51 protein-coding genes, 4 tRNA genes and 8 pseudogenes (1 of these 63 running past the window's edge) are annotated in these 56768 nt (G+C 53.1%); 30 read left to right on the top strand and 33 right to left on the bottom strand.

The genetic code is table 11. The features are described 5' to 3' along the window. On the bottom strand, positions 1 to 415 hold the 5' portion of the coding sequence (locus DXA70_RS08490) for a sigma-70 family RNA polymerase sigma factor (protein ID WP_128118211.1). 134 nt of this gene lie to the left of the window's left edge; the window shows 415 of its 549 coding nt (coding positions 1–415); its start codon is at positions 413 to 415; its stop codon lies off the left edge, out of view. Between the two features lie 366 nt (positions 416 to 781). Between DXA70_RS08490 and DXA70_RS08485 the strand changes: the two genes are divergently transcribed. Next, the gene (locus tag DXA70_RS08485) at positions 782 to 1111 is read left to right on the top strand and encodes a helix-turn-helix transcriptional regulator (RefSeq protein ID WP_128118210.1); all 330 of its coding nucleotides are present in this window, start codon (positions 782 to 784) and stop codon (positions 1109 to 1111) included. A gap of 61 nt (positions 1112 to 1172) precedes the next feature. On the opposite strand, the pseudogene DXA70_RS08480 reads toward DXA70_RS08485, so the two are convergent. The 6 genes and pseudogenes from DXA70_RS08480 to DXA70_RS08455 form a co-directional block, all read right to left on the bottom strand. Continuing rightward, positions 1173 to 1545 (bottom strand): annotated as a pseudogene (locus DXA70_RS08480) (metal-dependent transcriptional regulator). A 24-nt stretch (positions 1546 to 1569) separates the two neighbouring features. Next, positions 1570 to 3305 (bottom strand): annotated as a pseudogene (locus DXA70_RS08475) (ABC transporter ATP-binding protein). Between the two features lie 2 nt (positions 3306 to 3307). Further along, positions 3308 to 5122 (bottom strand): ABC transporter ATP-binding protein, encoded by a 1815-nt coding sequence (locus tag DXA70_RS08470; RefSeq protein WP_128118208.1) that lies wholly within the window; start codon positions 5120 to 5122, stop codon positions 3308 to 3310. Between the two features lie 159 nt (positions 5123 to 5281). Beyond that, the gene (locus DXA70_RS08465; protein ID WP_128118207.1) at positions 5282 to 5899 is read right to left on the bottom strand and encodes an MptD family putative ECF transporter S component; all 618 of its coding nucleotides are present in this window, start codon (positions 5897 to 5899) and stop codon (positions 5282 to 5284) included. Positions 5900 to 5931: 32 nt separating this feature from the next. Beyond that, positions 5932 to 7350 carry an energy-coupling factor ABC transporter ATP-binding protein gene (locus DXA70_RS08460; protein WP_243001243.1) on the bottom strand — a complete coding sequence of 473 codons (1419 nt, stop codon included), beginning with the start codon at positions 7348 to 7350 and terminating at the stop codon, positions 5932 to 5934. 184 nt (positions 7351 to 7534) lie between these two features. Beyond that, positions 7535 to 8059 (bottom strand): energy-coupling factor transporter transmembrane component T, encoded by a 525-nt coding sequence (locus DXA70_RS08455; RefSeq protein ID WP_278321323.1) that lies wholly within the window; start codon positions 8057 to 8059, stop codon positions 7535 to 7537. Positions 8060 to 8307: 248 nt separating this feature from the next. Here DXA70_RS08455 and DXA70_RS08450 point away from each other — a divergent pair, with 248 nt between their 5' ends. Further along, positions 8308 to 9483 carry an IS110 family transposase gene (locus DXA70_RS08450; RefSeq protein WP_128118205.1) on the top strand — a complete coding sequence of 392 codons (1176 nt, stop codon included), beginning with the start codon at positions 8308 to 8310 and terminating at the stop codon, positions 9481 to 9483. 353 nt (positions 9484 to 9836) lie between these two features. On the opposite strand, the gene DXA70_RS14440 is transcribed toward DXA70_RS08450, so the two are convergent. The 3 genes from DXA70_RS14440 to DXA70_RS13635 all read right to left on the bottom strand — a co-directional run bounded on the left by DXA70_RS14440 (position 9837) and on the right by DXA70_RS13635 (position 11276). After that, positions 9837 to 10295 (bottom strand): AraC family transcriptional regulator, encoded by a 459-nt coding sequence (locus tag DXA70_RS14440; RefSeq protein ID WP_243001242.1) that lies wholly within the window; start codon positions 10293 to 10295, stop codon positions 9837 to 9839. Beyond that, positions 10292 to 10783: a hypothetical protein gene (locus DXA70_RS14435; protein ID WP_243001241.1), complete on the bottom strand. Its 492-nt coding sequence runs from the start codon at positions 10781 to 10783 to the stop codon at positions 10292 to 10294. Before DXA70_RS14435 ends, DXA70_RS14440 begins: the two co-directional genes overlap by 4 nt. A gap of 82 nt (positions 10784 to 10865) precedes the next feature. Then, positions 10866 to 11276, bottom strand: a complete 411-nt coding sequence (locus DXA70_RS13635; protein WP_158565149.1) for a hypothetical protein — start codon at positions 11274 to 11276, stop codon at positions 10866 to 10868. Here DXA70_RS13635 and DXA70_RS08440 point away from each other — a divergent pair. Further along, complete coding sequence (locus DXA70_RS08440) at positions 11248 to 13128, top strand: hypothetical protein (protein ID WP_128118216.1); 1881 nt, start codon at positions 11248 to 11250, stop codon at positions 13126 to 13128. The genes DXA70_RS13635 and DXA70_RS08440 overlap by 29 nt on opposite strands. Positions 13129 to 13194: 66 nt before the next feature. On the opposite strand, the pseudogene DXA70_RS08435 reads toward DXA70_RS08440, so the two are convergent. Beyond that, positions 13195 to 13935, bottom strand: a pseudogene (locus DXA70_RS08435) (relaxase); the annotation flags it as partial. Between DXA70_RS08435 and DXA70_RS15445 the strand changes: the two are divergent. Next, positions 13935 to 14234, top strand: coding sequence for a phage integrase SAM-like domain-containing protein (locus DXA70_RS15445; RefSeq protein ID WP_347553529.1), 300 nt, complete (start codon positions 13935 to 13937; stop codon positions 14232 to 14234). The pseudogene DXA70_RS08435 and the gene DXA70_RS15445 overlap by 1 nt on opposite strands. Continuing rightward, positions 14189 to 14758, top strand: coding sequence for a site-specific integrase (locus DXA70_RS08430; protein ID WP_347553528.1), 570 nt, complete (start codon positions 14189 to 14191; stop codon positions 14756 to 14758). Before DXA70_RS15445 ends, DXA70_RS08430 begins: the two co-directional genes overlap by 46 nt. 63 nt (positions 14759 to 14821) lie before the next feature. Here the strand turns inward: DXA70_RS08430 and DXA70_RS08425 are convergent. Continuing rightward, positions 14822 to 14900 (bottom strand) — tRNA-Leu (locus DXA70_RS08425). 602 nt (positions 14901 to 15502) lie between these two features. Between DXA70_RS08425 and DXA70_RS08420 the strand changes: the two genes are divergently transcribed. Beyond that, positions 15503 to 17350, top strand: coding sequence for a DEAD/DEAH box helicase family protein (locus tag DXA70_RS08420; protein ID WP_128118204.1), 1848 nt, complete (start codon positions 15503 to 15505; stop codon positions 17348 to 17350). A 379-nt stretch (positions 17351 to 17729) separates the two neighbouring features. Here the strand turns inward: DXA70_RS08420 and DXA70_RS08415 are convergent, their stop codons facing one another. From DXA70_RS08415 to DXA70_RS08395, 5 genes are all read right to left on the bottom strand, one after another. Then, positions 17730 to 17951, bottom strand: a complete 222-nt coding sequence (locus tag DXA70_RS08415; protein WP_128118203.1) for a hypothetical protein — start codon at positions 17949 to 17951, stop codon at positions 17730 to 17732. 127 nt (positions 17952 to 18078) lie between these two features. Further along, a complete protein-coding gene (locus DXA70_RS08410; RefSeq protein ID WP_128118202.1) occupies positions 18079 to 18645 on the bottom strand; it encodes a recombinase family protein in 567 nt (188 codons plus the stop codon). A 129-nt stretch (positions 18646 to 18774) separates the two neighbouring features. Beyond that, entirely contained in the window at positions 18775 to 19116 is a 342-nt protein-coding gene (locus DXA70_RS08405; protein WP_128118201.1) for a hypothetical protein, read from the bottom strand. A gap of 29 nt (positions 19117 to 19145) precedes the next feature. Continuing rightward, positions 19146 to 19430: a hypothetical protein gene (locus DXA70_RS08400; RefSeq protein ID WP_128118200.1), complete on the bottom strand. Its 285-nt coding sequence runs from the start codon at positions 19428 to 19430 to the stop codon at positions 19146 to 19148. Positions 19431 to 19495: 65 nt separating this feature from the next. Continuing rightward, a complete protein-coding gene (locus DXA70_RS08395) occupies positions 19496 to 20158 on the bottom strand; it encodes a SprT-like domain-containing protein (RefSeq protein ID WP_128118199.1) in 663 nt (220 codons plus the stop codon). Positions 20159 to 20504: 346 nt separating this feature from the next. Between DXA70_RS08395 and DXA70_RS08390 the strand changes: the two genes are divergently transcribed. Next, complete coding sequence (locus DXA70_RS08390; RefSeq protein ID WP_128118198.1) at positions 20505 to 20921, top strand: hypothetical protein; 417 nt, start codon at positions 20505 to 20507, stop codon at positions 20919 to 20921. 274 nt (positions 20922 to 21195) lie between these two features. Here the strand turns inward: DXA70_RS08390 and DXA70_RS08385 are convergent, their stop codons facing one another. The 3 genes from DXA70_RS08385 to DXA70_RS08375 all read right to left on the bottom strand — a co-directional run bounded on the left by DXA70_RS08385 (position 21196) and on the right by DXA70_RS08375 (position 23635). Beyond that, a complete protein-coding gene (locus DXA70_RS08385) occupies positions 21196 to 21846 on the bottom strand; it encodes a hypothetical protein (RefSeq protein WP_128118197.1) in 651 nt (216 codons plus the stop codon). Positions 21847 to 21917: 71 nt separating this feature from the next. After that, on the bottom strand, positions 21918 to 23018 hold the full coding sequence (locus tag DXA70_RS08380) for a hypothetical protein (RefSeq protein WP_128118196.1): 1101 nt from the start codon (positions 23016 to 23018) through the stop codon (positions 21918 to 21920). A 50-nt stretch (positions 23019 to 23068) separates the two neighbouring features. Continuing rightward, entirely contained in the window at positions 23069 to 23635 is a 567-nt protein-coding gene (locus DXA70_RS08375) for a zinc ribbon domain-containing protein (RefSeq protein ID WP_128118195.1), read from the bottom strand. A 149-nt stretch (positions 23636 to 23784) separates the two neighbouring features. Here DXA70_RS08375 and DXA70_RS08370 point away from each other — a divergent pair, with 149 nt between their 5' ends. Continuing rightward, positions 23785 to 24066, top strand: coding sequence for a helix-turn-helix transcriptional regulator (locus DXA70_RS08370; protein ID WP_158565148.1), 282 nt, complete (start codon positions 23785 to 23787; stop codon positions 24064 to 24066). A gap of 211 nt (positions 24067 to 24277) precedes the next feature. On the opposite strand, the gene DXA70_RS08365 is transcribed toward DXA70_RS08370, so the two are convergent. The 3 genes and pseudogenes from DXA70_RS08365 to aroF all read right to left on the bottom strand — a co-directional run bounded on the left by DXA70_RS08365 (position 24278) and on the right by aroF (position 26579). Continuing rightward, complete coding sequence (locus DXA70_RS08365; protein WP_128118193.1) at positions 24278 to 25183, bottom strand: tyrosine-type recombinase/integrase; 906 nt, start codon at positions 25181 to 25183, stop codon at positions 24278 to 24280. A gap of 184 nt (positions 25184 to 25367) precedes the next feature. Further along, positions 25368 to 25451, bottom strand: a tRNA-Leu gene (locus DXA70_RS08360). Between the two features lie 115 nt (positions 25452 to 25566). Further along, positions 25567 to 26579 (bottom strand): annotated as a pseudogene (gene aroF / locus DXA70_RS08355) (3-deoxy-7-phosphoheptulonate synthase). A gap of 197 nt (positions 26580 to 26776) precedes the next feature. Here aroF and ybaK point away from each other — a divergent pair. The 19 genes and pseudogenes from ybaK to DXA70_RS08265 all read left to right on the top strand — a co-directional run bounded on the left by ybaK (position 26777) and on the right by DXA70_RS08265 (position 48283). Then, the gene (ybaK, locus tag DXA70_RS08350; protein WP_128118192.1) at positions 26777 to 27259 is read left to right on the top strand and encodes a Cys-tRNA(Pro) deacylase; all 483 of its coding nucleotides are present in this window, start codon (positions 26777 to 26779) and stop codon (positions 27257 to 27259) included. A gap of 247 nt (positions 27260 to 27506) precedes the next feature. Further along, positions 27507 to 27629: a hypothetical protein gene (locus DXA70_RS15080; RefSeq protein ID WP_278320324.1), complete on the top strand. Its 123-nt coding sequence runs from the start codon at positions 27507 to 27509 to the stop codon at positions 27627 to 27629. Positions 27630 to 27705: 76 nt separating this feature from the next. After that, positions 27706 to 28206 carry a 5-(carboxyamino)imidazole ribonucleotide mutase gene (gene purE / locus DXA70_RS08345; RefSeq protein ID WP_022256627.1) on the top strand — a complete coding sequence of 167 codons (501 nt, stop codon included), beginning with the start codon at positions 27706 to 27708 and terminating at the stop codon, positions 28204 to 28206. Beyond that, positions 28206 to 29684 carry an amidophosphoribosyltransferase gene (gene purF / locus DXA70_RS08340; RefSeq protein ID WP_128118191.1) on the top strand — a complete coding sequence of 493 codons (1479 nt, stop codon included), beginning with the start codon at positions 28206 to 28208 and terminating at the stop codon, positions 29682 to 29684. Before purE ends, purF begins: the two co-directional genes overlap by 1 nt. Before the next feature lie 4 nt (positions 29685 to 29688). Then, positions 29689 to 30735, top strand: coding sequence for a phosphoribosylformylglycinamidine cyclo-ligase (gene purM, locus DXA70_RS08335; protein WP_128118190.1), 1047 nt, complete (start codon positions 29689 to 29691; stop codon positions 30733 to 30735). Next, complete coding sequence (gene purN / locus DXA70_RS08330; RefSeq protein ID WP_128118189.1) at positions 30729 to 31325, top strand: phosphoribosylglycinamide formyltransferase; 597 nt, start codon at positions 30729 to 30731, stop codon at positions 31323 to 31325. The genes purM and purN overlap by 7 nt, the downstream gene beginning before the upstream one ends. A 2-nt stretch (positions 31326 to 31327) precedes the next feature. Then, a pseudogene (locus DXA70_RS08325) lies at positions 31328 to 32127 on the top strand (IMP cyclohydrolase). Between the two features lie 31 nt (positions 32128 to 32158). Then, positions 32159 to 33338 (top strand): annotated as a pseudogene (locus DXA70_RS08320) (phosphoribosylaminoimidazolecarboxamide formyltransferase). Between the two features lie 270 nt (positions 33339 to 33608). Further along, on the top strand, positions 33609 to 34913 hold the full coding sequence (gene purD, locus DXA70_RS08315) for a phosphoribosylamine--glycine ligase (protein WP_128118188.1): 1305 nt from the start codon (positions 33609 to 33611) through the stop codon (positions 34911 to 34913). A gap of 189 nt (positions 34914 to 35102) precedes the next feature. After that, positions 35103 to 38794, top strand: a pseudogene (locus DXA70_RS08310) (phosphoribosylformylglycinamidine synthase). Positions 38795 to 39002: 208 nt separating this feature from the next. After that, positions 39003 to 40448, top strand: coding sequence for an adenylosuccinate lyase (gene purB / locus DXA70_RS08305; RefSeq protein ID WP_022257046.1), 1446 nt, complete (start codon positions 39003 to 39005; stop codon positions 40446 to 40448). A 106-nt stretch (positions 40449 to 40554) separates the two neighbouring features. After that, positions 40555 to 41258: pseudogene (locus tag DXA70_RS08300) on the top strand (pseudouridine synthase). Positions 41259 to 41519: 261 nt separating this feature from the next. After that, positions 41520 to 42605: a helix-turn-helix domain-containing protein gene (locus DXA70_RS08295; protein ID WP_022257044.1), complete on the top strand. Its 1086-nt coding sequence runs from the start codon at positions 41520 to 41522 to the stop codon at positions 42603 to 42605. A 125-nt stretch (positions 42606 to 42730) separates the two neighbouring features. Then, complete coding sequence (gene ftsE / locus DXA70_RS08290) at positions 42731 to 43420, top strand: cell division ATP-binding protein FtsE (RefSeq protein WP_128118187.1); 690 nt, start codon at positions 42731 to 42733, stop codon at positions 43418 to 43420. After that, on the top strand, positions 43417 to 44322 hold the full coding sequence (locus DXA70_RS08285; protein WP_128118186.1) for a permease-like cell division protein FtsX: 906 nt from the start codon (positions 43417 to 43419) through the stop codon (positions 44320 to 44322). The genes ftsE and DXA70_RS08285 overlap by 4 nt, the downstream gene beginning before the upstream one ends. 18 nt (positions 44323 to 44340) lie before the next feature. Then, positions 44341 to 45642, top strand: a complete 1302-nt coding sequence (locus DXA70_RS08280; RefSeq protein ID WP_243001240.1) for a M23 family metallopeptidase — start codon at positions 44341 to 44343, stop codon at positions 45640 to 45642. 143 nt (positions 45643 to 45785) lie between these two features. After that, positions 45786 to 47177, top strand: a complete 1392-nt coding sequence (locus DXA70_RS08275; RefSeq protein ID WP_128118185.1) for a S41 family peptidase — start codon at positions 45786 to 45788, stop codon at positions 47175 to 47177. A gap of 86 nt (positions 47178 to 47263) precedes the next feature. After that, positions 47264 to 48127 carry a 16S rRNA (adenine(1518)-N(6)/adenine(1519)-N(6))-dimethyltransferase RsmA gene (gene rsmA / locus DXA70_RS08270; RefSeq protein ID WP_022257038.1) on the top strand — a complete coding sequence of 288 codons (864 nt, stop codon included), beginning with the start codon at positions 47264 to 47266 and terminating at the stop codon, positions 48125 to 48127. Positions 48128 to 48208: 81 nt separating this feature from the next. Beyond that, positions 48209 to 48283 (top strand) — tRNA-Thr (locus DXA70_RS08265). A gap of 746 nt (positions 48284 to 49029) precedes the next feature. Here the strand turns inward: DXA70_RS08265 and DXA70_RS08260 are convergent. From DXA70_RS08260 to DXA70_RS08210, 10 genes are all read right to left on the bottom strand, one after another. After that, complete coding sequence (locus DXA70_RS08260) at positions 49030 to 49266, bottom strand: hypothetical protein (RefSeq protein ID WP_128118184.1); 237 nt, start codon at positions 49264 to 49266, stop codon at positions 49030 to 49032. Positions 49267 to 49293: 27 nt separating this feature from the next. Beyond that, the gene (locus DXA70_RS08255; RefSeq protein ID WP_128118183.1) at positions 49294 to 49620 is read right to left on the bottom strand and encodes a hypothetical protein; all 327 of its coding nucleotides are present in this window, start codon (positions 49618 to 49620) and stop codon (positions 49294 to 49296) included. A gap of 845 nt (positions 49621 to 50465) precedes the next feature. Continuing rightward, entirely contained in the window at positions 50466 to 50717 is a 252-nt protein-coding gene (locus tag DXA70_RS08245; RefSeq protein WP_128118181.1) for a hypothetical protein, read from the bottom strand. 39 nt (positions 50718 to 50756) lie between these two features. Then, positions 50757 to 51092 (bottom strand): hypothetical protein, encoded by a 336-nt coding sequence (locus DXA70_RS08240; RefSeq protein WP_128118180.1) that lies wholly within the window; start codon positions 51090 to 51092, stop codon positions 50757 to 50759. A gap of 126 nt (positions 51093 to 51218) precedes the next feature. Beyond that, positions 51219 to 52040, bottom strand: coding sequence for a hypothetical protein (locus DXA70_RS08235; protein WP_128118179.1), 822 nt, complete (start codon positions 52038 to 52040; stop codon positions 51219 to 51221). Then, complete coding sequence (locus tag DXA70_RS08230) at positions 52037 to 52438, bottom strand: hypothetical protein (protein WP_128118178.1); 402 nt, start codon at positions 52436 to 52438, stop codon at positions 52037 to 52039. The genes DXA70_RS08235 and DXA70_RS08230 overlap by 4 nt, the downstream gene beginning before the upstream one ends. Further along, positions 52435 to 52725, bottom strand: a complete 291-nt coding sequence (locus DXA70_RS08225) for a DUF6291 domain-containing protein (protein WP_207660162.1) — start codon at positions 52723 to 52725, stop codon at positions 52435 to 52437. Before DXA70_RS08225 ends, DXA70_RS08230 begins: the two co-directional genes overlap by 4 nt. Before the next feature lie 10 nt (positions 52726 to 52735). Beyond that, a complete protein-coding gene (locus DXA70_RS08220; protein WP_128118176.1) occupies positions 52736 to 53038 on the bottom strand; it encodes a hypothetical protein in 303 nt (100 codons plus the stop codon). A 16-nt stretch (positions 53039 to 53054) separates the two neighbouring features. Further along, positions 53055 to 53288, bottom strand: coding sequence for a helix-turn-helix domain-containing protein (locus tag DXA70_RS08215; RefSeq protein ID WP_128118175.1), 234 nt, complete (start codon positions 53286 to 53288; stop codon positions 53055 to 53057). After that, on the bottom strand, positions 53285 to 53485 hold the full coding sequence (locus DXA70_RS08210; protein ID WP_128118174.1) for a hypothetical protein: 201 nt from the start codon (positions 53483 to 53485) through the stop codon (positions 53285 to 53287). The genes DXA70_RS08215 and DXA70_RS08210 overlap by 4 nt, the downstream gene beginning before the upstream one ends. A 197-nt stretch (positions 53486 to 53682) precedes the next feature. Here DXA70_RS08210 and DXA70_RS08205 point away from each other — a divergent pair, with 197 nt between their 5' ends. The 3 genes from DXA70_RS08205 to DXA70_RS08195 all read left to right on the top strand — a co-directional run bounded on the left by DXA70_RS08205 (position 53683) and on the right by DXA70_RS08195 (position 56556). After that, positions 53683 to 54459: a hypothetical protein gene (locus DXA70_RS08205; RefSeq protein ID WP_128118173.1), complete on the top strand. Its 777-nt coding sequence runs from the start codon at positions 53683 to 53685 to the stop codon at positions 54457 to 54459. Beyond that, positions 54422 to 55846: a site-specific integrase gene (locus DXA70_RS08200; protein ID WP_128118172.1), complete on the top strand. Its 1425-nt coding sequence runs from the start codon at positions 54422 to 54424 to the stop codon at positions 55844 to 55846. The genes DXA70_RS08205 and DXA70_RS08200 overlap by 38 nt, the downstream gene beginning before the upstream one ends. Before the next feature lie 624 nt (positions 55847 to 56470). After that, a tRNA-Tyr gene (locus tag DXA70_RS08195) sits at positions 56471 to 56556 on the top strand. Positions 56557 to 56768 lie beyond the last annotated feature (212 nt).

Below are 56768 nucleotides of genomic sequence, written 5' to 3'. Positions count from 1 at the left end.
TCATAAAAATTTCCCGGTCTTTTGGTGACAGCCGTAGAAGTGCTGTGGCCAATCGGTCGTTCTCGATTAGCACAACAGCATTTCCCACGGGAAAAGCCGTATACTCCCATGAGTAGCGATCGTAAACTGCAAGCTGGGCCACGTCTGCCTCGGACAGTTCTTCCAAAGATGCAAAACGTTTTTGATGACGGCTGATCTGCCGATAGCCATTACATGCCTCGCATTTCAACACCTTTTTGCAGTAGCTGTCAAAGGCGTGCTGCTTGTGTTCGTAGTAGCGATTTGGTTTCAAGTTCTCACCTCCCTTCGTGCCGGGAGGCAGTTCTTTTCTTCCCCTTTCGCTCACTACTCGTTCACTAACGGTCCGGTTTGGCCGGTTTTCTGGATCTATCTGAAAAATTTTTTTGCCGCTCATACTTGGCTCCTTTCGTTTCGTTCGGGTTGACAGGCCGGAACGAAACGGGGCGGGGAGCGGCAGCCCACGCCCAGGCACTCAAAGAGACGGGTTTTGTAAGATGTGAACCGTAGTAGATAAAAAGCGAGCCATAACTCACTTTCATGAGCATGGCTCGCTGCTGCGTTATTGGAATCTTTTTCGTAGTGGCATGGGCGTCCGCCGTACAAACGGTAAACCCCGCCTTATTTTGACCTCCTTTGTGTTGGCGCTCTCATCCATATCTCCCTTTACTCCGAAATATGAGTTATAACTCACTTTACATGAGTTGTATGGTTATTTATATGAGCGATAGCACACCATACAATGAGATAGAGGTGACGTATAGTGAACAATCCTCTTGACTTGTTTGCATGGAAAGTTCGGTCAGAACGTAAGCGGCAGCATTTGACACAGAGAAAATTGGCTGAACGGCTCAATATGAACGCCCGTACAATCATAGATTTGGAAACCTGCCAGAGTAACCCCAAATTTGAAACGGTGGCTCTTGTCGCCCAAGAGTTAAATATCAGCGTGGATGCTGCCATTTTTCCAGACATGGTAAATCAGACGGTTTCAAAAACAGTTGTAGACTTCTTTGCCGGGAAAAGCGAGGCGGAAATTGAAAAATATATTGCGCTTTGCAAACAGGCGGAAGCATTTCAAAAAGACGAATAACGCGGTCGGGTTCGATGTGCCCGGCCGCGTTACTGTTTTACCCGTTTGCTATGCGGGCGGATCATTCCTTTTTGGTTTTATAGGCATCGCGCAGACGCTCGAAGGACTCCTGGCTGATGACATGCTCCATCCGGCAGGGCGTCCTTTTCCGCCGTTACCGGGTCTACGCCGACCTCGATCAGCCGGTCGGTAAAGAAGCGGTGCTTTTCGTAGATCTGCTCCGCCACTTCCCGGCCCACATCGGTCAGATGCAGGAAATAGTCGCTGTCCATCGTCAGAAAACCCCCGTCCCGCAGGGTTGCCACCGCATGGCACACGCTGGGCTTTGTGACCTCCAGGTGCCGGGCGACATCCACGGAGCGCACCATGCCCATCTTCTTATGGAGAACGAGTATGGCCTCCAGATAGTCCTCCCCGGACGCATGAAGTTTCATAAAAACCTCCCTTGCTTAAAGAGGTTAGACAGCCCAACCAAGGCTTTCCTGCTGAATATGGAACAGCTTATGATACAGACCGTTCTTCTTCATCAGCTCATCGTGGGTTCCATGCTCTACCAACCGTCCATTGTCAAGGACGAGGATTTGGTCTGCATCTACAACTGTACGGAGGCGGTGGGCGATCATAATAACCGTCTTACCTTCCACCAGTTTGGCAATCGCCTTTTGAACCAAGACTTCATTTTCCGGGTCAAGGGATGCTGTTGCTTCGTCAAGCAGGATAATAGGCGCATTTTTCAGCAAAGCGCGGGCGATGGAAATACGCTGGCGCTCACCGCCGGAAAGGGTGCTGCCATTTTCACCGAGGACCGTCTGATACCCGTCCGGCATTTCTCGGACAAATTCATCGCAATAGGCGGCTTTGGCCGCGGCAATCACTTGATCGTCCGTTGCGTTTGGATTGCCAAGACGGATATTGTTCATAACCGTATCATTGAACAGGGTCACATCCTGGAACACAAAGGACATATAAGACATGAGACTTTCCGGCTCCATACTCTTAATGTCTTTGCCACCCACGGTGATCTTGCCCTGCTGAACATCCCAAAACCGGGCAATCAGTTTGGAAATCGTGCTTTTACCGGACCCGGACGGGCCAACAAGGGCAGTCACGCTCCCTTGGGGGATTTTGCAGGAAACATCTTTGATGACATCTTCCTGATTGTAGGCAAAAGTCACATGGGAAAGTTCAATATCGCAGTTCGGGACCGTTTTCCCGTCACCGTCCATTGCAGGAGTGGTGAGCAGGGTACGCATACGACTTGTAACTACATTCAAATTCAGCAGCGAGGACAAATTCGCCAGGATTGCCAAAATAGGGCCATAAATCCGCGTGACCATCAGCAGGAACATGAGCAAAGGCAGCAGTTCAATTTGTCCACTGGTCAGGAGGATAGCACCGACAAAGATTGTAATGCCAATACCTGCCTGCAAAATCATACTTGCACTGGACATGAACACGCCGACAGCCATCTCCACTTTGATGGCGAGTTTTTCATTGCTAACAGAGCTTTATCCAGCGCGCTGAAATGAGAACCGGACAGCCCGCAGGACTTGATGATCTTCATGCCTTCCAAGTATTCCTGTACCTGGTCAGAAGCAGCCAGCTTTGCGTCAACCTGTTTTTCAAACAGTTTCTTTTGATGGTTCCGGCTGAGCCAGATAATGAGGAAGGCAATCGGGACCGTGATAAATACGCACAGAGCGAGCCGCCAGTCAAAGAAGGCCAGCAAGATGCAGGTCAGGGTCACCGTGATGCCATTTGCAATCAGTGGAGGGATCGTGCTGCTGAGCAGGGATTCCATGCTGCTGCAATCTGCCATCATATTTGTGGTCAGTTCGGAAAGGTCCTTGGTGTTAAAGAAATTCATAGGGAGTTTCCGCAGATGCTCCGCAATCCGCAGCCGGGTCGTGTTCGACTCCTTATACGAGGCAATATAGGTTTTGCGGTAATCATTTTTGGCGGCCAGAAATACCAGGATGGCCGAAACAATGCCTGCGCCCCACAGCATCCAGATATGGTTCCACTGGATGGAGCCACCGCTGACAAAGGGCGTCAGAATTTCACTGAAAATCATAACAGTTACACAGAACGGCAGAAGCATAGCCAAGTTCGTCAATGTGCAGGCGAAGATCGCTTTTTTCAAATCTGCGTAACCCTTGTCTGACAAAAAGAGAGCTTTTTGTAATCTGCTCATAGTTACACCGCCTTTCCGCTGATTTTCCAGCCAATCGCTTCTGTATAGTGGTTCCACATTTGCGCATAGCGTCCGCCTGCGTCCACCAGCTCGTCATGTTTTCCTTCTTCAATCAGGTGCCCTTTCTCCATGACAATAATCTTATCTGCATTGCGGATCGTGGAGAGGCGGTGTGCGATGATGATAACTGTCTTACCCTGCATCAGCTTTTCAAAAGCTTTCTGGATCAGGTATTCATTCTCCGGGTCGCTGAACGCCGTTGCCTCATCCAGCACGATGATGGGCGAGTCCTTGATAATGGCCCGCGCAATGGCAATTCGCTGGCGCTCGCCGCCAGAGAGATGGATGCCTTTGGAGCCGACCACCGTATGATACCCGTTGGGCAGTTTGGAGATGAACTCGTGGCACTGCGCCGCTTTCGCCGCCGCAATCACTTGTTCCTCACTGGCCGAAGGATCACCCATACGGATATTATCCAAGATGCTCTGCTTGAACAGGAAAATATCCTGGAACACAAAGCTGACATGGCGCATCAGGTCATCCTCCGCCATATCGCGCACATCTACGCCGCCGATGGTAATGCTGCCGGAAGATACGTCCCAAAACCGAGAAATCAGATTGGCAATCGTACTCTTGCCGCCGCCGGACGGGCCGACAATAGCTGTGATCTGTCCCTGTTTTGCTGAGAAAGATACATTTTCCAGGGCTTTCTCGGAAACATCCCCCGTGTAGGAAAAGCTGACATCGTGGAAAGCAACATCATCCCCAACAGTTTTCTTAGGATGAGATGTTTCCGGCATTTCAGGGATGTTCAGAATTTCATCCATCCGAGCTACATTCCCATCAATCTGCATGAACGACTCGGAGATATACATGATCTTATTCAGTACGCCGGAAATTGCAGGTACAAAGAGCAGATAGAAAATGAAGGTCATAGCAAACCCGGCAAAATCATCTGACCTGGAACCAATCAAAATTCCGACAGGTACAAGGATCAGATAAACATTATTGATGATTGTGGTGAAGGCGGGCATGCAGTTCTGCCAGCCCAGGGAAAATTTCAGGACCCACTCTGTATATCCGGCAATCGCTTCTTTGAGCTTTTTGAAAGAGGAGGCGGTCTGGTTGAATGCCTTTACAACCGACATTCCACGAACATACTCTACAGAAGCGTTGTTCATTTCTTCCAGGGCTTTTTGATATTTCCCCATATTCTCTTTCATCTCGCCGCTGCCAAAGCCAATGAACTCCGCAACAAACGCCAGAATGATACCGACCAGAGAGGCAAGACCGAACCGCCAGTCAACGGCCAGCAGGATGATGACCATGACAATGGGAGCTGTAATAGAAGCGACAAAATCCGGGAACTGATGAGCAATAAAGCCCTCTACGCTTTCAATGTTTTCATCCATGATTTTCCGCAGACGTCCGCTGCCAATCGTCAGGTGATACCCAAGTGGAATTTTCGTAATATGGTCTGCAAAGAGAACCTTCAGCTCGTACAGCGTTCCGAACGCTGCCATGTGTGAACTGAAAATAGCCAGAAAGTACAGCAGGATATTCGCCACGATCCCGGCGAGCGCCAGCCAGCCATAATTCATGACCATCCCCATATCCAACTGATCCAAGTTCGGGAAAACACCGATAATCGAGCGGATCATAAAATAGACCGCTATGTACGGGATGAACGAAGCAATGGCCGCCAGTGACGAAAGAACCGCAGCTAAGAATACAAGGCCCTTTCTGTCAGAAGCCAATTCCATGCATCGTGCCAAACCCGTCTTTGGTTTTGCCTGTTTCGACTTTGCGTTTGACATAGCATTAACCCTCCTTAAAATTGAAAGTGGTGAGGTTGGCAATCCCTAACCTCACCACTCATTTTATCAACCTTTGAAATTGCCTGCCACTCCATAACTCTGTTCCACTGCCCAAAATAGCCCAAAGATACCATGGAGTTAGTTGCAACTATATTGTCCTTAGACAATGCCTGCCTTCTGGAAATGCTTTTTGAACACGCCTTTTGCAATCAAAGCGCCGACGATGCCTGCAACGAAGGTCACAACAGCGATGATGACTACCATTGTTCCATTCATAAAGCTATGCAGCTCCGTCAGATACTCGGCGCTGACGCCATTCGACGTAGACATATCATCCACATAGCCGGTCATAATGACCATAGGGAGATAGGTTCCCAGCGCAAAGAACATCATATACACGGAATAGCCAATGGTATTCAGCCAGAAGCTCTTGTAGTGGCCGATACGGGCCAGAAGCTCCGCAATTACGGCACCGGCAATAAAACCGACGGCAACCGCCCAGCCTGCGCCAATCAGAAACTCAATCAGGCCGATCACCACACCGCTCAACAGAATGCTCCCGGCCTTTGGCACTTTAGCGCGCATCAGCATATAGATAATGCCTCCAGGAATTGCAGCAATGGCGCTCCCAAATGCGAAGGTCACCACGGTAGCTGCGGAGGCAAAGATGCACACCATTACCACAGCAAAGAATAACACCGTAAAAATGCCCAGCGTGATAAAATCCTTTGCTTTCATTTTGTCGGATGCCCCGACAGGTTTTGCTTGTTCACTCATACAGATAGCCCCTTTCTATATTTTGTATATAACTAAGATGAAGTCCTTTCATCCACGCGAATGACGCGGGAACAAATCTTCATCAGTAGTTCATTATCATGGGAAATCACCAGGATGGCTTTCCCTCTTTTGGACAGCGCACTTAAAATTTCTGCAACACTCTCCATGTTTTTGTAGTCCAAGCCGCTTGTAGGCTCATCAAAAATAAGTACCTCTGCATCTCGGAGTGCCGCAACGCCAATCGCAGTGCGCTGCTTCTGACCGCCAGATAGGGACATTGGATGCCGCTCTTTATAAATCGTCAAATTCAGCTCATCAAGAATATCGTCTATTCTCTTTTCGTCTTTATCCTTCTGGTCAGATAATGCCAGCAGCAGTTCCTGGTAAACGCTATCGGTAAACAGTTGATAATCCGGGTCCTGCATGACAAGATACGCTTTCCTGATCCGCCGTTTGCTTGGGACCATACTGTTTTTGTATAGAACTTCTCCACGGAGTTCCTTCTGCAAGCCACATAAGGTCCGGGCTAAAGTTGATTTCCCACAGCCATTTTTTCCTACCACGCCAACAATTTCTCCTGGGTAGACACGAAAATTCAGGTGCTGCGCCACGGGTTCCCCTTTCTCATAGCCTATCGCAAGATCTTTAACTTCGACAGCCGGGGTATCGTTTCGAGATGGCATTGTTTCGGGAAGTTCTAACCTTGCAGGCATATAGCTTCTAAGTCCCAGCGCCTTGATTTGCTCGGTACTGAGTAAAGCAAAATCACGGGCGGACCAAGATTGTTTCAGCTTACCATGTTCCATAAGGACAATGCGGTCTGCAATCCCATTCAAGAAGTAAAGGCGATGTTCGGATACAACAATCGTTTTTCCCTGCGCCTTAATCAGCAAAAGCAGCCGCCGTAGTTCTTGGATGGCCTCCGAATCCAAGTTTGAGGAAGGCTCGTCCAAGACAAAAATATCAGGATTTAATGCGTAAACGCTGGCAAAGGCTATGGTCTGCTTTTGCCCGCCGGACAAGTCAAACAGGTTGCGGTCCTTTAACTTTTCAATATGTAATTCCCGGATAGTCTGTTGGTAACGGTTCAACATCACTTGATAAGGCATCCCCTTATTTTCCATACCAAACACAATCTCGCTGTCCGTATCCAGGCTGAAGAATTGACTGCGCGGATTTTGGAAAACAGAGCCTATCTTGTCTGACAAATCGTGCGGTTGGATCGTGCGGGTATCAACTCCGTCAATGAGAACCGCCCCGGACATTTCCCCTTCGTAAAAGTGGGGAATAAGCGTATTTATCAACCTGGTTACACAAGTCTTTCCACATCTAGATTCGCCAGTGAGAACAACACACTCCCCCTTTTTAATCTGCAAATTGAAATCTTGCAGATTTTCCTGTTCAGCGCCGGAATATTGAAAAGATACATGGTCAATATCAATCATCATCATATCCTCCCATATATCTGGTATTTGCAGAAAAACAGCACAACGAAGGCAACAAGAAAGAAGCACAGTACCATCCAATCTTTAGCATGAACTTTTAGCTGAATGAACGAAGTCCGTTGTGCCGGATTATCAATACCTCTCGTCACCGCAGAAGCAGATAATTCTTCTGCAATCGAGGCAGAGCGCATCACGATGGGATAGTGATTGCCTCCAGAATGAGCATGGGGCGCGTGAATACATTTTTCCACGAAAGGGCGATGCCTCTTAACTTCATCGCGTCATAAATGTTGTGAATCTCCTCACTGAAAGTAGGGAAAAAGCGTAGCACCATAGCGAATGTAATGGTAATGCTCCGAGGTATTTTTAGCGAGTACATAGCCGCAATCAATTCGCTGACTTTCGTTGTAGCGATAAAGGTTGAGGCAAAGAGTACCACGGGTATCATCACCCGGATAAACAATGTGAAGATCGACAAAATAGTTTCGATGGCCTGGGGGAGGTAGATACAAAGCTGCTGTATAGCCGCGATCACCACATAAAAGACGATATATTTCAACACGATCTTTTTCTGTCCCATCAGGCACGAGAGGATGCAGATAAAGGAAAAACATACACTGCCAAGGACAAAATCTTTCAAGCCGAACACCATGAAGTTGATGAGCAAAAACAGAAGCAACTTGATTCGAGTATCTATGGCAAGCAGGGAGACCACCTCGTATAATAAAATAGTAGTATTTATAGACCGCTCTCCAGCGGAATGCTACAATAAGTTCAGGATGCTGTGGATTGGTATGTATCACCTACCGCAAAGACGGTTTTCGGGAGGCTCCAACCACAGCTTCTTTGTCGAAATGTTAATCAGTTAGATACCGCCAGACGGTTTATTTAGAACGAGATTACAAGAGCAAAGAAGTCTGTGGTCCTGAACAGCATCGAAATAAATATACTGGAGGCATCAAAATGGTTTGTGTTGGAATTGATGTTGCCAAGGATAAGCATGACTGCTGCATTCTTGATTCAGACGGGACGGTTCGTGCCGACTGTTTTACTATTCCCAACAACATGGATGGATTCAAGCAACTACTTCAGACGATTCGAGACTGTACCAAAAAGTCAGACAAAATAAAAGTAGGACTTGAGGCTACCGGGCATTACAGCTACAACATTCTTGGGTTCCTTCTTGACAACGGTCTGCCAACTTATGTCATTAACCCTTTGCACACCAACCTATACCGAAAGAGTCTCAGCCTTCGCAAAACCAAAACTGATCGTGTGGATGCAAGAACGATTGCAACTATGCTATTGTCCGATGTAGACCTCAAGTCCTACACGGATACAGCATACCACAACGAAGAGTTAAAGTCACTAACAAGATACCGATTTGATAAAGTTCAGGAACGCGCTAAACTAAAGCAATCGGTGTCCAGATTGGCTACGATTCTATTTCCCGAATTGGAACAGCTTGTTTCGTCTATCCATGGCACTTCAATCTACGCACTTCTCGGCGAATATCCCGGTGCAAAGCAAATTTCAGAAGTCCATCTTACCAAGCTGACAAACCTTCTTACAACAGCGTCCAAAGGACGCTACGGAAAAGAGAAAGCCATCCAGATTCGAGAGGCAGCCAGAACTTCTATTGGCTCTGTCATGCCTGCCAAATCTCTGGAATTGAAGCATACCATTAAACTCATTCAAGAACTTGCCTCCGAGATCAACGAAATCGAAGATTCTATTCAGAAAATCATAGATGAGCTCAATCCACCAATTCTCTCGATTCCCGGCATGGGAGTAAACTCCGCTGCTGTGATCCTTGCAGAAATCGGGGATTTCTCCAATTTCAGTTCTCCTGACAAAATTCTTGCTTACGCTGGCTGCTCTCCATCTACATACCAGTCCGGAAAACTCACGAACTGCTATGCTCACATGGAAAAACGTGGCTCCCGCTACCTGCGATATGCCCTTTACAACGCAACCAAGTACGTCTGCTACTGGAATCCTGTCTTTGCTGAATACCTTGCCAAAAAATGTGCCGAAGGAAAACACTACAATGTTGCCCTGTCCCACGCCATGAAGAAACTCGTTCGGTTGATTTATGCCTTACAGAAATCCGGGAAAGCATATCTTGCAGCTGCATGATTTTCTCCTGAGCCTGAGCTAATTCCAACAGAAACTTAGCTGGCGCAGCGAACCCTTGACGAACCGAAGCATTCAAATGCTATCCTGTTTGTGCGAGGGCTGGCTGGGCTTGCTTTGCTGTTCTCTCCGTCGCCCTCGCTGCTCTGATTCCAGCATTTGAATGCTGTTTGTCAGGGGCAGCGGTCGGTTGGCGGATTTTTTCATTTTGGGGCTTGACTTTTAATAGTTAGTCTCCTAAATAAAAAGCTGATAGGTTAGCATAAACCAACCGCACCAGCTCATTATATCTGCCTGCGCAATTTTTTCTGCTCCATTCCTTTGAGATGACGCAGAAAACAGCCCATTCTTCCTATTTATTTTTTTCGATAGTCCTTTGGCAACATCCCATAGACAGATTGAAAAGCCTTTGCGAACTTACTTGCGTTACTATATCCAAGTTCCAAAGCTATATCCACGATTTTCATTTTATTTTCCGAAAGCCACTGAGCTGCTAAATTCATTTTGTATTTTTTGAGATAGGCATACGGCGTGTCTCCATAGATATGGGAAAAAACCAAATGAAAAACAGATAGGTTCAAATGCGCTTCTTTTGCCATCTGCTCCAAAGACACTTTTTCGTCCAAGTGAGAAACAAGATATTCCCGGATTGCTTTTGTAGACTGTATTTGTTTCTTATCAAAATACTTCAAGTCGCACCCGTTAATCTGCGTTAGCTGATCCATGTGGTACAGGAGTTCAATAGCCTTAATTTTGAAATAGCCGATTGGCTCCGTCTCAGCGGCAGAATATAATTCTGAAAACAGATGCTTCAACTGCGCTGGGGTATCACTGACATACCACCGTGTTTCAGTCTCAGCGTTGTTCCTATTTTATCAAGATCAATAGGGATTGTCTGCATCATCCGGCGTGTTCCATCTGAAAGCGCCTGACGGTCAATGACGAGGCTGACGCCGTAATATTTTCCCAAAGGGAAAGAAAAGGAAACCGGCAAATGCTCTGTTGCCGCAACGCTAAAATAGCCCTCTGGCAAATACGATACAGTGTGGTTAGCAAATTCACATTCATACCGGCCGGTCTGGCAGTGCGTGATCTGAATAATATCTGGATTAAACTTTTGTGTTTCCATAGACTCATCTGATTCAAAATCGAGGAAACAAAGCTGTATTCCCTCAAACAGATTATAGTTTTTTACAATTCCCCGGCCTTTGCAGCCATAATCTACGACTACACGATCATCACTTTGCGCCAGAACTTTGGCCTGCATACCGTACCAGTCTTGATTGAAACTGGCATTTCCCATTATCCTCACTCCAATCAGTTAGTTATGGCTTACTGATTTTATAATAACACACGCCTGGACAAAATTCAAGAAAATAGCCCATTTATAAAAAGTGTTTTCTTGAATGTTCGGCCAAAATCTCCGTTTCAAATTGTAGTATTAGTAGAGGGAGAAATTGAAGGTAGGTTTCGATAGCAAGCAGTGCAACTTGGTACCAACTTGCGATTTTTGAATCGGATTTTTCAAAATCCAAATTCAAAATGCTTGTTGGGCTGTGCCCAACCCCCTTGTGTTCTGCATCCGGTGGATGCGGGCTGCACATTTTTGCAAAATGCTTTTTTGATCTGAGTGCCGATGCCTGTGGTATCGGCACTTTTTGCACAGATGGATTCCCGGAAGCAGAAAATAGTGCTATGCAGCACATCCGGGATTGTGCTATACTTAATTTGCATAAACCTGTTTGTCTTAAAGAGTTGGAGGTGTTCATGGCAACACGAACCATTTGTTTTCCCATATCCGGCTACCCCTATTGCAAAGAACAGCCGGTGACATTCACATGGATAAAAGGCAGCAAGCGGCAGAATATCCGTGCCGTCCATGATGCCGCCCATACGACAGACCCGGATGTTTTGATTCTGGAAGTCAGCTCTGCATCCGTTCAGCCGGAGGGGGAGGCTGTTTCTTCTCTGCGGCTTTTGCTGCGTCTGGATTCTGTTGCGCAGGATGTGCCCATCAGCACGGTTTTTGAAGCCACCAAGGTATTTGAACATGGTGGGCCATTCGCTGACCTTCTGACCTGTGAGCCACCCAAAGTCCATAAGGACACTCGGCTGCGAACCAGTGGAGAGCTACTACGCTACTCTCTGGAAGGAAGCGAGTATCCGACAGAGCCGTACCCAGATTCGTTCTTTGAGTGGCTCTACTGCCGTGCGTTGAAGCAGTTCCCGGAAAAGGCGGAGCCGCTGAGCCGATATAATGCATTTTCTGATATTGCCGCCGTGGCAGATTCTAAAAAATATTATGGCGATTCCTCGCGGGCGGCTGCGATTTATGTGGGACTTGCAGCGGCAGGAAAACTCCCGTGCATCGATTCCTATGAATCATTCATTGCAGAAGTTTACACGGAGCCAAAGCCTTTGCCCAAGTCCGGAAAGTCTGAGGTTGCTTCAGAAACGACACCCGAAGCTCCTGCACCAGCAAAGGAGATTCCGGCAGACGAATCGTCGCAGTCCGATAGTGCAAATATTCCGGACGCTGCGCAGATGGAACATATCCTTGAGCTGCCCAAAGCGACCTGTCTGCTCCTCTCTTTGGCAAAAAATGCTGGTCTTTCTGCAAATAATTCCAGTGAGCTGGCGTATAAGGGAAAGGAATTTTTTCTTGACGCTTATCAGAAAGCACTAAAAAACAAAACGCTCCAAATCAATATTCATAAGAACAAGATCACTTTTCCGATGGAAGATCATGACAGCGGATTTCATGCGGTCGGAGTACTGACCCGTTCGCCTGCTTGGGAATACGGATGGAAGTTCAACTATCTGGCCGAGAATACACCCGGGGCAGAAAAGCCCGAAGTCAAAGCAAAGATCCAGAAGCCTTTGAACGCATTAGAGCATCTGGAACGCTGTGGGTATAAAATCGTTCAGCAGGTCATGCCGGAAAAACTTCCACCGATTGCCGTTCAGCGGATGGCATGGAAAACAGGCGAGGCTCTTTGCGACCCGGTGGCGGTGGATTTCTTGCAGTTTATCCGAACACATATGCAGAGCGACGGCTCTTTTTCGTTCCGTATCCCAAAGGGTACGTCCAAAAAATCGTTTGCCACACTTTCAGAGATCGCGCAGACGTGGGACAAAATGGGACTTTTTGCAGCCATTGTGATTTACCCGCAGAATATCGTCTATGAACTTGCGCGAAATGAAGCCGTCCGGCATTTTTTGAGCGGAAAGTGGCTGGAGCTTTTTGTAGAGCATCAGGTTCAGCAGATCCTGAACCGCTATCAGGAGGAGCAGGGCGCAGAAGTTTCGGTTTGCTCCAATGTGATTCTTTCAGAAACGGCATCCGTAGGGAGCATGCATGAGCTGGATGTCGTGTTCTCCATCAATGGAAAATTTTTCTGGGTAGAAGCCAAATCATCCAGCCGAAGCATTGATTATGGAAAATATGCTTCTCTGTGCGAAAAGCTGAACGTGACACCAGAAAGCTTGCTTTTGGTCAACAGCGATTTGTCCGTGGAAGAGTGCGAAGGTGTTTCTTATTTCTGGAATTACTGTGTTGCAAACTGTGCAACGATCACACAGGAACTGGAAAGCATGATCGCTAAACAACTTGAAAGCACCAGAAATGCCGTTCTGAGTACAGACTGAGGAATAATCAAAAAAGGCCCTGAGAACCCTGCCGGATAAGCGGCAAAGTTCTCAGGGTCGTATTGTTTATCTGGAATATTCGGTCTGCTCTGGATTCCTTTCCTCCTCGAAGAAAAGCTCAATATTTTTCTGCGCTCGAAGAAGCTCCTGCATTTCTTCTTTCGCTTTGCGATAGTCCGGGTAGCGTGCTTTCTTTTCTGTCAGCAGTTTGGAATATTCCGCGTCCAACTCCTTGACCTTGGGGAGCGTTTTCAAATTGGCTTCATCAAACGCCGCTTTCGCCGCCTTGTGCAGTGTGATCTCTGCACGATGACCTTCCAGAAAGTGCTTGCTGTATCCGGTCTTTCGGTAGGCATCATAGACTGGTCGCGTTTTGGCGTAGTTGATGATGTGCGCTTTCAGCACCGCGATTTCTGCCAGCCGCTTCTCAGAGGCTTTGATGGAATCGCCCAGTTCATGATAGCGGGCGGTGGCAGCATCCACACGCTCCTGCATTTCCTCGATGCTGCCGATTTTATTTTCCTGTAAGAAAACCAGCGTCCGGGATATTTCTTTTAAGTTGTGGTGCTCTGCCCAGCGGGCAAAACCCGTGCCTTTTCCCTCGGCCAACTTTGCCTGAATGTCCACCAGCATCTGAAATTTCTGTTCCGGCACCAGACTCTTTTGCCGCGGTCGATGTTCCGCTTCCCCTGCAGGGACAGCTTTCAGTTCTTCCTCGCTGTACCCTGCTCCCAGAGTGCGGAACCGGATGAATCGTTTCTGCCGTGCGCCCTTGACGGAGGTGTACTTTCCGCGTTTGACTTCATATGGAACAGCATCCCAAATACATCCAAGACTTCTACCAGCATGAGTTGGATCGTGGCCTTACGGCAAACACCGTCATTCACTATCACGCCAACATCCGCAAATGCTTGCAGTACGCTTTTCAAATCGGCATGATCCGTTCCAACCCGGCAGATCGCGTTGAACGTCCTCGTAAGGAAAAGTTCAAGTCGGAGATTTACAACGGTGAAGAACTGGAGCAGCTATTCAAGGTGATCCTTCGGAGTTTGGCGTTATCATGGCTGCATTCTACGGCCTGCGGCGCAGTGAAATCGTTGGTTTGAAATGGGATGCCGTTGACTTTGAAAACAAGAAAATCAGCATTCAGCATACGGTTGTGACCGCAAAGGTCAACGGAACGCTAACAGAGATCGCACGAGATAAGACAAAAACAAAGTCGAGCTGCCGGACGCTTCCCCTGATCCCTGCCTGTGAGCAGATGCTCAAAAAGATGAAGAAAGAGCAGGAGCAGAATCGGAAGGTCTGCGGCAGAAGCTATTGCAACGATTATCTTGACTATATCTATGTAGACCCGATGGGAAAACGGATTCGGCCCGATTTCCTGAGCCAGCATTTCCCGGATTTTCTGGTCGCACACAAAATGAAGCGTATCCGCTTTCACGATCTGCGCCATAGCTGCGCCAGTCTGCTCTATGCCAATGGCGTGAGCCTGAAGGAGATCCAAGAGTGGCTCGGTCACAGTGACATCAGCACAACAAGCAACATTTATACACATCTGGATTTCTCCAGTAAGGTGTCTTCGGCGAATGCCATCGTCAATATCTTCCCAGAAAACACCAAAGTATAAGAAACTGGGCAAAAAAGAAAAACAGCCTAAAATTTTTCGATCCTAAGCTGTTTTATGATGAAGTGCCGATGGTGGGACTCGAACCCACATGGTTTCCCGAACGATTTTGAGTCGTTTGCGTCTGCCATTCCGCCACATCGGCTTATATTCAATTTTGGGACATTAGTACCGGTTTCTGGAGATTGGAGGGATGTTCAGGAGGGATGTAAGAAATCTCGCTCCGACAAACCCTCAAAACCAAACGTACACTCGTGAATTTCTCGCACAGACACGGAAAATCACGAAGGGGATTTTGAGTCCCCCTCGTCTGCCAGCCTCCGGCGGTGGTAGTTTATTGCCGTTGAATCGTCCTATTTTTGAGGCCGAGGGGGATTTTTCCGCCACGACCGAGGGGGATTCCTCTTATTTTTGAGTGTATTATATCATGGATTTTTGATTCCGTCAACTGGATTTTTGTTAAAGCGAACATTTCGATTTTGAGGGCAGTATCGTCAAACCTGGGCGGTGCTGTCCTTTTTTGATGCCTAGGATACTGTCGGCACCGAAAACAAGTATTGATTGGTAGCAAAACTTGATTTTAACAACTATTTGTAGTATAATAAAGCCATCCAATAAGTGAAAGGGGCTGTGCACGGAAACGGGTTCATCCTCCCTTGTGAAGTAGTGAGATCTAGTCAGGCCGCTGTAAATTACCCTGACAGCAAAAAGTTTACAGCAAATTTTATTCCAAGGGAGGGCTTGAATATGAGCCGCACAAAAGAAACCGACAAGAAGAAGCACTGGCCGTTCAATGGTTTTTTCCTGAAGTTCGCAGAGGCGCAGAAAGAGTACGAACAGGAGCTGCACATTGACCCTGCTTTGCTAACGGAAGCCGAAAAGCAACGCGAAATTCGGAAACTCTTGAATGATATGTACGCTTCTCGCAAAAAGAGAAAAGACGATGGAGCACCGCTTGACCCCATTGTGCCAGAAAATGATCTGGAAGCAGTTCGAGCGGAAACGGAACAATCGCTGCCCCGCAAACAGTATATAGCCGATCTGGTTGGAGAAGATTTCAAGCGCTGGAAAGGCATGGTTCTGTTCGACGCAGGCACCAACTCTGGCAAGACCTATTTTATTCTAAAGGTCCTGCTGCCGTGGGCGTATGAACATCACAAGCGCATTTTGTTCTTGTGTAACCGTGATGCCCTACGGAATCAGGTGGAGCGTGATGTATGCCGCTTGGGGCGTGTGGAGGGTTCTTACTGGGATTATGATGATGAGCTCGGCGAAGAGGCTGAGCGACCCACCATCGAAAACAAGTACGAATGCACCATTCGGGTGGAAACCTATCAGTGGCTGGAAACTTTTCTGTTGAAGAACGAGCGGGGAGCCAAGATTTATCTGCGGACGTTTGACTACATTGTGGCGGACGAATACCACTATATGGTGACGGATACTGGCTTCAACGACCATGTGGATATGAGCTACGAGGCCATTAAAGAACTGACTGCGACAAAGACCTGTATCTTCATGAGCGCAACTGCCCGGATACTGTTTGATACCTGGGAGAGGCTTGGACGGATTCCAGCAGGACAGCACTACCGCCTACCCGTTGACTATCGCTTTGTGTCGAGCGTAAAGTTTTTCTACTATGGAGATGAAGAGGTTGATATCATCCGCCGGGTAAAGCCGGGAGAGAAAATCCTTGTCTTTGTAGAGAAGGTAGACAAGCTGCGCAGGTTGCGTGACCGACTAAAAGCAGAGGGCATGGTTGATGTGGCTTGCCTGTGCTCCAAGTACCGTAAAGAGGCCAAAGAATTTGACAAGCAGGAAGATGTGCTGAAGGACGGTGTCTTGCTCCACCAAATCACTTTGACGACTACAACCCTCTATAATGGTGTGGACATCAAAGACCGTGCCCTGAAGCATATCGTCAGTGAGTTGTGGAACCCACTCGTCAATGCCCAGATACTTGGTCGAAAGCGACCTTTGGATGCAGACGATACCTGCGCGGTGTACTTTATGGGATATGGCAGGGAGCGGCTAAAAGGTCTGTTCCAAGAGGTAAAAAGGTATCAGCTTGGGCCAGCAGGAGAGTTTCGGAGAAAATTCAAAGACCCTGACGCCTGGCGAGAGTATCTCTACAATGACGAAACACAGTACATTCTAAATACGAGTCATAAATGCCGTACGGTTGTACTTGACCCGAGAGAGGGCCGTTATTGTCTGAGAAAGCGTGCATATCTACAAGCCTTGCTGGAAAGCGCTATGCTGCAAAAAATGCTGCGTTATGGCTATCAAGAGGCGCTGCTGAATGAGATTGATGAAAGCCTGCTTGCAAAGGTAGAGCGTCTTGACTCACCGCCGTTGCTTGACTATCTGGATGCTCACCTGAACGAAGAACGATATTGTGAGGAATGGCAGAAAATCTTCTTTGAGATGGGACATATCTACAACAAAGAGGACAGACATACCAAGAAATCGTGGCCTGGCTTTACGCGCGCTCGTGGATGGCTGCAACATTATGGATACGACCTTCATAAGAGGCAGAAACGGTTTGAAGCGGGACAAAAGAAAACGGTCTGGTGGGTTACAAAATCAGAACACTAAGGGGGGCTACGAAATTCACTGTACTATATAGTAGTGTGAAAAATATAGGCATTTCTGGAATAACTTGTCAATTTCTCTGCTGATAGTATTCTTATAAACTGCGGATATCAAGCGTTTTTATCGGGGCTGGAAAGGACACTTGGAAGCCACGGTAAAGATGGTTGATGTTCGCAATCGAGCAGCTGTAACAGACAGCGCAGAGCGATGGATGTTGGAGCTGCGAGAGGCAACGGAGCGTCAGCGGAGGCGCAGAGTTCCCCTTTAATCACTGTTTACTGAATGTCTGCTTTGATACTGGCTATATATGAAAAAGGCCCTGTTGCTCGATGGTGAGCAGCAGGGTTTTGTTGTACGCTGGGATGATATTTCTATAGACAAATCACCTGACCAAAAACTCAAATAGGCTCATAATGCCGGAACCAATAACGCTACCAATGGCAGCTACAGTCATTATAAAGACGTACAAGAGGGGCATGATGAGAATGGGCGAAAGAAGCATCAGCAGGCAGCCCCAGTCGTCACCACCGCCTCGATTTGTCCGGCCTGCGTTCATTCTGGTGTATGCTTTATAATCGTCGTACCAATCGTGATGGCAGCTCATAGTAAATCCTCCTGTTTGAAATTGTATATTCTTGTTGTGATTGAAGTTTATCAAAGCTCGCATCCTACTAATCGGACTTTCAACGGCTCTTTCGACAAAATGTGTATTTACAGGTGCACTTTTAAGTTTAGGCGACGACCTCCAAGTGCTCCCGTATCATCCGCTCCAATGTCGGGCGTGTGACGTGAAGCGCCTCGGCCAGCTGCCCTTTGTTCATCTCCCGGCGGACGTACCGGGCATAAAGCTCTGTGAAGTTATCCGGCGCGGCGACTTTCTTCCTGCCCTTATAGATGCCGTTTCGCTTGGCGATGGCGATACCCTCCCGTTGACGGTCCAGCAAGTTTTGACGCTCAAACTCATTGATGGCGGCAATCATGGTGAGCATGAGCTTCCCGGTAGGCGTCCCGGTGTCCAGGTTCTCTTTGTTGCTGACCAGATGCACCCCCTTGGACTGTAACCGCTCCACGATCTCAAGCAGGTCCCTAGTGCTGCGGGCAAGGCGGCTGAAGTCGTGGATATAGACGGTATCGCCCTCCCGCACATAGTCGAGCATGGCTTGGAGCTGGGGCCTGTCCATACTCTTGCCGCTGATTTTTTCGGTGAACCACTTTTCGATGCCGTGCTTCTTGAGCGCTTCGATCTGGCGAGCCTCATTCTGTTCTTCGGTGCTGACGCGGACGTATGCAACTTTCATGATGTACCTCACAGGCTGATAGAAAAATAGGGTCAGACTTGCCCAAAATCGTTAAAAATAATGCGCAAATCGACCCTAAATTTCAAGGTATAGATGGTGTTTCTGTTACAAAGTAGGGTGTACCCCAAATTAGAAGTACTGCGAAACGGAGATGCTGATATTGGGGGCGTCACTCCCTGTGAGTGGTTTGGCGATGAGGCTTAGAATATCGTTGCCGTCAAAGTCCACTTGGCATTGATATTCGTCACAGGCGATAGAGGCAGATGGCTCTTTCTCAAGATCGGTTTCCGTATGGATGATTGAAGCGCCGTTTACAAGGTCGAGAGATACATCTTCCGATGAAACGGGAAACTCATAGCATACAGCTGGGCTTGCATTGCTGAGTGCAAACCACACGCGGGGAAAGCTCTTAATGACACGAAAGAGCTGTTCGGCGGTAAGAATGACGGTTGCGGTAATAGTTGTGTTCATAATAATACTCCTTTTTACAAGTGCACTTTTCAAAAAGCGTCCACCGTGATGGTGTTGCCCTCTTTGGTGCTGATTTCGTACTCAATGGTGTGGATATCCGGGAACGTCTGGCGCTCAATGCTCAAGATGCTGGCAAGCGGAACGGAAAGCAGTGTGCTCCCCGCGATGAGGTGGAGCTCTGTCTTGTCCCGGCGGATTTGGAGCTTGACGTCTTGGAACGACAGGGCCGCACCCGTCAAAATGGCGCAAACGCTGGCTTTGCACTCGAACGTTTCTCGCACAAAGGTGTCGATGGGAATTTTATAATCTGTCATAATGGACCTCCTATCAAAGGTTGACACTACTCTCACTCGTGTCCTCGTTCTCTGTCTGGCCTGCTTTAGTCGGCCTTGGTGAACAGCTCCATGCAGTCGGCGCAGATGACCCGTACTTCCTTGGTGCTGCGAATGATGGTCCCGCACTTGGGGCATATCCACCGCCGGGTGCTGCTCTTGGCTCTGGGCGGTCTGGGGGCTCCTGTCTCACTGCTGCCCGGTGCTTTGCTGCCGTTGCCTGTCCCGGTCATGTCGGTCCACGCCAGCCGTTCGCCCATCTGGATGGCCTCCCAGCCTTGGTCTATGATAAATTCCAGCAGTGCTTCCGACGGGCTTGTGATGGTCCAGCCGTACTTTTCGTGATGTTCTACAATCAGCCCATGAGCCTCTGCCTGCTCTTTGAAGCGGCGGTTGTGGTAGACGCCATTATTAGAGGTGTCTTTGATGCCGCTCTCCAAGCAGTGCTCGTGCACCATCTCATGCAGCAGGGTGGCAGTGGTGTCCTCAATGGGGCGGTTCAGCGTGGCCGATGAAATATTGATCTCGTACTTGCTTTCCTCTCCCGCCTGCCAGACCTTGGCGCAGGTGATGTGGCCGTAAGCAGACGGTGTTTTCTTCAGGCTGATGATGGGTTCCGGGAGCTTTCCCTCGAAATAGTGCTGGTTGAGCACGCGGAACATCTTCTCAAGCTGTCCAGCGGCGCGGCTGGTTTTCACGGTCTGCTTCATGGTGGTTTCTCTCCTTTGTACGTCAAGATTGAAAAATGGAGGGACAGATGGTATAATGATTCTATCCCGGCGGGGTGCTCGTGCCAAGCGGCCAGATGGCTACAGGTAGGGGAGTTTGAAGATGGGATGGCTCATGGGGATGGACCTCCTGTTTTACGGGTGAATGTTTAACGGCTCCTGGAAAAGAGTGGGGCCGTTTGGATGCACTTAGACTATCACGATACCGTGCTGACGTCAAGCACTATATCGTGTTTTCTCTGTTTTGCTGCCTTTTTAATGGTAAAAGCAGCCCGAATTGAGCAAGTTCACGATATACTGGCAGACGGCACGATATATGGAGGGCCTAATGGCGTACAATGAAGCAAAAAAAATCAGCAATCAAAAGAGCGATGCAAAATATTCCCAAATTCTGCTAAAGCCCTACAAAGAAGAAGCTGCACGAATAAAGAAATGTGCTGCGGACGAGGGAATGAGCACGCAAGGTTATATTTTGCAGGCCGTCCGTAAACAAATGGATGGCGAGCCTATCCCCGGGGTGGTTAAAAATCCCGAAAGTGAACCTTTAACGACCGAAGAGCTCAGTTGCTCGGTTTCCCCACAGTTGGCAGAAGCCATCAAGAAATGCGCCCATGATGCAATTTACAACCTTTCCGACGAGGAGATCGATAAGCTGAGAAGCAACTTGGAAAAACTGATTTTTGATAGTTTTACGGTAGAACGATTCCGAAAAGATGGCGGGGTATATTTCAAGTCCCTGCTCTGAACATAAAAATAAGCCTCTGCCTTTTGAACGGGCAGGGGCTCTTATTGTATCTGGGCAAAATAAAATCCCAGCGGGGGTGAGCCGCCGGGATTGGAGATTGGATTTTTAGATGGCTACCAGCTAGGCACTACAAGGGCAGCCAAGAACGTAGTAATAGGTGTATATAGCCCCGAGTGTTTCGTGAGGAATACGAGGGGCATTTTCTTCGTTATGATTCGGCTCAAAAAGACATAAAAAGCCCGACCTCATTTTCCTGAGATCGAGCCTTTATATTTTACGAATTTACCGTTGCTACTGTTACTGTCGTTTTATCCAATTTTGTAATTAAATCAATATTTTTTTCATTAGTCCCACCTCCAGCAACATAGAGGTTATAAAGGTTAATCATCCCGTTTTTAATGTCATCCGTTAGAGTGAAGTCGATATTTTTGTTAGACCCACTAAATCTCACCTTTATTTCTTCATCCCGATGTTCGATCAAGTCCTGAATCATAGGAATGGTTTCGCTGTTGGCAAAAAGGCAGATATATTCTTGAACAGAACTACCACTTCTAACTTTTCGCGAGACATCAAAATCTGAAATTGTATATCTGTGATCGCCAATTTTTACGATGATGTTATTTATAAATGCCCAATTTTGCCCAACATAATATAACCCAAGAAGATACCCATCTACTTCATCAGAAAGCGAAATGGTCGGCATAACTGTTATTGTTGTGTACCAATCAACATAGATAGCAGCTTTTCCATTTGAAAGAGATGTTGAGTATATATTTGTAATGCCTGACATATCATCTGCTTTAACTGTTAAGTCATCGGCATTATCAAAAACAGCTTTGTTAAAGCTGCCTGTTGCAAACGCAGAGATTGGAACCATAATCGCTAAAAGTACCGCAAGCGCTAATGCCAATATTTTCTTTTTCATAATGATACCTCCGTTTTTTGCATTTTTATAACAAACTAAAGCTTAACAGGAGTGAGCCGTCGGGAAGAGGATTAAAGGCCAGAGGTGTTTTTGACCTCTTCGTGGTTAGGGTCGGTGTAGGAAATCAGGATGGAGATACCACTACCATCGTTGAGCATTCCAAGGGAAACCTCTGTCGTTTCAGTGTTCCAGATAGTTTGGTAGACAGAATAACCCAACTGCAATGCTGTGTCAGCATCGGCATACTTGGCGAGACTGGAAATTTTTCTAACCTCATCAGAAGAAGGCTTTCCGTATTTCTCCGAGAGGCTGTCTTTTAATGTTTCATAGGACGTAATATAGAGGGAAGCGGTGCTGTAGGTAGTAGTAATGCCATAAAGGCCACGGTACAGTTTCCCGGCGGGGTCGAAGTAATACACGATGTAAGCATCGTTTCCGGCAACACTTCCAGAATACAGCAAAGCCGAACCATCATCAGCAGGGCCCTCAAATTTCGCTGTTTCATATTTGTTGATAGTATCTTCATCGTCGCCCCAGAAGCCGGTGCGGAAGTCGCCATTGCGATTGGAGGCATCAATCACCGGGAGTTTGTTTTCAGGGAGAGAGTAGGAGAGGACAATCTGATACTTTTTCGTGTCTGGATTGATGTAGTAGAGGTAAGAAACACTGATGTCATCGGTTGTCCACTCAAGCCAGACACCTGCACCATCTTCGTCTGTATCACTCTTGTCTTCTGTTGCCTCGCCATAAACTTTCGTTAAGTTCTCAACAAAAGCGTTGGAAGCATCTGTCAGAACCTGCGAAGATTCAGTTGTAAAGGTGCTTATGCAAAGCGTGTCGTCCTTGAAAGTATAGGAGCACTTGCCCTTGGCGGTACCGTACTCGACGTCCTCGAACACATAATTTTTCTTTGCTTCTCCTGCAAACGAAACAGAATCAGGAGCCTTTCCCATAATGGCTTCGATTTCAGTCGGTGTAGTTTCCCAAGTGGCGTCAGAGTAGGCAAAGGGGTGGGTTTCGGATAGAGGGGGCTCTGCTACCGAAGAAGCAACAGAAGCGGCGGCACTATTTGCAGGATTTGCAGGGGCAGAGGAACAGGCGCTTAAGGATAATAAAATAGAGGCCGATAGCAGGCATGGGAAGAGTTGCTGTTTGATAAAGTGAAGTTTCATGGTGAAATCCTTTCCATGGAGTCATTCCTTTTATATTGGTGGATGTTCGGTTACTTGATTTTCTTGTAGGTGACTTCAAGCCCTTTGTCTGGATGGTATTTCCAAGTGATGGTAACACCAAGGTCTTCATACGTTTCCGTTTGCTTGCCATCGCTGCCAGTGGTATGGCCCATCTCTACAAAAAGCGATTCCGGGCAGCCTAGTTCCTGATTGATCGTTTCAACGGCCTTATAGGCGTCAACATAAGCGAGGCCATTGTCGTCTTCATCAAACGGGTTGGTATCAATGGTCAAATAACTCCCGTCAGAGCCAACATCTGCCCAAATAGAACGGCAGTGCTCGTCATAGAGTTTCTTGAAATTAGGCCCTTTGTTCTTTTGCAGAAAAATGCCTGCGCCAAGGAGGATAAGCAGTAGAATGACGACAATCGGAATGATTTTCCTCTTGTCTAATTTGACCGTTGGAGTAGGCGTAACGGGAACGACCTCAACCGACGAGACGGAAATGCCATCGGAAACCGTGGATTCAGACGATTGATTTTCAGAAAGAGATGAGCCGCAAGCCGAACAGAATTTGGCATCACCGTCAACAGACGTACCGCATTTTGGACAATTCATATTATTCCTCCCTGCAAAATTTGATGAAAATTGTGACAGATGTTGCCTTCACCCTATCACACTTTTATCACAATGTCAAGCAATAGAGCCAAAAATGATAATGATAAATCATCACTGTTACCTATACTGGACAATAGGAGGCGATGAGAATGACCGCAGAACGAATCAAGGCGCTGCGAGAGGCGCGGGGCTGGACGCAGGCAGAGCTTGCCCGGCGGATGAGCATTACGCGCAACGGCGTCAACTCGTGGGAACAGGGGCTTTCCATGCCGTCTCCGACTTGTCTGGTGGATTTGGCAAAGGTGTTCTCCGTCTCGACGGATTATCTGCTTGGGGTAGAACGGCTGGAAACGGTCAATGTCACAGGGCTGGATGAAAAGGACGTGGCAATGCTGGCCCAGTTGGCTGACCGATTGCGAGAAAAACGCTGACACTCTATAAGGGAACTGAAAGGCAACAAAAAATTCCCTGCCCGTGATTACAGAGCAGAGAATTGTTGTAGATTATAGGTGTCCCCGGAAACAAAAGTGAACTTTCAACATCTTTCCACAATGTTTTCAATCGGGGAAATTACTGGTCTGATAAGTCGAAAAAGTCGCATGAATCCTAAAGAATCTCGGTCAATTGGCCGGGATTTTTTGTTTATTTGGTAAGTTTGATTTTGCTGTCCCGGCGGGTATTGTGCGTCATCTGCTCCAACGGATTCAGAGCGTCGTAGTTGGCTTTCAGATCGTCCGAATAGAGCGCAACGTACTTCCGCGTCATCGAGAGGTCAGAGTGGCCCAGAAGCTTTTGGAGCCGGAACGGGTCGCCGCCAGCTTGGATGTACAGCTTGGCGTAGGTGTGCCGGAACAGATGGACGGACGTTTTCTCGACGCCTCGCTTGTGATTGTAGGCCCACACTGCATTCCCCAGTGCGCTGACGGTCAATTGTACGCCATACTCCGATACGAATAGCAGGTCAGAGGGAGCACCATCCCGATATACTAGGTACTCTTCCAGAATTTTGGTCAGCGCCCGGGTAAGAGGGACGACTTGTTGATTTCGGGTCTTCATGTGGCGGAAGAGCACCGTCCCATCGGAGAAGTTGATATCCTCGATTTTCAGGTTGACCAGCGTGGACGCACGGCACCCGGTTCCCAACAGAAAGTTGACTATGACCCAATTGCGGTACTCGGCAAAGGAGCAGGTTTTCTGGTCCGGCGTTTCAAGCAGGCGCTCCAATTCGTCGCTGGTGTAAGTTTCTTTGATGGGATTGTCTGCCCGTATCAGTCGGATGGGAAAGCGCTCCAAATACCCTTTGTCCATGCACCAATACAGAAACGCCCGGACCATGCGGAGATAAGTGTTGATGGTCGTATCGTGGAGTTGCTTCTCCTTTAGATGGAAAATATAATCTACCACCGTCTCTTCTGTGATGGAATCAATGGGTTGGTCAGTGTTCTCAAGAAAGTTGAAGAAGTGTCGTGCTTTTGATGAATAAAAATCAATGGTTCCCTGAGAAAGATTCTTGAGCTGGTTCTGCTTCTGAAACTGTTCAAATGCCATTTTTATGGACGGAAGCACCTTGGAAGTGGGTTGTAAAGTACGTTTGCGCACGAGTGAGATTCCTCCTTTTTAGCCGAAAAATCCCCCTCGGTCCGCTAAGAATAATTCTCACATCAGCGGCCATCCCGACCAAACAAAAAAGCCCACGATTGCACGAATCAACGCACAATCATAGGCTTCGTTATGCCGGTGGTGGGGGTCGAACCCACACGTGTTATTCGCACAAGGGATTTTGAGTCCCCCTCGTCTGCCATTCCGACACACCGGCACGGTATGATAACAGATGTATTATACCGGATTCCGGAGGCAAAATCAAGTATTGCGCCTCAACTTTTTCATGCGGGGCAGCATTGCGGACTGGCCGGAGGGGCAGAGCGGGGCGATCAGTTCAGTTTCTTGCCGAAGAACTCGACCTCTTTGCCGATGAACTGCATCAGCTCGTCGAACTGGTCGGGGGTCAGGCTCTGGGCACCATCGCACTTGGCCTTGGCGGGGTTGTTGTGAACCTCGATCATCAGCCGTCGGCACCGGCCGCTACAGCAGCCTTTGCCAGCTCCGGCACCATCCAGGCGTGGCCGCAGGCGTGGCTGGGGTCCACCACCACGGGCAGGTGGGTCATCTTGTGCAGCATCACCACACCGGCCAGGTCCAGGGTGTTCCGCATACTGGTCTCAAACGTGCGGATGCCGCGCTCGCAGAGGATGACGTTCTCGTTGCCCTCGGCCATGATGTACTCGGCGCTCATGACGAACTCTTCCAGCGTGTTGGCCAGGCCCCGCTTGAGCAGCACGGGCTTTTTTTGGCGGCCCACGGCCTTGAGCAGCTCAAAATTCTGCATGTTGCGGGCACCCACCTGGATGAGGTCCACATTCTCGAACAGGGGCAGGTGCTCGGTGTTCATGATCTCGGTGACGATGGGAGCGCCCGTGGCCCGGCGGGCCAGCTTGAGCAGGTCCAGGCCCTCGCTCCGCATTCCCTGGAACGAGTAGGGAGAGGTGCGGGGCTTGAACGCGCCGCCCCGCAGCAGGGAAGCACCGGCGGCCTTGACCCGCTGGGCGCAGTAGGTGATCTGCTCCTCGCTCTCAATGCTGCAGGGGCCTGCGATGACGGCAAAGTTTCCGCCGCCGATCTTGACGCCGTTCACATCAATGATACTGTCGTCCGGGTGAAACTTGCGGTTGGCTTTTTTGTAGGGCTCGGACACGCGGCGGCAGGCCTCCACCACGGGGTTGGCCAGTACCCAGCTCTCTGCAATGGCCTTGGTATCGCCGATGAGGCCGAGGATATGGGTGTCGCTGCCCTTGGAGTCGTTGATCTGCAGGCCCATGCCCTCCAGCTCGCGGCAGAACTCATGCACCTGTACGTCGGGGGCATTCTGTTTTAATACAATGATCATAGCGCTTTCTCCTTACCATTTTCCCAAAGCGGCAGGGAGAACGGCTCCCTTGCTGCAAATCAGTATCGTGAACTTCAGTTTCGTGAAGTATCTTGAGCATGGGCATAGCATACCACTTCAGTTTTGTGAAGTCAAGGCTTTTTTGAAATTTTTCCGCAAATGTGGTAGAATGGGGGCACGATAGGAGTGATAGAGCTATGGGAAAAGAAACAAAGACCAATGCCATGCGCATTCTGGAGCGGGCCAAGGTGCCCTATACTGCCCATGAATACGCCCACGAGGAGGGCGTGGCGGTGGACGGCGTGACCGTAGCCGCCAGCATGGGGGAAGACCCCGCCTGCGTGTATAAAACACTGGTGACCCAGGGGACCAGCAGAAATTATTTCGTCTTCGTCATCCCGGTGGCAGCGGAGCTGGACCTGAAAGCCGCCGCCCGCAGCGTGGGGGAGAAGAGCGTGGCCATGATCCATGTGGCCGATATCAACAAGGTGACCGGCTATGTCCGGGGCGGCTGCAGCCCGGTGGGCATGAAAAAGCAGTACACCACCGTGTTTGATGAGAGTGTGCTGGCCCAGCCGAAAGTCTATGTTTCCGGCGGGCGGATCGGTACCCAGGTGTGCTGCGCCCCGGCCGACCTCATCAAGGCAGCCCGGGCCACAACGGCACACATCATTTTCTAAAGATTTAACAATATTTATCGTTCCAATAAGTCGTACTTAAAAAGAAAAAGAATGGCGAAACTGCACAAAACTTTTGAAAGTTTTTTGGCAGCAGGAGAACACAAGGGAGAAATTGCCGAAACGCTCTTTGCAAAGCTGTTTTTTTGCCGTAAACTGTATGTGTAAGGCGAACGCCAGCTCCCAAAAACCGGAGCTGGAGCACGCCGCGACAGGGCGCGGGACAATGAAGTTGCGGAGGACGAGCGGAATGCGAAACATGCTGCTGAAAACCATCGGCCGCCAGTGCGGTGAGGGTCATCAGGGCCTCGGTGTAACTTCATGCCAGAACACCCGCTTGGGGTGCGCCGCTCTGGAACAAATGCAGAAATAAAAGGCCGTGGTGCAGGTGTACCACAGCCTTTTTTGTTTGCCGTGGATCGGAAAAGAGAAAGAGAGGTTGGATTTCGATGGTTCGGAAAGTTGCAGTCATTATGGGTTCGGACAGCGATTGGCCGGTGGTCAAGGGGGCCTGTGCCCAGCTCAAGGCGCTGGACATCCCGTTTGAGGCACACATCCTGTCGGCACACCGCACCCCGGCAGAGGCGGCTGCCTTTGCCAAGGGCGCAAAAGAGAATGGTTTTGGCGTCATCCTCTGCGCTGCCGGCATGGCCGCCCATCTGGCCGGTGCCTTTGCCGCCAACACCACCCTGCCCGTCATCGGCATCCCGATGAAAGGCGGTGCCATGGACGGCCTGGACGCCCTGCTGGCCACCGTGCAGATGCCCAGCGGCATCCCTGTGGCGACCGTGGCCCTGAACGGTGCCAAGAACGCCGCCTGGCTGGCCGCTGAGATCCTGGCCCTGAGCGATGATGCTCTGGCCGCCAAGCTGGCTGCCGAGCGCGCGGCCATGGCGGAACAGATCGCCGCCAAAGAGGAAAAACTGCAGAAAGAGATCGAGGAACTGTAATGTCTGATTTTGCATATCCGCTTCACGAAGAGTGCGGCGTTTTTGGCATCTATGACCGCGCCGGGACGGAGGACGTGGCCGCTGCCGCTTACTCCGCCCTGTACGCGCTGCAGCACCGCGGCCAGGAGAGCTGCGGCATCGCCGTCAACGACGACGGTGTGATCCAGGGCCACCGGGATCTCGGCCTTGTCAACGAGGTGTTCACCCCGGCGGTGCTGGCCTCTCTGGCAAAGCCCACCGCCCGCATGGCCACCGGACACGTCCGGTACGCCACCTCCGGCAGCCGGGTGCGGGCCAACGCCCAGCCCATGATCGTCCGCCACGGCCGGGGCACCATGGCCCTGTGCCACAACGGCAACCTGACCAATGCGCTGGAGCTCCGCCGCCAGCTGGAGAATGAGGGCGCCATCTTCCACGGCTCTTCGGATACCGAAGTGATCTGTTACCTCGTTACCCGCAACCGCCTGCGGATGGGCAGCATCGAGACGGCCATCAGCAAGACGATGGACGTGCTGGAGGGTGCTTACAGCCTCGTCATCATGTCCGCCACCAAGCTCATCGCGGTGCGTGACCCCCGCGGCTACCGGCCCCTGTGCATCGGTACCCTGCCCGGCGGCGGCTACGTCTTTGCCAGCGAGAGCTGTGCACTGGACGCCGCAGGCGCGACCCTTTTGCGGGATGTGGAACCCGGCGAGATCGTGGTGGCGGACGCCAAGACCGGAGAGCTGCGGAGCATCACCGACCATGTGGGCCGCCCGGACAGCCAGATGTGCGTGTTTGAGTACATCTACTTCTCCCGCCCGGACAGCATCATCGAGGGGCAGTCGGTCCATGAGGCCCGCAAGCAGGCAGGCCGTTTCCTGGCGCAGGAGCACCCGGTGGAGGCCGATGTGGTCATCGGCGTGCCGGACTCCGGCCTGGACGCCGCCCTCGGCTACTCCGAGGAGAGCGGCATCCCCTACGGCATCGGCTTCATCAAAAATAAATACATTGGCCGCACCTTTATCCAGGGCAGCCAGAAGCAGCGGGAGAACAGCGTCCGGATCAAGCTGAACGTCGTGTCCAGCACGGTCAAGGACAAGCGAGTGGTCCTGGTGGATGACTCCATCGTCCGTGGCACCACCTCCGCCCGCATCATCAAGCTGCTGCGGGACGCCGGGGCCAGGGAGGTCCATTTCCGGGTCTCGGCTCCGCCGTTCAAGTATCCCTGCTATTTCGGCACGGATATCCCGGACCAGAAGCTTCTGGTGGCCACGGGTCGCACCGTGGACCAGATCAATGAGATCATCGGGGCGGACACGCTGGGCTACCTTTCCACGGAGCATGTGGTCAAGCTGGCTCCCAATGCCCACTGTGGTTTCTGCACGGCCTGCTTCACGGGTGAATACGCCGTCAAGCCGAAGGAAGTGCTTTCGACCGATATTCACGAGCGTCATCTCAACGACCGTCCCAAGGACGAGAAAAAGTTAGGAGAGTAACAAGATGGAAAAGAGCTATTCGGAAAGCTATGCAGCAGCAGGTGTGGATATCACCGCTGGTTACCGCTCGGTGGAGCTGATGAAACAGTACGTTGCCCGCACCATGAACGAGCACTGCATCGGTGGTCTGGGCGGTTTTGGCGGCCTGTTTGAGCTGGACTGCACGGGCTACCAGCACCCGGTGCTGATCTCCGGCACCGACGGCGTGGGCACCAAGCTGAAGATCGCCATGATCCTGGACAAACACGACACCATCGGCATCGACTGCGTGGCCATGTGCGTCAACGATGTCATCTGCGCTGGTGCAAAGCCGCTGGTCTTCCTGGATTACATCGCCTGCGGCCGCAACATCCCGGAAAAGATCGCAGAGATCGTCAAGGGCGTGGCTGAGGGCTGTGTGCAGGCCGATTGCTCTCTGGTGGGCGGCGAGACCGCCGAGCACCCGGGCATGATGCCGGAGGAGGAGTACGATCTGGCCGGTTTCACCGTGGGCGTTGTGGACAAAGAAAAGATCCTGAACAACGACACCATGAAGCCCGGCGACGTCATCCTGGCCCTGCCCTCCACGGGCGTCCACTCCAACGGCTTCTCGCTGGTGCGCAAGATCTTTGACATCGACGGCAACCCCGATATTCTGAAGACCGCTCCCGCGGAGCTGGGCGGCAAGACCCTGGGCGAGGCCCTGCTGGCCCCCACCAAAATTTACGTCAAGCCCGTGCTGAAAGTGCTGGAAGAGGTGGATGTCAAGGGCATCTCCCACATCACCGGCGGCGGCTTCTATGAAAACATCCCCCGCAGCCTGAAGAAAGGCTGCTGCGCCCGCATCAAGAAAGAGGATGTCCGCACCCCGGCCCTCTTCCACCTGATGCAGAAAGAGGGCGGCATCTCGGAGCACGATATGTTCAACACCTTTAATATGGGCGTGGGCATGGTGCTCACCGTCCCGGCAGAGCAGGCCGACAAGGCCCTGGAGATCCTCCACGCAAACGGTGAGCCGGAGGCTTACCGCCTGGGCGTCATTGCAGAAGGTGAGGGCGTGGAACTGTGCTGAAGATCGCGGTGTTAGTATCCGGCGGCGGCACCAACCTGCAGGCCCTGCTGGACAGCGAGGCCCGGGGCGAGAACCCCAACGGAAAGATCAAATTGGTGGTGGCCTCCAAGCCCGGCGTCTATGCGCTGGAGCGGGCCGCCAAGGCTGGCGTGGAGGGCGTTGTGGTCCGCCGCAAGGACTATGCCGACAGCGAGGCTTTTGACGCCGCCCTGCTGGCCGTGCTCAAGGAGCACGACATCGACCTGGTGGTGCTGGCGGGCTTTCTGTCCGTGCTGGGCCCCAGCGTCATCGCGGCCTATCCGCGCCGCATCCTGAACGTCCACCCCGCCCTCATCCCGTCGTTCTGCGGGCCCGGCATGTACGGCCTGCGCCCCCACGAGGCCGCGCTGGCCCGGGGCTGCAAGGTGACGGGTGCCACCGTCCACTTTGTCAACGAGGAGTGCGACGGCGGGCCCATCCTGCTGCAGAAAGCCGTGGACATCCTGCCCGGCGACACCCCGGAAGTGCTGCAGAAGCGGGTGATGGAGCAGGCCGAGTGGAAGCTGCTGCCCAGGGCGGTGGCCATGATCTGCAATGGAGAGGTAGAATAACTATGGAAAAGATCAACCTGAACGAGTATCTGGCATCCAACGAGTACCCCGGCCGCGGCATCGCGGTGGCAAAGGCCCCGGACGGACGGCAGATGTTCATCGGCTATTTCATCATGGGCCGCAGCGAGAACAGCCGCAACCGGGTGTTTGACCCGGTGCCCGAGCGGGGCGGCATCTGCACCATTGCAGCCGACCCGGCCAAGCTGGAAGACCCCAGCCTCATCATTTACAACCCCGTGCTCACCCTGGGCAAGACCCATATCGTGACCAACGGCGACCAGACCGATACCATCTACGACGGGATGAGCCGCGGCAAGAGCTTTGCCGACAGCCTGCGCACCCGCACCTTTGAGCCGGACGGCCCCAACTACACCCCCCGCATCTCGGCAGTGGTGTACGAGGACGGCAGCTACCAGATGAGCATCCTGAAATCGGCCGACGGCAACGGCGAGAGCGTCCAGCGCTATTTCTTTGATTACCCCCAGCCTGTGGCAGGCGAGGGCCATTTCATCAGCACCTACAAGCACAACGGCAGCCCCATCCCCAGCTTTGAGGGCGAGCCCTCCGCTTTGCCTGCCCCCGCACCATCGGCGATTTTGCCCAGGGCCTGTGGAGCAGCCTGAACGCCGACAACAAAGTGAGCCTGTTTGCCCGGGTGATCGACCTGGAGACCGGCGAGAGCGGCGACATGATCTTCAACAAATACGACGCCGTCTGCAGCGACCTGGACGACCCCGAGGAGCCGGAGCTGCTGCCCGAGGAGCTGGAACTACTCAAGAAGCTCGACGCTGAGGAAGAATAAACGCACCGGAGATTTTAAGGAGGATGCACCAATGAATGAACTTGCACTGAAGTACGGCTGCAACCCCAACCAGAAGCCCAGCCGCATTTATATGGAAGATGGCTCCGACCTGCCCGTGACCGTGTTGAACGGCAAGCCCGGCTACATCAATTTTCTGGATGCCCTCAACTCCATCCAGCTGGTCAAGGAGCTGAAAGCCGCCTGCGGCCTGCCCGCGGCGGCCTCGTTCAAGCATGTTTCCCCGGCGGGCGCGGCCTGGGCCTGCCCCTGACCGAGGTGGAGCGGAAGATGTACCACATTGCCCCGGATTTTGAGCTCTCCCCGCTGGCCTGCGCCTATGCCCGCGCCCGCGGTGCCGATCGCATGTCCTCGTTCGGCGACTGGATCGCCCTCTCCGAGGTCTGTGATGTCCCCACCGCAAAGCTCATCCAGCACGAAGTCTCCGACGGCATCATTGCCCCGGGCTACGAGCCGGAAGCCTGAAGATCCTTGCCAGCAAGAAAAAGGGCAACTACAACGTGGTCGCCATCGACCCGGACTACAAGCCCAACCCCGTGGAGCACAAGCAGGTGTACGGCATCACCTTTGAACAGGGCCGCAACGAGCTGGCCATCAACGCCGACACCATGCTGACCAACTGGGTCACCGAGAACAAGACCGTGACCGAGGCGCAGAAGCGGGACCTCATCATTGCCCTCATCACCCTGAAATACACCCAGTCCAACAGCGTCTGCTACACCTACGGCGGCCAGACCATCGGCGTGGGTGCCGGCCAGCAGAGCCGCATCCACTGCACCCGTCTGGCCGGCCAGAAAGCCGACAACTGGCAGCTGCGCCACATGGACAAGGTGCTCAACCTGCCGTTCCGCGATGATGTGGCAAAGCCCAACCGGGACAACGCCATCGATGTCTACATCGGCGATACGCCGGAAGATGTCATCGGCGATGATGTCTGGGCCGAGACCTTTACCGAGCAGCCCGCGCCTTTGACCGCCGAAGAGAAGAAAGAGTACCTGAGCCATGTAACGGGCGTCTGCCTGGGCTCTGACGCGTTCTTCCCCTTTGGCGACAACATCGAGCGTGCCCGCCGCTCCGGCGTGACGGCCATCGTCCAGCCCGGCGGCTCCATCCGCGACCAGCAGGTCATTGACACCTGCAACAAGTACGGCATCGCCATGGCGTTCTGCGGCATCCGGCTGTTCCATCACTAAGCAAAGAGCAACGGAAGCTTTCTCCTCGGACACGAATACGAGTTGCGGCTCCCAGCATCCGCTGCGCTTGCGCTTGCGTTTTGCTGGCCGCGGCCCCAACAACAATTCCCTGATTCCGCCACTGGCGGCGGTCATTGTTGTTGCAGGCCATTCCATCGCCCGCCCTGCTGCCTACGGCAGCAGGGTCCTACCCCAGCGGACGGTCTTCGGAGAAACTTCCGCCGCCCAAAAGCGATGTACAGACAATGCTTTCATAAAGAAGGTACAGATATGAAAAAGAAAATCTTAGTAGTCGGCGGCGGCGGGCGTGAGCACGCCATCATCAAGGCGCTGAAAAAGAGCCCGGACTGCGGCGAGGTATGGTGCGCGCCGGGCAACGGCGGCATCAGCTATGACGCCAAGTGCAAGAACATCAAGGCCACGGATGTGGAGGCCATGGTGGCCTTTGCGGCCGAAGAAAAATTTGATTATGTCGTGGTGGCCCAGGATGACCCCCTGGCGCTGGGCATGGTGGACGCGCTGGCAAAGGTCGGCATCCCGGCCTTTGGCCCGGACAAGGCTGCTGCCCGTATTGAGGCTTCCAAGGTCTTCTCCAAGGACCTGATGAAGAAATACGGCATCCCCACCGCAAAGTATGAGACATTCGACGACCCGGCCAAGGTCATGGAGTACATCAAGGCTGAGGGCAAATACCCGGTGGTCATCAAGGCCGACGGCCTGGCGCTAGGCAAGGGCGTGCTGATCTGCGAGAACGAGCAGCAGGCCGCCGACGGCGTGAAAGAGATCATGCTGGACAAAAAGTTCGGCGCTTCCGGCAACCATGTGGTGGTGGAAGAATTCCTCACCGGCCCGGAGGTCAGCGTGCTGAGCTTCACGGACGGCAAGGTGGTCAAGCCCATGGTGTCCAGCATGGACCACAAGCGTGCCAATGACCACGACACCGGCCTGAACACCGGCGGCATGGGCACGGTGGCTCCCAACCCCTATTACACCCCGGCGATCGCCGCCGAGTGCATGGAGAAAATTTTCCTGCCCACCATCCACGCCATGAACGCCGAGGGCTGCCCCTTTAAGGGCTGCCTCTACTTCGGCCTCATGCTCACCCCGGACGGCCCCAAGGTCATTGAGTACAACTGCCGCTTCGGCGACCCTGAGACCCAGGTGGTGCTGCCCCTGCTCCAGAGCGACCTGCTCAAGATCATGACGGCCTGCACCGAGGGCACCCTGGCAGACACCGAGGTGAAATTCTCGGACGGTGCCGCTGCCTGTGTCATTCTGGCCTCCGGCGGCTACCCTGTCAGCTACGAGAAAGGCAAGCCAATCTCCGGCCTGACGGACGGCCAGCTGGCAGGGGAGGAGAACATCACGGTCTACCACTCCGGCACGGCCATCCAAGAGGATGGCACGCTGGTGACCAACGGCGGCCGTGTGCTGGGCGTGACGGCCACGGCTGACCGCCTGACCGCTGCCATCACCCAGGCCTACGCCGCCGCCGAGAAGATCTCGTTCGAGAAGCTGCACAAGCGGACGGACATCGGCTTCCGGGCCCTGAAAGCAATTGCGGAGAAAGAATAACAGCTGCTCTGTACAACCTCTCCGTCATCGCCGCGCGATGCCACCTCTCCTGGCAGGGGAGGCTCTGGCGAAGAGGAAAAGCCTCATGGTTTTGCCAAAGGCTCCCCTACAAGGGGAGCTGTCGAACGGAGTGAGACTGAGAGGTTGTAGGAAGGACAGCTTGAAATGATGATAGGAGGACGATCTCCAATGGTCTATCGTATTTATGTCGAGAAAAAGCCCGGCTTTGATGTGGAAGCCGAGGGCCTGAAAAATGAGCTGGTCTCGCTGCTGGGCATCCAGTCCCTGAGCGGGGTGCGGTTGCTCAACCGCTACGACGTGGAGGGCATTGATGAAGCTCTGTTCCACCAGTGCGCCACCACCGTGTTCAGCGAGCCGCCGGTGGACAACACCTACGACACCCTGCCTCAGGATGGCGGCGTGTCCTTTGCGGTGGAGTACCTGCCCGGCCAGTTCGACCAGCGCGCCGATTCTGCCGCCGAGTGCATCCAGCTCATCAGCCAGGGCGAGCGCCCGCTGGTCCGCTCCGCCAAGGTCTACCTGCTGCAGGGCGCTCTGACCGACGAGCAGCTGGCTGAGATCAAGAAATATGTCATCAACCCGGTGGAAGCCCGCGAGGCTTCGCTGGAGGAAAAGGCCACCCTCAAGATGGAGTACCCCGTCCCCACCGCCGTGGCCGTGCTGGAGGGCTTCAACCAGCTGGAGGAAGAGGGCCTGAAAGAATTTATCAACAAGCAGGGCCTCGCCATGGATCTGGGCGACATCAAGTTCTGCCAGGAGTATTTCCGCTCCGAGAAGCGGGACCCCACCATCACCGAGATCAAGATGATCGACACCTATTGGTCCGACCACTGCCGCCACACCACGTTCGGCACCATTCTGGACGATGTGCAGATCGACGACGCCGTGGTGCAGGAAGCCTTTGACCGCTACATGGCCATGCGCGCGGATCTGGGCCGGGAGAACAAGCCCCGCTGCATGATGGACCTGGCCACCATTGGTGCCAAGGAGCTGAAAAAGCAGGGTATCCTCAAGAATCTGGACGAGTCCGACGAGATCAACGCCTGCACCGTCAAGATCAAGTGCGATGTCAACGGCAAGGAGGAGGACTGGCTGTTCCTCTTCAAGAACGAGACTCACAACCACCCGACGGAGATCGAGCCGTTCGGCGGTGCTGCCACCTGCATCGGCGGTGCTATCCGCGATCCGCTGTCCGGCCGCAGCTACGTCTATCAGGCCATGCGCGTCACCGGCGCGGGCGACCCGCTGGTACCCGTCAGCCAGACGCTGCCCGGCAAACTGCCCCAGCGTAAGCTGGTCACCACCGCGGCCGCAGGCTATTCTTCTTACGGCAACCAGATCGGTCTGGCGACCGGTCAGGTGGATGAGATCTATCACCCCGGCTATGTGGCAAAGCGGATGGAGATTGGCGCGGTCGTGGGTGCTACCCCCGCTTCCCATGTCCGCCGCGAGTGCCCCGCCCCCGGGGATGTCATCGTCCTGCTGGGCGGCCGCACCGGCCGCGACGGCATCGGCGGTGCCACCGGTTCCTCCAAGGCCCACAACCTGGAAAGCCTGGACCACTGCGGTGCCGAGGTGCAGAAAGGCAACGCTCCCATCGAGCGCAAGCTGCAGCGCCTGTTCCGCCGGGAAGACGCCTGCAAGATGATCAAGCGCTGCAACGACTTTGGCGCCGGCGGCGTGTCTGTCGCCATTGGCGAGCTGGCCGATGGCCTGTACATCGACCTGAACAAGGTCACCAAGAAATACGACGGTCTGGACGGTACCGAGCTGGCCATCAGCGAGAGCCAGGAGCGGATGGCCGTGGCTCTGGCCCCGGAGGACGTGGACAAGTTCATTGCCCTGGCCAACGAGGAAAACCTTGAGGCGACCCCCGTGGCAAAGGTCACCGAGGAAAAACGCCTGAACATGGTCTGGAACGGTGTGTCCATCGTCAACATCAGCCGCGAGTTCCTCAACTCCAATGGTGCCGAGAAGCACCAGAATGTCCATATCGAAAAGGGCACCGTCTGGCAGCCCCAGTGGTCTGGCATCACCTTTGGCCAGAAGATGAAGCACATGGTGGGCGATTTGAACGTGTGCAGCAAAAAGGGCCTGTCTGAGCGGTTCGACTCCACCATTGGAGCCGCTACCGTCCTGATGCCCTTTGGCGGTGCCTATCAGCTCACCCCGCAGAACGCCATGGTGGCAAAGCTGCCGGTGGACGGCGAGACGACTACCTGCTCCGGCATGGCCTGGGGCTACAACCCCTACCTGACGAGCGCCAACCAGTATGTTGGTGCCCGTATGGCCGTGGTGGAGAGCGTTACCAAGCTGGTGGCCTCCGGCTTCCGCTTCGAGGACGCCTATCTGACGTTCCAGGAATACTTCGAGCGCTTGGGCAATAAGCCTGAGCGCTGGGGCAAGCCGCTGGCTGCCCTGCTGGGCGCGCTGGATGCCCAGATGGGCCTGGGCATTGGCTCCATCGGCGGTAAAGATAGCATGTCCGGCTCCTTTGAGGAACTGGATGTGCCTCCCACGCTGGTATCGTTTGCTACCGCCATCGGCAAGGCAGGCCGTGTGGTCTCCACCGAGTTCAAGAAACCGGAGAGCACCGTCGTGCTGGTGCGCCCCATCCTCGACCCCGAGACGGGCTGCCCCAACTTCTCTTCCCTGAAAGCCAACTACAAGATGGTGGAGCAGATGATGGAAGAAGGCATGGTGGCCGCTGCCTGCTCCGTGGGCTTTGGCGGCCTGGCCGAGGCTCTGTTCAAGATGGGCCTGGGCAACCACATCGGCTTCAAGATGATGGCCGACAAGAGCACGGGCGAGATGTTTGAGCCCATGTACGGCTCCATCGTGCTGGAAATGGTCTCCGACTCTCCGGCCGGTGAGCTGCTGGGCGAGACCACCAAAGATTACATGTTCGAGTGCTGCGGCGAGAAGCTGGATATGGCCCAGCTGCAGGAGATCTGGGAGTCCAAGCTGGAGCCCGTGTACCCCTACCGCAAGGCAGGCTCCACCGTGGAGAAGATCGACGGCCAGCTGGCTGCTCCCGCCGCCCCCAAGATCGGCGTGGCAAAACCGAAAGTCATCATCCCGGTCTTCCCGGGCACCAACTGCGAGTACGACACCGCCAAGGCCTTTGCCCGGGCCGGTGCGGACCCGGAGATCCTCGTCATCCGCAACCTGACCCCGGCGGACGTCACCGCCAGCTGCGAGGCTCTGGTCAAGGCCATTGACAACAGCCAGATCGTCATGCTGCCCGGCGGCTTCTCCGGCGGCGACGAGCCGGACGGCAGCGCCAAGTTCATTGCATCGTTCTTCCGCAGCCCCGCCGTCACCGAGGCCGTGCGCAGCCTGCTCCAGAAGCGGGACGGCTGATGCTGGGCATCTGCAACGGCTTCCAGGCCCTCATCAAGCTGGGTCTGGTGCCCTACGGCGATATCCGCGAGATCAGCCAGTATGACCCGACCCTGACGTTCAACACCATTGGCCGCCACCAGAGTATGCTGGTGCGCACCCGGATTGCTTCCACGGGCAGCCCCTGGCTGAGCAAGTGCGCCGTGGGCGACGAGTATACCGTGGCCATCAGCCATGGCGAGGGCCGCTTTGTGGCACCCCAGCAGGTGCTGGACAATCTGATCGCAAACGGCCAGGTGGCCACCCAGTATGTGGACCTGGAGGGCCAGCCCACCATGGACCAGCGCTACAACCCCAACGGCTCGGTGCTGGCCATCGAGGGCATCACCAGCCCGGACGGCCGTGTCTTCGGCAAGATGGGCCACTCCGAGCGCAGCGGCCAGTACCTGTATAAGAACGTCACGGGCGATAAGTACCAGCCCATCTTCGAGGGCGGCGTAGACTATTTCAAGATTTGATGGTAGAATAGAAGAACCTCTCAGTCGCCTGACGGCGACAGCTCCCCTAAGAAAGGGGAGCCCTTGGCAAAGAGGGGGACTCCTGCGTGAAACGTAGAAGAGCCGCAGGCGAAAAAGAAAAACTTTCCGAAATGCCAAAGCCTCCCCTTTGCAGGGGAGGTGGCATCGCGCAAGCGATGACGGAGAGGTTCTGTCAGGAGGAAAACCAATGTCTCAGCATGACCGTTATATCAGCCCTTTTTCCACCCGCTACTCCTCCGATGAGATGCAGTACATCTTCTCGGATGACAACAAGTTCCGCACCTGGCGCCGCCTGTGGGTGGCGCTGGCCCGGGCCGAGATGAAGCAGGGCCTGACCAATATCACCCCCGAGATGGTGGCCGAGCTGGAAGCCCATGTGGACGATATCAACTATGACGTCGCCATTGCCCGGGAGAAGCTGGTCCGCCACGACGTGATGAGCCACGTCTATGCCTACGGCCAGCAGTGCCCCAAGGCCGCCGGCATCATCCATCTGGGTGCTACCAGCTGCTATGTGGGCGACAACACCGACATCATCGTGATGCGGCAGGGCCTGGAGCTCATCCGCAAAAAGCTCATTGGCGTGCTGGCCAAGCTGGCCCACTTTGCCAAGGAGTACAAGGACATGCCCTGCATGGCCTACACCCACTGCCAGCCCGCCCAGCCCACCACCGTGGGCAAGCGCGCCACCCTGTGGGCCAACGAACTGGTGATGGACCTCAACGAGATCGACCACCGGCTGGCTACCCTGCAGCTGCGCGGCGTCAAGGGCACCACCGGCACCCAGGCTTCCTTTATGGAGCTGTTCAAGGGCGACGCCGACAAGATCCGCGCCGTGGATGCCTCCATCGCCGAGGAGATGGGCTTTGACCGCGAGGCCGTCATCCCTGTCTCGGGCCAGACCTACAGCCGCAAGGTGGATGCATTCATCCTCAACGCGCTGGCCGGTATTGCCCAGAGCTGCATGAAGTTTGCCACCGACCTGCGTCTGCTGGCCAACTTCAAGGAGATGGAGGAGCCCTTTGAGAAGAATCAGATCGGTTCTTCCGCCATGCCCTACAAGCGCAACCCCATGCGGTGCGAGCGCATCTGCGCCCTGGCCCGCTACCTGATGGTGGACGTGCTCAACCCCAGCATCACCACGGGCACCCAGTGGTTTGAGCGCACCCTGGACGACAGCGCCAACAAGCGCATCGCCATGGCCGAGGGCTTCCTGGCTGCCGACGCGATCCTGAACATCATGCTCAACGTCACCGACGGCATCGTGGTCTACCCCAAGGTCATCCGCAGCCGTTTGATGGCAGAGCTGCCGTTCATGGCCAGCGAGAACATCATGATGCAGGCCGTGGAAAAGGGAGGCAACCGTCAGGAGCTGCACGAGCGCCTGCGCCAGCACGCCATTGCCGCCGGCAAGCAGGTCAAGGAAGAGGGCCTGCCCAACGATATGGTGGACCGTGTTGCGGCGGACCCCGCCTTTGGCCTGACCAAAGAGGAGATCGTGGCCGGTCTGGTGCCGGAGAATTTTGTGGGCCGTGCACCCCAGCAGGTGGACGAGTTCATCGCCCACATCCTCAAGCCCATTTTTGACGCCAACCCCGATGCTGTGGAGCAGCACGCGAGTTTGAGCGTCTGAGAATCAGAATGGAGAGGCCATTGCCGTAAAGCAGTGGCCTCTTTTCTGTTGCGGAAAAACACGATACATGATAAAATGGGACAAAAATGATTTTAGGAGCAAAACCATGCGTCTCGATAAATATCTGGCCGAAACGGCCCAGTGCACCCGGAGCGAGGCAAAACCCTGCTGCAAAAGGGGCGGGTGACGGTCAATGGAGCCGTCTGCAAAAAAGGCGACACCCAGCTCAAAGACAGCAATACCGTGGCCGTGGACGGCCAGCCGCTGGCGTACCAGCAATTCGTCTACCTCATGCTCAATAAGCCCGAGGGGGTGGTGAGCGCCTCCGCCGATAAGCGGGATACCACCGTGGTGGATCTGGTAGGGGATGCCTACCCCCGGCGGGAGCTGTTCCCGGCCGGGCGGCTGGACAAGACCAGCACCGGCTTTGTGCTGCTGACGGATGACGGCGGCTTTGCCCACGACATCCTGGCCCCCAAGCGCCATGTCTCCAAGACCTACACCGTCACGCTGGACACCCCGCTGACCGAAGAGATGCGGCAGGGCTTTGCCGAGGGCGTTACCCTGGCGGACGGCACGGCCCTCTCCCCGGCAGAGGTGAGCGCCCTCTCGGAGGACGGCCTTGTGGTGCGGGTAGTGCTCAAGCAGGGGGTGTACCACCAGATCAAGCGGATGTTCGGCGTGTACGGCGCAGGCGTCAACGGGCTGCACCGGGATGCCATCGGCGGGCTGGAGCTGGACAAAACGCTGGCTCCGGGCCAGTGGCGGGAGCTGACGGCGGCTGAAGTGGCAGAAATTACCACGAAATGAGGTCGGCTTTTCACGCGAATTTCAAAAAAGCATCACATTTAGCCGTTAAAATAGGGCCAAGAACCACGCAAAAAGGCACTTTTTGGCCGAAAAACGACTCCGGCAGATAATTTGACCAAGAAAATAGAAACTTTTTTGGTGAAATATGTTGCAAAAGTAAATTCTTTTGTGTAAAATATAGATTGTAAAGCGGCGAAATTGTTAAAAATCACAATCCATGCCACAGCGGCTTGCACAAAAGAGGAAAAGGGGTATCCATTTATGGCCAATAGAGTATTTCAGAGCGTGATCTACCAGATGAAAGACGCGATCGACCGTGTGGTCGGCGTGGTGGATGAGACCGGCGCGGTGATCTCCTGCTCCGAGCTGAACCTGATCGGCGAGGTGCGTGAGGGCTTTATGGCTGAACGCCTGACCGCGGGCGACCGCTTTGTGCGGGACGGTTACACCTACCAGCAGTTCTCCAGCGCAAAGCATAACGACTATGCCGTGTTTGTGGAAGGCGCTGACGAGACGGCTGGCCAGTTTGCCGCGGTGCTCTCCATCAGCCTGCAGAGCATCAAACAGTATCATGACGAAAAGTTCGATAAGTCCAACTTTATCAAGAACGTCGTGCTGGACAACATCCTGCCCGGCGATATCTACGCCAAGGCCCGCGAGCTGCACTTTGCCACCGATGTTTCCCGTGTGGTGTTCATCGTGCGCGTGACCTCCGGCGGCGATATCTCCGCTTACGATGTGGTCAGCAGCCTGTTCCCTGATAAGCAGAAGGACTTCGTTTTCAATATCAGCGAGACGGACACCGTCCTCGTCAAGGAGATCCGCAAGGGCATCGACCGCTCCGATATGGAGAAGCTGGCCGCCAGCATTGTGGACACCCTCTCCGGCGAGCATTACATCAAGGCTGTCGTCGGCATTGGCACCCCCATTGCCAACGTCAAGGATCTGGCTACCAGCTTCAAGGAAGCCCAGATCGCCATGGAAGTGAGCAAGGTGTTTGATGCCGAGAAGCAGATCATCCGCTACGATAACCTCGGCATCGCCCGCCTGATCTACCAGCTGCCCACCACCGTGTGTGAGATGTTCCTGCGCGAGGTGTTCAAGCAGGGCAGCATCGAGAGCCTGGATCAGGAGACGCTGTTCACCATCCAGCGTTTCTTTGAAAACAACCTGAACGTTTCTGAAACCAGCCGCGGCCTGTTTGTCCACCGCAATACGCTGGTGTATCGTCTGGAAAAGATCAAAAAGCTGACCGGCCTGGACCTGCGTGAGTTCGATGACGCTATCGTCTTCAAGGTGGCGTTGATGGTCAAGAAGTACCTGTCCAACAACCCGGCCAAATATTGATGTTTCGCCAAGGCGGCTGCAAGGGCCGCCGGCGCAGAACCGGCCGCTCGAAACCCGATGCTGGCCGGTTCTTTTTCGGGAAAAATTCTTGACCCGCAAATTCAAAAGTCAGGAGTATCCATCTCATGATAGATTTTGAACACGTTTCCAAAGAATATAAAAAGGGCGGCAAGCTGGCGCTGGAGGATATTAACTTCCATGTGGACGACGGCGAGTTCGTGTTCCTGCTGGGCCACTCCGGCGCGGGCAAATCCACCCTGCTCAAGCTCATTCTCCGCGAGGAAGTGCCCAGCGAGGGCAAGGTGCTTGTGGACGGCCGGGACGTGGCCCGGATGCGCCGCCGCCAGATCCCCTACCTGCGCCGCCAGATGGGCATTATCTTCCAGGATTTCCGCCTCATCCCCAGCATGACGGTGTATGAGAACATTGCCTTTGCCATGCATGTGACCAACATCGGCCGCAAACAGATCAAAGAGCGGGTGGGCTACATGCTGGAGCTGGTGCATCTGGAGGATAAGGCCAATGTCTACCCGGAGTTCCTCTCCGGCGGTGAGCAGCAGCGTGTGGCCGTGGCCCGCGCCCTGGCCCACGCCCCCAAGCTGGTCATTGCAGACGAGCCCACTGGCAACATCGACCCCGAGCTGAGCCTTGAGATGATGGAGCTGCTGGAGCGGGTAAGCGAAATGGGCATTACCGTCCTCGTTGTTACCCATGAGCACGAGCTCGTGCACCGCTTCCATCAGCGTGTCGTCACCCTGAAAGAGGGCCGCATCATCTCGGATGTTCCCGCGGATAAAAAGGAGGTGCTGGTATGAAGCCCTCGACTTTCGCGTTCCTTACCAAGCGCGGCGTGCGCAACCTGGGCAAGCACTGGGCCATGACCATTGCCTGCATCGCCTCCCTCAGCGTCTGCATGACGTTGAACATTTTTGCCACCCTGGTCGAAGTCAACGTGGACAGCATGGTCAATTACCTGGGCCAGCAGAACGAGATGGTGGTCTATGTGGACCCCAATGCGGACGACGCCACCGTCCAGTCGGTAGGGGAGAAGATCGCCGCCACCCCGGGTGTGAGCCGGATGCAGTATATGTCCAAAGAGGACGTCCTCAACCAGTACCGGGGGTATATGGCGGATTACGCCGTCCTGCTGGATGAGTTTGAGACGGACAATCCGTTCAAGGCCAACTACCGCGTCTCGCTGGGCGACCTGAGCCAGATGAGCGCCATGAGCCAGACGTTCCAGCAGATCCCCGGCGTGTACAGCGTGGCGGCTCCCATTGAGATGACCAACACGTTTGTGCAGGTGCAGCAGGCCGTCACGCAGATGGGCCGCGGCATCGTGCTGGTGCTGATGATCGTCAGCATCATCACGGTGGGCAGCACCATCCGCCTCAGCGTCTTTGCCCGCCGCCGGGAAATTGAGATCATGAAATATGTGGGCGCCACCAACGCCCTTGTCACCCTGCCGTTCGTCATTGAGGGTCTGACCATGGGCCTGCTCTCCGGTCTGCTCACAGCGGGCGTTACCATCGGCGGGTACGCGTATATCGTGCAGGCGTCCAGCACGCTGGGCGGCCTGTGGCAGCTGCTGATGGGCACGGCTCTGGTGCCGCTGGAATATGTCTGGCGCAACATCCTGTTCTACAGCCTGGCCGGCGGTGCCATCGTCGGCGGCTTCGGCAGTATGTTCTCCATCCGCAAACATCTCAATGTGTAAGCGAAAGGAGCACCCTCAGTGAAACACCCAAAACATTCCGCAGGGTTTGTCCTGTACCACCGCCCGGCCCACGAAAAGCCCCGCGGCGGCCGCGGCACGTTCATCCGGGCAGCCTGCCTCTTTGTGGCGGCGGCCTGCCTGACCCTGAGCGTCACGGTCTATCCAGCCTCTGCAGCCACCAGCATGTCCTCACTGCAGAACAAGCTCAACAAGCTCTCGCAGTCCATTGAGCAGCACAAGAAAGAACTCTCGAATGCCAAGAAGAAAGAGGCCGCCGCCAAGCAGCTGGAGTCCGACCTGAAAGAAAAGGTCACGGTCATCCAGGGGCAGATCGGCGTGCTCAAGAGCCAGATCGCCGATGTGCAGAACAGCATCGGCGTCAAGGAGCAGGAGATCACCGCCAAGCAAGCGGAAATCACCGCCAAGGAAGCGGAGATCGCGGACCAGTGGGACGGCTTCAAGCAGCACATGGCCGCCATGCAGGAGCTGCGGGACGGCGGCAGCGTGGCCATGCTGGCCTCGGTGAACGACCTGTACGAGCTGCTGACGTTCAATGAAGTGATGCAGGATATCTCCATCAAAGACACCGAGATCCTCAACAACATGAAGAACGCCAAAGAGGCGCTCCAGAACGATAAGGCTGCGCTGGAAGAGGAACGCACCCAGCTCCAGAGCAAAAAGGCCGAGCTGGACGCCCAGAACAGCCAGATGCAGTCCAAGCAGAACGAGCTGAATTCCAGCGTCCGGGAAGCCCAGCTGAGTGCGGCTGAGGCCCAGAAAGCCCAGCAGGATGCCAAGGCGGCCATCGAGTCCGATGAGATGAACTACGAGGCCGTCAAGAAAGAGATCCAGAAGCTGATCGCCGCGGCTGCGGCGGCGCAGCCCCAGTTGAGCTTTACCGGCTTCATCTGCCCGCTCAAGAGCTATACCCGCATCTCCAGTGAGTACGGCTGGCGCAAGAACCCGGTTTCCGGCGTCAACAAGCTCCACGCTGGCACCGACTTTGCCGCCCCCGCGGGGACGCCCATCTATGCGGCCGCCAGCGGCTATGTGCAGGTGGCTGGCTGGTCCAGCGGCGGCTATGGCAACTATGTCATCATCTATCACGGCAAAATGTCGGACGGTGTGGCTTACAGTACGCTGTACGGCCATATGCGCTCGGTGGCCACCTCGGCAGGCAAGTATGTCAAGCAGGGTGAGGTCATCGGTTATGTGGGCAGCACTGGCAATTCCACGGGCAACCACCTCCACCTGGAAGTGTGGCGCGGCGGTTCCAAGGCGAACGCGGTCAACCCCCGCGGTTATATCCCCATGAGATAAAGGAGGCCATTTGGCTATTATGAACGAAGAAAAACGCAAGCGCTTTCTGCGCGTTGGCTGTTTGCTGCTTGCAGGGGTGTTCCTGCTCTCGGTCCTCGGGAGCGTGGTGCTGATGCTGCTGGTCTGAGCGTGGAGGAACGGAAATGAATCGGAAGATCTCTTTGGGGATGGCGGTCACCATCGTCATCCTGGCCATGACCGTTACGTTCTCCATTACCATGCTGCTGGCCATGCGGCTGTTTGACAGCACCGTGTCCAGCGTCAAAGAAAAAGAGAGCATGTACAACAAGCTGGCCGAAGTAGACCGCTATGTGCGCGGCAACGATTACTATGATATCGACGAGACGGTGCTCTACGACCGCCTGAGCGCCGGCTACCTGCTGGGCACCGGCGATAAGTACGCCCGGTACTACACTGCCTCCGCCTATACCGACCTGATCAACGTCCAGAACGGCACCCTGCTGGGCATTGGTGTGGAGCTGGCCATCGACCAGTCCGGCTATGCCAAGGTCACCAAGGTGTATACGGATTCTCCCGCCCAGGAAGCAGGGATCAAAGTGGGCGATTACATCACCGCTGTGGACGGCAATGATGTCAAGAGCATGTCGGGTGTGGAAACCGTCCAGACCCGCCTGCGGGGCGAGTCCGGCACCAGTGTCAATGTCACCTGGCTGGACAGTGAGGCCTCGGAGCACAACGCGGACCTGACCCATTCCGGCTATACCGCTACCACCGTGGATTCTGCTCTGCTGCAGGATTCGGTGGGGTACATCAAAATCTGGCAGTTCGATGGCACCACTCCCAGTGAGCTGGATTACGCCCTGCGCAGCCTGACCGCCAGCGGGGCCACCAGCCTGGTGTTTGACCTGCGGGATAACGGCGGCGGCATCCTCGAAGATGCCATCAGCTGCATCGACCTCATCACCCCGGAGGGGACGCTGGCCTATGCCGAGGATAAGTACGGCAACCGCACCCTGCTGGGCAGCAGCACCGGCGAAAGCGCCATCGACCTGCCGCTGGTCTGCCTGGTCAACGGCAACACGGCCAGCGCGGCGGAGCTGTTTGCATCCAGCCTGCGTACCCTAAGCGGGGCCCGGCTGGTGGGCACCACCACCATGGGCAAGGGCACCATCCAGTCCAGCCCCCAGCGTCTGTCCGATGGCAGCGCTGTGGTGGTCACGGTGGCAAAGCTGCTCTGCGGCGACGGCTCCTGTTTTGACGGCACGGGCCTGACCGTGGATGTGGAGCGCAGCCTGACTGCCGATGAGCAGACCAGCTACTACGACTTTACCCTCGATACCGACCCGCAGATCCAGCGTGCCGTCAGCACGGCTCAACAGCTCAGCGGCACTACCACTGTGGGCGGTGTCAACGAGGCCGCTTCCAGCGCGGCTGCAGAGGATGCCGGTGCCGACAGTGAAGTGAGCGCGGAAAGCGAGTCTGCCGCGGAGAGCGAAGCCGTCAGCGAGAGCGAGGCTGCATCTTTTGAAGCATCCAGTGAGGCGGCTGAAAGCGCCGCATCCTCCAACGGCTGAAACAGCAAGTGAATCAACAAAAGGCCCCCGGCGCAGTGCCGGAGGCCTTTTTGCCAGAAATGTGATAACACGAAAGGATGGAACCTATGCCGGAGCTGACTGACCTGTCTTACGTCCGCGCTTTGTGCGAAAAATACGATTTTGCCCTTTCCAAGGGATTCGGGCAGAACTTTATCATCAACCCGGGCATCCCCCAGAAGATCGTGGACGTCAGCGGCGTGGACAAGCGCTATGGTGTCATTGAGATCGGCCCCGGCATCGGTGTGTTGACCCGGGAGCTGGCCAAGCGGGCTGCCAAGGTAGTGTCCATTGAGGTGGACGAGCGCCTGCCGCCCCTGTTGGCTGAGACGATGGCCGGGGTGGACAATTTTAAACTGGTCATGCAGGACGTGCTGAAAGTGGACCTCCGGGCCCTCATTGCCGAGGAATTCCCCGGGATGCCAGTGGCCCTCTGCGCCAACCTGCCCTATTACATCACCAGCCCCATCGTCATGAAGCTGCTGGGCGACCGCCTGCCCATCGAGAGCTTGACCGTCATGGTCCAGAAAGAGGCAGCCGACCGTCTGGCCGCGACCCCCGGCACCCGGGCTTCCAGCGCCATCAGCTGCGCGGTGAGTTACTACGCCACCTCGAAGATGATGTTCACCGCCGCTCCGGGCAGCTTCTACCCAGCTCCCAAGGTGACCAGCGCGGTGGTCCGCATGGACATCCGCCCCACCCCCGCCGTGCAGGTAGAGGACGAGGAGGGCTACTTTGCCCTCATCCGCGCGGCCTTTGGCCAGCGCCGCAAGACCGCTGCCAACGCCATCGCCAGCGGCCTCTCGCTGCCCAAAGAGAATGTCATCCACGCCATTGAGGCCGCAGGCTTCGACGCCCGTATCCGCCCCGAGGCGCTGACCCTGGAGGACTTTGCCGCCATCCAGCAGGCGCTGAAAGCGGCCAACGCATAAGAAAAAAGCAAAATGAAGCAGCCGCAAAAGTTGAACTTGCCAAACCGGCATTCTGGTGATATAATATCCCATGTAATGTCTGCTGGTGTGGCGCAATGGCAGCGCAACTGATTTGTAATCAGTGGGTTGCAGGTTCAACTCCTGTCACCAGCTCCAAGAAAAATCCTACGATATACCGTTGAAATGGCGGCGTGTATCGTGGGATTTTTGCTTTTATATGCGTTGTGAAATGGCTAGAAAGTGCGACAAAAGTGCGACAAATCCCACAAAACAGCATCTAGTGCGACAGTGTGCGCCCCTGTTCTGTATGCCTTGCCCTATATCATACGGCTGTATAATGAGCTATCCTTGCCCCTGCTATGGGCTGGGTGTGTAGCGTTTCACGACCCACCTACATATTCCCCCACTTATGGGGGAGCGGTATCTAATACCGACCCTATACACAAGGGTGTCTGTTAGATTGACAACCCCGACACAAAAAAGTGTCAGCATCGACACAAGCGGCGATGAGGTCAATCTGCCTGACTGCACCAATCTGTGTAATCGGTTCAAAATTGAGCGGGTTTCGATGCCCTCAAAATTGAGTGCATTTCAATTACGACCCCCTGCCCGGTCTGCCTGATAGCACTATCACAGAATTGTGATGCCCGGCGGCTTCCTGGCTGCGTCAATCCGCTTTTGGATGCACCCACCTGTGAAGGTGTCCCCACTTTTGGGGATACGCCCTCAAAGATACCGCCAGATGTGGCGGCATTGCATCGGCTTCGCTTCTGGGTGCGTGGGATGCCTGTGCAAATGCGTGGGAAACAGGCTTTCGGGGTCTGGCAATATACTTTCATTACTGGGCAAAGAAAAAGCGCAGAACCCGCTAAAACAAGGCTCTGCGCTGTGCTGTGTGCTGTTTAGTGCTGGGGGCTGGGCTGGATGCCCAACAGCTTCATAATAGCAGGATAATCGCCCTCGTGTTGTTCAAGCTGCTTGCCCAACGCTTCAATCTCTGGCTGGCTGCTCCGTGATACCCTGTCAACCAGAGCGACCACAATATCAATCACTTCGGGGTGCTTCTGGGCTTTGGCTCGAATCAGGCTTGCGATCTGGCTAACTTCTGCGGTGCGCTTGGTGCTGTTCTGCTCGTTCATTTTGTACGTCCTTTCTATATCTCGTGATTATGCGTTCATCGGCTGGGTAAGGGATTCAGGGAAGAACGATGCTTTATAGCTTGCATTGTCGCCCTTGCTTGCGTAAATCAAGAGGACTTGGAAAGCGGCCTTTGCACCGTGCAGGACTTCACGCCCCTGCTTCTTCCAGTCTGCCCACGTCCGGCATTCTTCTTCAATCCCGGCGGTCTGCTGGGCTTCTGCAATGCGCTGGGCGTTGATGGGTTCAGCCTTTGCGCTGTTCCATGCCCGGTGCAGACATTCGGCAAATGTGCCGATGCCCTTGCGGAACAGCTTCCACGCCTTGCACATGATTTCATGCAGATTGTACGTCATTTTTACTACCTCACTTTACAATGTGGGGCAGGGCTGTTATAATTGCCTTGCCCCTTTGGGTTTGCTCGGTGTGTCTGTTTGGCGATGGAACACCGGGCATTTTCTTTTATACAGCTTTCGGAGTGGGATTACTGGCTTAGCTGGCGTTATGCTCTTGCGCTCCCGGTTCCGTATCTTCATCCCTTATCCGGTGTCGCTCCCTCGCTGTGATTATAGTATACACTATTTAATAGTATATGTCTATTAGCAGGATGCACAATATTAAACAGTGTAAATTGTGCTGTTTTGTACTGTTAAATTGTGTGCTTTTATGGTATACTGTTAAACAAGAAGAATCACCGATCTACACGACAAGGGGGCTTTATATGGTAACAGAAGCACGGAAAAGGCTAATGCCAAATGGGATAAAGAAAACATGACTATTCTCGGATGCAGAGTAAAGAAAGACTATGCTGCCAGATTCCGGGCTGCTTGTGTAGCCGCCGGGACTACTCCAAACGCTGTGCTGAAACAGGCGGCTGACGATTTCTTGAAAGAGCATCCAGCAGATGAAGAATCACCTATCGAGGAATAAGGGGGCTTGTGTTATGGCTACTATTATCGGTTGTCTGCTTTTTGGATTTTGGTTCTTTCAAGCCTTGTTTAAGGCAAGTAAATAACCGCATGATTCCTAGAATCTCTGTTTCAAAAAGTATATAATTTTGTTGCAAAAATATTCCCTGCATCTGACGTTCAAGCCGGGTGCAGGGATTCTTTGTTTTTAGCTGGTTAGCTATGACTAATAAAACCAACTAAAACACGATTCATAAAAATGGCGTGATTTCGTCAAAATAAATCAATCTGGTTTATTCATCGTGTGCGGTCAGTTCGTCCTCGCTGATTGCTGCCTGCAAAGCTGCGCCAACGTCAAAAGCGTGGTCTTCGGCAATGTCCACAGCGTCAGAAATGGTAAGATACAGTTTGCCGCTGATGTCTTTATCCTGAATCTGCTGCAACAGATGAAAGCACTCGTGCATCTTATCAATCAACAGCTTGTTGCTCTCTCGGTTGATGGTGTGATAGTACAAGGAACGGTTGTCAACGTGGTTAATGACCATAATGTAAAAACTCCTTTTAATATGTGTGTATAGGGTGGGTCAAACTTCTTTAAGGGCGCACGGCGGGTCAAGCTGGGTCTGTCCGGCGCACTGCTTCAAAATATCGTCAGCAACCTTGACTTTTTTGCCAAAAGAGCGCAACCGGGCAAGTTCTCTTGCTCTGAATCGTTGAATCTCCTGTCTGCCCTTCTCTCCCGGACTGGGTCTGAAGTATCCGCCGGGACGTTCGGTGGTGTAAAGGACTAACAGCCCTTCGTTTAATTCCCTTGCGGCAATGGCTCGACGCTCTCTTGGCGTTACTCCCAAAATACGGCAGACCTCTGCGGCAGGGATTGCGTTTTCTTCGCCTTGCGGCACAATGTCATAGATTTTCAAAGAAATCCCTCCATTCTAAACGATGATGTGATATAATAGAGGGCGGGAACGATAGTAGCCATATTTTCCCGCTCTCGGCTGTCCTGTGTGCTGGTAACACATGGGGCAGCTTCTTTTTGTTTACGGCTATTCATTTCTTCGCTCTCCTGTCGATGCGTTCAAAGCCCTGCTGTATTCTTCCTGTATCTCTGGTAAAATCCACTCCCACCACCACAGATTATTTGTGACTTCATACCGTCTGCAAGTGGGACACATGGTTAGCAGACCAAAGTACAGATTAGGGCTTGACCATTCAACAAGATAGTGACCGCTGCCGTTGCAGGTGGGGCAGGGACTGCCGCCGGGTGGGTGATTAAACCGCTTGATGTGCTGCAAGCGCAGTTCTCGCAACGTCACTTGGCAACGCCCCTGTTCTTTTCTGAATGCCTGATTTATGCTTGCTTCCTTTATAGCACGGTCAAAGCCCGGCTTGACGAATTGTAGTAAATCCGACTGTGACCGATTAAAGAGATCTGCCAAATCATCAGGTGAACCCGCCCATGCCTGAACAGCTGGGGGCAACTCCCTGAACATCCTACGGTTTTCCTCTCTCAACTGATACGGTGTGATTCTGCCCTCGTGGGTCATGATGCCGCCATACCGGGCATGATAGAGGTTGTCTTGCATCCTTTTAGCAATCCGCCGGGTTTGCGCCCACGATTCAGAAGCAGAGGGCAGGGCGGCAGCTTGCAACTCTTTGATAGCGTTGCTCCAATCCACAATGAATTGACTTTGAAAGCGGCAGACCGCAAAGGCAGCGGGCAAGGCTTTCAATGCGATCTCGTCCGGGACACTGCCAAGCACAGAGGAATACACAAGCATTTCAGCCCGGCGGACTTCTGCATCCTGCTTCTTTCCAAAATGTGAATCAATCGTAGAAAGGCACTGAATCAGCTTTTCTTTCGTCATTGCGTTATGCTCCCGAATGTTTCATCAAATAAGCGTGTGTATTCTTCTTCTGCGGTCAGCGGCCTTTGCTGGCTTTGCTGGGGCTTCGGTTCGTCCAGCGCATAGAATTTCATCCAACCGTGCAATGTTGCCTGTTTGATGATTGCGACCCATTCACAGGGCTGGAACTCGCCGTTAAGCTGTTCGCACAGGCTGCGCCGCATGGTGTCGGTTAAAGCCTTGTGCTTCTCCTGACGCATGGTGTCGTAATCCTGTAAGGCTTGCGAAAGGGCTGAATCTGTACCAGCAAACTCCGCAAAAATATCTTGCCTGTCTTGTTGGGTTGCGCCCTCACTCGCTGCGCCAGCAGCTGAATAATCCATGTTCGTGTTCTTATCCACTTCCATGTTCTTATTCATGTTCTCTTTCTTGTTCGGTTTTTGAATTTCAGAAAGGGGGCTTTCGGATTTTTCAAAAGGGGCTTTTTAGGTCTACCACCTTTTTCGCCGTAGGTCTGATATTTTCTGCTTGCTTCAAGATTGGGCTTGACTGCATCCCATAACGGTTGTAATGATTTTCTTAACGGTATTTCCTCGCCAGTGATGCCGTACTTTGCAACTGCGTAAAGAAATTCACCTCGTTCTTTTGGCTTCAACTTCTCGGCAGCGTTTAAGTACGACACAAAAAATTTGAAACTGTTGCCCAAAATATCACCATCACTTCCCGGCGGTGTTGGTGTCCAGCACCGATACAGCGACACGGATTTCTTTGCTAATGGTGCGGAGTGCTTCGACAGCATCGTGCAAGCTCTGAACTTCATCGGATGCGATGCAATCCCGGAGTGCGCTATTCGCTGCGCCCTGCACGGCGTTTTCCAGCGTGGTATAGTAACGTGCTTCACGCATAAGAGGGGCGGTTCTCCCGCTTGCTCTGCGGCGGTCACTGACTGCGGACGGAATACCAACGGTGTAGCTGTTGCCGTCGGCGGTGAGGTAGAATTTGCCATAAAGATGAACCATGATTTACTCCTCTCGATTAAAGTGTGATTTTTCGGATGCCTTGCACAGTGTCGGGCCGGGATTCCGCCGGGATGCCTTTGCAAAATTCGGCAACGGATTCGGCGTTGACTAACCAGCGGTTTCGACTAACTGCAATGTATCGGACTTGCCCGGTGTGGCAAAGATTGCGCAGGAAGTAGGGGGACAGACCAAAGCGGGCGGCTGCTTCCTTAACTGGCAGCATGGTGGGCAGTGTAATGGCGTTGCTCATTCTTTGCCATCCTCTCCGCTGATATTTTTGATAATCTGCATGATTTTTTCTTTTTCGTCGGCGGGCAACTCCCTGCGGAGCTTTCGACTGAAATTCGCATCGGTGATTCCCAAAGAATCCGCAATCTGCCAAAGGCAAACGCCAGAGAATGCGGCAGCTCTCCGAATATCACGATTGGGGCGAGTGTTCGTTACCATGTGTTTTCCTTTCCCTCTGTTCATATTGACAGAGAATCACAAAGAATGTATAATCGATATATCGAAACAACATTGTAGCCGTTCGACATACCGATTGTACCACATGATTGGCTGATTTTTCGTCTGGATGGATATAAAAAACAATATCGAATAAATACTGCTATTAATTCGATATATCGAATAAAGGAAGGGTGTAAATGAGAAAACCAAAAATGAAGAAACCAGAAATCAATACCCCTGCTGTTATATCTTTTGCTGGAAACATGGGTGATTTAATCGATGATTTGAAACATGATGAAAAGAAAACACACAACGAATGTGCAGAAATGTTGGAGTGTTCTGGTTCGTCATTGACTGGATATTTAGCGAAAACGCAAGCAGCATCTATTGAAGTGCTTTATCGTGCAGCGGTATTGTTTGGTGTGTCTGCCGATTGGCTTCTTGGGCTTTCACAGAAAGATATACGAACTAGCAAACCAGATGTTAGAGCGGCGGCGGAATTAACACGGCTTTCTGATAAGGCGGTAGAAAGGCTAAACTACAATCCACCGTTTAAGCCCATGTCACCAGAGGAAGCAGAAAGAGCGATAAAAGAAAAAACTCTGCCGCCTAGAGCGTGGACAGATGAAGAAATCGAATTGCTTTCAAAAATGATTGTGGATGGTTCGCTTCTGGGAATCATTCGACATATTAACAACTATGAAACATTAGCAAAGTATGATGCACTCAAAAGAAAGCGATACGAATTGACAGGCGAACGAGAAGATGGTATGACGATCGGCACGGAGTACGGAACAGGAAAAGAATTTATAGTAGATACAACCTTTTCCGTAAGTATGGAACTAGAACAGTATAAGGCGCAAAAAGCTGTTACGATGTACACGGAAAAACTGAATAGTGATGCGCAAGCGGCTTATAAAGATATAGGTGGAAAAAATGGCACAGCTAATAAAAAGAACAAAAAAGGACGGTAAAACAGCTTATCTTGCAAGGGTATATTGTGGGCGAGATAAAGACCGCAAACCCATCTGCAAGACAAAGACCCTTACACCCCCGCCGGGAATGACCGGGCGCAAGCTGGATAAAGAACTACAACGGCAAGCGGATGAATTTGAACAAGCTGTTTTGCATGGTACGCTTCAATCTGATATGCTTTTCGATGCCCTGTTAGACAAGTATTTCAGCGAGTATGCAGAACCGCAACTGCGTGAACGGACGGTTTACGACTACAAAAAACTTGCCCCTCGTGTGCGTCAGGCTCTGGGCTGCTTCAAGCTGTCTGCAATCAAACCAGACCATATAATGCGGTTCTATAAGAATCTGGGTGAATCGAATATCCGACAAGACAGTACCTATACAGGCACAAAAGCCCTGCTCGATCTACTGCCAAAAGGAAAACGGAAAGCAGTTACCGACAAAGCGGGGATTTCAGAACGGACGATGAACACAGTATGCAAGGGCGAAAACGTCAGCAGGGCAACGGCTGAAAAGGTATCTAGTGCCGCCGGGCTTGCTTTCTCCAAAGCATTTGCAGAACACGCCAAAGAGGGCGGCAAGCTGAATGGAAACACGTTGCAGCACTATCACGCATTCTTATCTTCTGTATTCTCTCGTGCTGTGGTGTGGCAACTGATTGATTCAAACCCTTGTGACCGGGTGCAGCCGCCAAAACATGAAGCGCCAGACGTTCAAGTGTTGGATGAAAACGAGATAGCGCAACTTCTGAAAGCCCTCGAAACTGCGCCCCCGCTTTATTCGACCATGACACAACTTGCGCTGTTCACAGGCGCACGGCGTGAAGAACTGTGTGCGCTGCGTTGGGCTGACGTGGATTTTGAGCGGGCAACGATTCGTTTTGAACGTTCAATGCAGAGAATACCGGGTGCGGGTGTTGTCTTTGCCCCGCCCAAAACCAAGCGTTCCCGGCGGATTATCCGGGTAGGTGATAACTGTATCGAGCTGCTGCGAGAATACCGCCAGATACAGCGGGAGCAGTGTTTGCGCATGGGGTCAGCGTGGGTGCGCACGGTTGATATATGCGGCAAGACCATTAAAAACGACCTGATTTTTACAAGGGCGGACGGTGCGCCATTCGACCCACACAGCATTACAAGCTGGTTTAGCAAATTCTTGAAAGCAAATGACCTGACTTCTGCCCACTTCCACAGCTTGCGCCATTCCAACGCAACCTTGCTTATTGCCGACCATGTGCCAGTATCGGCAGTTAGCGGGCGGTTAGGACACGCTAACATTTCAACCACGCTGAACATTTACACAAGCGCAATTCAATCAGCAGATGCAGCGGCGGCAAACAGCCTAGAAAGCACCTTTGAACGTATCAAAGAAAAGAACCACGCATAAAGAAAGACAGTCCACAGCGGTGATTATACCGGGCTTGTGGACTGCCTTTTTATTCTCTTTGGAAAATTTCGCCTTTTTGTTTGGGCGGGATACTCTCGGCTATGACCGCATGGGGTAGGGGTCAAGCCCATATTCCCCGCCGGGCAGGGGGTGAACGGTTTGTTATACCCTCGTTCCCTGCTGGGGTGTGTCTGGCTCTCCCCATCGTGTGTGTGTTGGATGCTGGCTTTATCCTCGATGCGCTGCCCTCGTTGGCTCTTGCATCCTGTTTATGGTATCGCTTGCAAGTGCGACAAAAGTGCGACAGAAGTGCGACAACGGCACGAAACGCAAGAGAATAATCCATAACATAAAAATGAAAAAATGACGAATTATCTATTTGAAAGCAAATACGATGCAACATAAGAAAATCATTTTGTGCGCATTTGTAATCAGTGGGTTGCAGGTTCAACTCCTGTCACCAGCTCCATTTAAGGCACCTGAATCCGTTGAGGGTTCGGGTGTTTTTCTTTTGGAAAGAGGCTGCCCGCATTCCTGCAAAATAATTTGCGGCAAAAACTTGACAAATCCCCGGGGCAGTGGTAAGATATACAGGCAGTCCGGCACGGACTGTGAAAAGAATATGGGCGTGTTCCCGAGTGGCCAATGGGGACAGACTGTAAATCTGCTGCTTTTCAGCTTCGGTGGTTCGAATCCACCCGCGCCCACCAAGAGAACGCTTGTGTAGAAATACACGAGCGTTTTTCTTTTGCACAAACAGCAAACTCACGCAGGCGGGTGGATTCGAACAGCATCGGCCGCCGCTATCCGTCCCGGCGGCAAAAAAGCCCCTGAGGGGCTTTTTTAGATGCGCGGCTCGCGCAATCCACCCGCGCCCACCAAGAACTCCAGTATCCGAACCGGGTGCTGGAGTTTCTGTTTT

It is taken from the genome of Faecalibacterium sp. OF04-11AC, from assembly GCF_003460645.1.
GTDB lineage: Bacteria > Bacillota > Clostridia > Oscillospirales > Ruminococcaceae > Faecalibacterium > Faecalibacterium prausnitzii_I.
This window is presented reverse-complemented; position numbering and strand designations above follow the sequence as displayed.

What these genes read in the sequence shown, in the direction of transcription:
- DXA70_RS08380 (WP_128118196.1), bottom strand. Translation starts at nt 23,018, where the DNA reads ATGAAACTTCACTTTATCAAACAGCAACTCTTCCCATGCCTGCTATCG.
- DXA70_RS15080 (WP_278320324.1), top strand. Translation starts at nt 27,507, where the DNA reads ATGCGAAACATGCTGCTGAAAACCATCGGCCGCCAGTGCGGTGAGGGT.
- rsmA (WP_022257038.1), top strand. Translation starts at nt 47,264, where the DNA reads ATGCCGGAGCTGACTGACCTGTCTTACGTCCGCGCTTTGTGCGAAAAA.
- DXA70_RS08460 (WP_243001243.1), bottom strand. Translation starts at nt 7,350, where the DNA reads ATGATGATGATTGATATTGACCATGTATCTTTTCAATATTCCGGCGCT.
- DXA70_RS15445 (WP_347553529.1), top strand. Translation starts at nt 13,935, where the DNA reads ATGGAACAGCATCCCAAATACATCCAAGACTTCTACCAGCATGAGTTG.
- DXA70_RS08220 (WP_128118176.1), bottom strand. Translation starts at nt 53,038, where the DNA reads ATGGTTCATCTTTATGGCAAATTCTACCTCACCGCCGACGGCAACAGC.
- DXA70_RS08215 (WP_128118175.1), bottom strand. Translation starts at nt 53,288, where the DNA reads ATGAGCAACGCCATTACACTGCCCACCATGCTGCCAGTTAAGGAAGCA.
- DXA70_RS08230 (WP_128118178.1), bottom strand. Translation starts at nt 52,438, where the DNA reads ATGAATAAGAACATGGAAGTGGATAAGAACACGAACATGGATTATTCA.
- DXA70_RS08430 (WP_347553528.1), top strand. Translation starts at nt 14,189, where the DNA reads ATGGCTGCATTCTACGGCCTGCGGCGCAGTGAAATCGTTGGTTTGAAA.
- DXA70_RS08205 (WP_128118173.1), top strand. Translation starts at nt 53,683, where the DNA reads ATGAGAAAACCAAAAATGAAGAAACCAGAAATCAATACCCCTGCTGTT.
- purE (WP_022256627.1), top strand. Translation starts at nt 27,706, where the DNA reads ATGGTTCGGAAAGTTGCAGTCATTATGGGTTCGGACAGCGATTGGCCG.
- DXA70_RS14435 (WP_243001241.1), bottom strand. Translation starts at nt 10,783, where the DNA reads ATGGGAAATGCCAGTTTCAATCAAGACTGGTACGGTATGCAGGCCAAA.
- ybaK (WP_128118192.1), top strand. Translation starts at nt 26,777, where the DNA reads ATGGGAAAAGAAACAAAGACCAATGCCATGCGCATTCTGGAGCGGGCC.
- purD (WP_128118188.1), top strand. Translation starts at nt 33,609, where the DNA reads ATGAAAAAGAAAATCTTAGTAGTCGGCGGCGGCGGGCGTGAGCACGCC.
- purM (WP_128118190.1), top strand. Translation starts at nt 29,689, where the DNA reads ATGGAAAAGAGCTATTCGGAAAGCTATGCAGCAGCAGGTGTGGATATC.
- DXA70_RS13635 (WP_158565149.1), bottom strand. Translation starts at nt 11,276, where the DNA reads ATGGGAAAACAAATGGTTCGTGTTGCCATGAACACCTCCAACTCTTTA.
- DXA70_RS08450 (WP_128118205.1), top strand. Translation starts at nt 8,308, where the DNA reads ATGGTTTGTGTTGGAATTGATGTTGCCAAGGATAAGCATGACTGCTGC.
- purB (WP_022257046.1), top strand. Translation starts at nt 39,003, where the DNA reads ATGTCTCAGCATGACCGTTATATCAGCCCTTTTTCCACCCGCTACTCC.
- DXA70_RS08385 (WP_128118197.1), bottom strand. Translation starts at nt 21,846, where the DNA reads ATGAAAAAGAAAATATTGGCATTAGCGCTTGCGGTACTTTTAGCGATT.
- DXA70_RS08415 (WP_128118203.1), bottom strand. Translation starts at nt 17,951, where the DNA reads ATGAGCTGCCATCACGATTGGTACGACGATTATAAAGCATACACCAGA.
- DXA70_RS08210 (WP_128118174.1), bottom strand. Translation starts at nt 53,485, where the DNA reads ATGGTAACGAACACTCGCCCCAATCGTGATATTCGGAGAGCTGCCGCA.
- DXA70_RS08245 (WP_128118181.1), bottom strand. Translation starts at nt 50,717, where the DNA reads ATGGTCATTAACCACGTTGACAACCGTTCCTTGTACTATCACACCATC.
- purF (WP_128118191.1), top strand. Translation starts at nt 28,206, where the DNA reads ATGTCTGATTTTGCATATCCGCTTCACGAAGAGTGCGGCGTTTTTGGC.
- DXA70_RS08285 (WP_128118186.1), top strand. Translation starts at nt 43,417, where the DNA reads ATGAAGCCCTCGACTTTCGCGTTCCTTACCAAGCGCGGCGTGCGCAAC.
- DXA70_RS08410 (WP_128118202.1), bottom strand. Translation starts at nt 18,645, where the DNA reads ATGAAAGTTGCATACGTCCGCGTCAGCACCGAAGAACAGAATGAGGCT.
- DXA70_RS08370 (WP_158565148.1), top strand. Translation starts at nt 23,785, where the DNA reads ATGACCGCAGAACGAATCAAGGCGCTGCGAGAGGCGCGGGGCTGGACG.
- DXA70_RS08260 (WP_128118184.1), bottom strand. Translation starts at nt 49,266, where the DNA reads ATGAACGAGCAGAACAGCACCAAGCGCACCGCAGAAGTTAGCCAGATC.
- DXA70_RS08400 (WP_128118200.1), bottom strand. Translation starts at nt 19,430, where the DNA reads ATGACAGATTATAAAATTCCCATCGACACCTTTGTGCGAGAAACGTTC.
- DXA70_RS08465 (WP_128118207.1), bottom strand. Translation starts at nt 5,899, where the DNA reads ATGAGTGAACAAGCAAAACCTGTCGGGGCATCCGACAAAATGAAAGCA.
- DXA70_RS08255 (WP_128118183.1), bottom strand. Translation starts at nt 49,620, where the DNA reads ATGACGTACAATCTGCATGAAATCATGTGCAAGGCGTGGAAGCTGTTC.
- DXA70_RS08295 (WP_022257044.1), top strand. Translation starts at nt 41,520, where the DNA reads ATGGCCAATAGAGTATTTCAGAGCGTGATCTACCAGATGAAAGACGCG.
- DXA70_RS08470 (WP_128118208.1), bottom strand. Translation starts at nt 5,122, where the DNA reads ATGTCAAACGCAAAGTCGAAACAGGCAAAACCAAAGACGGGTTTGGCA.
- DXA70_RS08395 (WP_128118199.1), bottom strand. Translation starts at nt 20,158, where the DNA reads ATGAAGCAGACCGTGAAAACCAGCCGCGCCGCTGGACAGCTTGAGAAG.
- DXA70_RS08405 (WP_128118201.1), bottom strand. Translation starts at nt 19,116, where the DNA reads ATGAACACAACTATTACCGCAACCGTCATTCTTACCGCCGAACAGCTC.
- DXA70_RS08390 (WP_128118198.1), top strand. Translation starts at nt 20,505, where the DNA reads ATGGCGTACAATGAAGCAAAAAAAATCAGCAATCAAAAGAGCGATGCA.
- DXA70_RS08440 (WP_128118216.1), top strand. Translation starts at nt 11,248, where the DNA reads ATGGCAACACGAACCATTTGTTTTCCCATATCCGGCTACCCCTATTGC.
- DXA70_RS08200 (WP_128118172.1), top strand. Translation starts at nt 54,422, where the DNA reads ATGGCACAGCTAATAAAAAGAACAAAAAAGGACGGTAAAACAGCTTAT.
- DXA70_RS08375 (WP_128118195.1), bottom strand. Translation starts at nt 23,635, where the DNA reads ATGAATTGTCCAAAATGCGGTACGTCTGTTGACGGTGATGCCAAATTC.
- DXA70_RS08420 (WP_128118204.1), top strand. Translation starts at nt 15,503, where the DNA reads ATGAGCCGCACAAAAGAAACCGACAAGAAGAAGCACTGGCCGTTCAAT.
- DXA70_RS08275 (WP_128118185.1), top strand. Translation starts at nt 45,786, where the DNA reads ATGAATCGGAAGATCTCTTTGGGGATGGCGGTCACCATCGTCATCCTG.
- DXA70_RS08365 (WP_128118193.1), bottom strand. Translation starts at nt 25,183, where the DNA reads ATGGCATTTGAACAGTTTCAGAAGCAGAACCAGCTCAAGAATCTTTCT.
- DXA70_RS08235 (WP_128118179.1), bottom strand. Translation starts at nt 52,040, where the DNA reads ATGACGAAAGAAAAGCTGATTCAGTGCCTTTCTACGATTGATTCACAT.
- ftsE (WP_128118187.1), top strand. Translation starts at nt 42,731, where the DNA reads ATGATAGATTTTGAACACGTTTCCAAAGAATATAAAAAGGGCGGCAAG.